Source organism: Pseudomonas reidholzensis (genome assembly GCF_900536025.1).
Taxonomy (GTDB): domain Bacteria; phylum Pseudomonadota; class Gammaproteobacteria; order Pseudomonadales; family Pseudomonadaceae; genus Aquipseudomonas; species Aquipseudomonas reidholzensis.
In genome coordinates this window covers 57540-115210 of sequence record NZ_UNOZ01000022.1, presented here as the reverse complement: position 1 = coordinate 115210, position 57671 = coordinate 57540, and the positions used below count along the sequence as shown (strand labels likewise).

At 64.4% G+C, this 57671-nt stretch carries 49 protein-coding genes and 1 pseudogene (2 of these 50 cut by a window edge); 40 read left to right on the top strand and 10 right to left on the bottom strand.

The features are described 5' to 3' along the window. Positions 1-237, bottom strand: the 5' portion of a protein-coding gene (locus CCOS865_RS15925; protein ID WP_119142505.1) for a type II toxin-antitoxin system ParD family antitoxin. Its footprint begins 54 nt before the window's first position; the window shows 237 of its 291 coding nt (coding positions 1-237); the start codon lies at positions 235-237; its stop codon lies off the left edge, out of view. A 272-nt stretch (positions 238-509) separates the two neighbouring features. On the opposite strand from CCOS865_RS15925, the gene CCOS865_RS15920 reads away from it, so the two are divergent. From CCOS865_RS15920 to CCOS865_RS15890, 7 genes are all read left to right on the top strand, one after another. Next, positions 510-1775 (top strand): cystathionine gamma-synthase family protein, encoded by a 1266-nt coding sequence (locus tag CCOS865_RS15920; protein ID WP_119142503.1) that lies wholly within the window; start codon positions 510-512, stop codon positions 1773-1775. 136 nt (positions 1776-1911) lie between these two features. Then, on the top strand, positions 1912-3351 hold the full coding sequence (locus CCOS865_RS15915) for an amino acid permease (protein ID WP_119142501.1): 1440 nt from the start codon (positions 1912-1914) through the stop codon (positions 3349-3351). Positions 3352-3400: 49 nt separating this feature from the next. Next, complete coding sequence (locus CCOS865_RS15910) at positions 3401-4291, top strand: LysR substrate-binding domain-containing protein (protein ID WP_119142499.1); 891 nt, start codon at positions 3401-3403, stop codon at positions 4289-4291. Between the two features lie 18 nt (positions 4292-4309). Beyond that, positions 4310-5698 carry a threonine synthase gene (gene thrC, locus CCOS865_RS15905; protein ID WP_119142497.1) on the top strand — a complete coding sequence of 463 codons (1389 nt, stop codon included), beginning with the start codon at positions 4310-4312 and terminating at the stop codon, positions 5696-5698. Continuing rightward, a complete protein-coding gene (locus CCOS865_RS15900) occupies positions 5695-6132 on the top strand; it encodes an Lrp/AsnC family transcriptional regulator (protein ID WP_119142495.1) in 438 nt (145 codons plus the stop codon). Before thrC ends, CCOS865_RS15900 begins: the two co-directional genes overlap by 4 nt. A 186-nt stretch (positions 6133-6318) precedes the next feature. After that, positions 6319-7359 carry a homoserine dehydrogenase gene (locus CCOS865_RS15895; RefSeq protein ID WP_119142493.1) on the top strand — a complete coding sequence of 347 codons (1041 nt, stop codon included), beginning with the start codon at positions 6319-6321 and terminating at the stop codon, positions 7357-7359. A gap of 10 nt (positions 7360-7369) precedes the next feature. Then, positions 7370-8794, top strand: coding sequence for an aldehyde dehydrogenase family protein (locus tag CCOS865_RS15890; protein WP_119142491.1), 1425 nt, complete (start codon positions 7370-7372; stop codon positions 8792-8794). Positions 8795-9084: 290 nt separating this feature from the next. Here the strand turns inward: CCOS865_RS15890 and CCOS865_RS15885 are convergent, their stop codons facing one another. Together CCOS865_RS15885 and CCOS865_RS15880 are read right to left on the bottom strand one after the other, a co-directional pair. Further along, a complete protein-coding gene (locus CCOS865_RS15885) occupies positions 9085-10335 on the bottom strand; it encodes an OprD family outer membrane porin (protein ID WP_244216128.1) in 1251 nt (416 codons plus the stop codon). 149 nt (positions 10336-10484) lie between these two features. After that, positions 10485-11003, bottom strand: a complete 519-nt coding sequence (locus CCOS865_RS15880; protein WP_119142486.1) for a nuclear transport factor 2 family protein — start codon at positions 11001-11003, stop codon at positions 10485-10487. 267 nt (positions 11004-11270) lie between these two features. Here CCOS865_RS15880 and CCOS865_RS15875 point away from each other — a divergent pair, with 267 nt between their 5' ends. From CCOS865_RS15875 to CCOS865_RS15860, 4 genes are read left to right on the top strand one after another with little or no spacing between them, the layout of a single operon-like run. Beyond that, positions 11271-12959, top strand: coding sequence for a long-chain fatty acid--CoA ligase (locus CCOS865_RS15875; RefSeq protein ID WP_119142484.1), 1689 nt, complete (start codon positions 11271-11273; stop codon positions 12957-12959). Further along, positions 12937-14055 carry an acyl-CoA dehydrogenase family protein gene (locus CCOS865_RS15870; RefSeq protein ID WP_119142482.1) on the top strand — a complete coding sequence of 373 codons (1119 nt, stop codon included), beginning with the start codon at positions 12937-12939 and terminating at the stop codon, positions 14053-14055. The genes CCOS865_RS15875 and CCOS865_RS15870 overlap by 23 nt, the downstream gene beginning before the upstream one ends. 19 nt (positions 14056-14074) lie before the next feature. Beyond that, on the top strand, positions 14075-14851 hold the full coding sequence (locus CCOS865_RS15865; protein ID WP_119142480.1) for an enoyl-CoA hydratase/isomerase family protein: 777 nt from the start codon (positions 14075-14077) through the stop codon (positions 14849-14851). Further along, positions 14851-16005 (top strand): acyl-CoA dehydrogenase family protein, encoded by a 1155-nt coding sequence (locus CCOS865_RS15860; RefSeq protein ID WP_119142478.1) that lies wholly within the window; start codon positions 14851-14853, stop codon positions 16003-16005. The genes CCOS865_RS15865 and CCOS865_RS15860 overlap by 1 nt, the downstream gene beginning before the upstream one ends. A 54-nt stretch (positions 16006-16059) precedes the next feature. Here CCOS865_RS15860 and CCOS865_RS15855 read toward each other — a convergent pair whose 3' ends face one another. Further along, entirely contained in the window at positions 16060-16842 is a 783-nt protein-coding gene (locus CCOS865_RS15855) for an IclR family transcriptional regulator (RefSeq protein WP_119142476.1), read from the bottom strand. Positions 16843-17007: 165 nt separating this feature from the next. Here CCOS865_RS15855 and CCOS865_RS15850 point away from each other — a divergent pair, with 165 nt between their 5' ends. The 18 genes from CCOS865_RS15850 (at position 17008) to CCOS865_RS15770 (ending at position 35138) form a co-directional block, all read left to right on the top strand. Beyond that, positions 17008-17763, top strand: a complete 756-nt coding sequence (locus CCOS865_RS15850; protein WP_119142469.1) for an SDR family NAD(P)-dependent oxidoreductase — start codon at positions 17008-17010, stop codon at positions 17761-17763. Positions 17764-17884: 121 nt separating this feature from the next. Beyond that, a complete protein-coding gene (locus tag CCOS865_RS15845; protein ID WP_119142467.1) occupies positions 17885-18799 on the top strand; it encodes an SMP-30/gluconolactonase/LRE family protein in 915 nt (304 codons plus the stop codon). Further along, positions 18796-20907 carry an acetate--CoA ligase family protein gene (locus CCOS865_RS15840; RefSeq protein ID WP_119142465.1) on the top strand — a complete coding sequence of 704 codons (2112 nt, stop codon included), beginning with the start codon at positions 18796-18798 and terminating at the stop codon, positions 20905-20907. The genes CCOS865_RS15845 and CCOS865_RS15840 overlap by 4 nt, the downstream gene beginning before the upstream one ends. Positions 20908-20942: 35 nt before the next feature. Further along, positions 20943-21494, top strand: a complete 552-nt coding sequence (locus CCOS865_RS15835) for a flavin reductase family protein (RefSeq protein WP_119142463.1) — start codon at positions 20943-20945, stop codon at positions 21492-21494. 43 nt (positions 21495-21537) lie between these two features. Continuing rightward, a complete protein-coding gene (locus CCOS865_RS15830) occupies positions 21538-22962 on the top strand; it encodes an SDR family oxidoreductase (RefSeq protein WP_119142461.1) in 1425 nt (474 codons plus the stop codon). Beyond that, positions 22962-23258 (top strand): enoyl-CoA hydratase, encoded by a 297-nt coding sequence (locus CCOS865_RS28315; RefSeq protein WP_208644540.1) that lies wholly within the window; start codon positions 22962-22964, stop codon positions 23256-23258. Before CCOS865_RS15830 ends, CCOS865_RS28315 begins: the two co-directional genes overlap by 1 nt. Continuing rightward, positions 23255-24043, top strand: coding sequence for an enoyl-CoA hydratase-related protein (locus CCOS865_RS15825; RefSeq protein WP_208644544.1), 789 nt, complete (start codon positions 23255-23257; stop codon positions 24041-24043). Before CCOS865_RS28315 ends, CCOS865_RS15825 begins: the two co-directional genes overlap by 4 nt. Before the next feature lie 228 nt (positions 24044-24271). Next, positions 24272-25342, top strand: coding sequence for an LLM class flavin-dependent oxidoreductase (locus tag CCOS865_RS15820; protein ID WP_119142459.1), 1071 nt, complete (start codon positions 24272-24274; stop codon positions 25340-25342). A gap of 117 nt (positions 25343-25459) precedes the next feature. Further along, positions 25460-26734 carry an MFS transporter gene (locus tag CCOS865_RS15815; protein WP_244216127.1) on the top strand — a complete coding sequence of 425 codons (1275 nt, stop codon included), beginning with the start codon at positions 25460-25462 and terminating at the stop codon, positions 26732-26734. Positions 26735-26768: 34 nt separating this feature from the next. Continuing rightward, positions 26769-27554 (top strand): enoyl-CoA hydratase, encoded by a 786-nt coding sequence (locus tag CCOS865_RS15810; RefSeq protein ID WP_119142455.1) that lies wholly within the window; start codon positions 26769-26771, stop codon positions 27552-27554. A gap of 1 nt (position 27555) precedes the next feature. Next, entirely contained in the window at positions 27556-29079 is a 1524-nt protein-coding gene (locus tag CCOS865_RS15805; protein WP_119142453.1) for a 3-hydroxyacyl-CoA dehydrogenase, read from the top strand. A 50-nt stretch (positions 29080-29129) separates the two neighbouring features. Beyond that, entirely contained in the window at positions 29130-30431 is a 1302-nt protein-coding gene (locus tag CCOS865_RS15800) for a 3-hydroxyacyl-CoA dehydrogenase (RefSeq protein WP_119142451.1), read from the top strand. A 251-nt stretch (positions 30432-30682) separates the two neighbouring features. Further along, the gene (locus CCOS865_RS15795; protein WP_119142450.1) at positions 30683-31846 is read left to right on the top strand and encodes an iron-containing alcohol dehydrogenase; all 1164 of its coding nucleotides are present in this window, start codon (positions 30683-30685) and stop codon (positions 31844-31846) included. After that, positions 31846-32277: an acyl-CoA thioesterase gene (locus CCOS865_RS15790; protein WP_119142449.1), complete on the top strand. Its 432-nt coding sequence runs from the start codon at positions 31846-31848 to the stop codon at positions 32275-32277. Before CCOS865_RS15795 ends, CCOS865_RS15790 begins: the two co-directional genes overlap by 1 nt. A 376-nt stretch (positions 32278-32653) precedes the next feature. Beyond that, positions 32654-32911: a hypothetical protein gene (locus CCOS865_RS15785; RefSeq protein ID WP_119142643.1), complete on the top strand. Its 258-nt coding sequence runs from the start codon at positions 32654-32656 to the stop codon at positions 32909-32911. A gap of 189 nt (positions 32912-33100) precedes the next feature. Further along, positions 33101-33397: a DUF3077 domain-containing protein gene (locus CCOS865_RS15780; protein ID WP_119142447.1), complete on the top strand. Its 297-nt coding sequence runs from the start codon at positions 33101-33103 to the stop codon at positions 33395-33397. A gap of 170 nt (positions 33398-33567) precedes the next feature. Further along, on the top strand, positions 33568-34371 hold the full coding sequence (locus CCOS865_RS15775) for a 2-dehydro-3,6-dideoxy-6-sulfogluconate aldolase (RefSeq protein WP_119142446.1): 804 nt from the start codon (positions 33568-33570) through the stop codon (positions 34369-34371). Between the two features lie 14 nt (positions 34372-34385). Next, positions 34386-35138: a TSUP family transporter gene (locus CCOS865_RS15770; protein ID WP_119142444.1), complete on the top strand. Its 753-nt coding sequence runs from the start codon at positions 34386-34388 to the stop codon at positions 35136-35138. A 17-nt stretch (positions 35139-35155) separates the two neighbouring features. Here CCOS865_RS15770 and CCOS865_RS15765 read toward each other — a convergent pair whose 3' ends face one another. After that, a complete protein-coding gene (locus CCOS865_RS15765) occupies positions 35156-36217 on the bottom strand; it encodes a LacI family DNA-binding transcriptional regulator (RefSeq protein ID WP_119142443.1) in 1062 nt (353 codons plus the stop codon). A 229-nt stretch (positions 36218-36446) separates the two neighbouring features. Between CCOS865_RS15765 and CCOS865_RS15760 the strand changes: the two genes are divergently transcribed. From CCOS865_RS15760 to CCOS865_RS15720, 9 genes are all read left to right on the top strand, one after another. Continuing rightward, positions 36447-38201 (top strand): solute:sodium symporter family transporter, encoded by a 1755-nt coding sequence (locus tag CCOS865_RS15760; RefSeq protein ID WP_119142441.1) that lies wholly within the window; start codon positions 36447-36449, stop codon positions 38199-38201. After that, positions 38198-40237, top strand: coding sequence for an alpha-glucosidase (locus tag CCOS865_RS15755; protein ID WP_119142439.1), 2040 nt, complete (start codon positions 38198-38200; stop codon positions 40235-40237). Before CCOS865_RS15760 ends, CCOS865_RS15755 begins: the two co-directional genes overlap by 4 nt. An 87-nt stretch (positions 40238-40324) precedes the next feature. Next, positions 40325-41425, top strand: coding sequence for a porin (locus CCOS865_RS15750; protein WP_119142437.1), 1101 nt, complete (start codon positions 40325-40327; stop codon positions 41423-41425). Between the two features lie 6 nt (positions 41426-41431). After that, a complete protein-coding gene (locus CCOS865_RS15745) occupies positions 41432-42355 on the top strand; it encodes an aldose 1-epimerase (RefSeq protein WP_119142435.1) in 924 nt (307 codons plus the stop codon). Then, positions 42348-43223, top strand: coding sequence for a 6-deoxy-6-sulfogluconolactonase (locus tag CCOS865_RS15740; RefSeq protein WP_119142433.1), 876 nt, complete (start codon positions 42348-42350; stop codon positions 43221-43223). The genes CCOS865_RS15745 and CCOS865_RS15740 overlap by 8 nt, the downstream gene beginning before the upstream one ends. 34 nt (positions 43224-43257) lie before the next feature. Then, the gene (locus CCOS865_RS15735; protein ID WP_119142431.1) at positions 43258-44040 is read left to right on the top strand and encodes a sulfoquinovose 1-dehydrogenase; all 783 of its coding nucleotides are present in this window, start codon (positions 43258-43260) and stop codon (positions 44038-44040) included. Between the two features lie 137 nt (positions 44041-44177). Further along, positions 44178-45917 carry a 6-deoxy-6-sulfo-D-gluconate dehydratase gene (locus CCOS865_RS15730; protein WP_119142429.1) on the top strand — a complete coding sequence of 580 codons (1740 nt, stop codon included), beginning with the start codon at positions 44178-44180 and terminating at the stop codon, positions 45915-45917. Positions 45918-45940: 23 nt separating this feature from the next. Further along, complete coding sequence (locus tag CCOS865_RS15725) at positions 45941-47401, top strand: 3-sulfolactaldehyde dehydrogenase (protein ID WP_119142427.1); 1461 nt, start codon at positions 45941-45943, stop codon at positions 47399-47401. A gap of 341 nt (positions 47402-47742) precedes the next feature. Then, on the top strand, positions 47743-50148 hold the full coding sequence (locus tag CCOS865_RS15720) for a TonB-dependent siderophore receptor (protein ID WP_119142425.1): 2406 nt from the start codon (positions 47743-47745) through the stop codon (positions 50146-50148). Between the two features lie 50 nt (positions 50149-50198). On the opposite strand, the gene CCOS865_RS15715 is transcribed toward CCOS865_RS15720, so the two are convergent. Further along, positions 50199-51320 (bottom strand): aminotransferase, encoded by a 1122-nt coding sequence (locus CCOS865_RS15715; RefSeq protein ID WP_119142423.1) that lies wholly within the window; start codon positions 51318-51320, stop codon positions 50199-50201. Positions 51321-51359: 39 nt separating this feature from the next. After that, a complete protein-coding gene (locus tag CCOS865_RS15710) occupies positions 51360-52793 on the bottom strand; it encodes an amino acid permease (protein ID WP_244216126.1) in 1434 nt (477 codons plus the stop codon). 240 nt (positions 52794-53033) lie between these two features. Between CCOS865_RS15710 and CCOS865_RS15705 the strand changes: the two genes are divergently transcribed. Both CCOS865_RS15705 and CCOS865_RS15700 read left to right on the top strand, forming a co-directional pair. Beyond that, positions 53034-53390 carry a RidA family protein gene (locus CCOS865_RS15705; protein ID WP_119142419.1) on the top strand — a complete coding sequence of 119 codons (357 nt, stop codon included), beginning with the start codon at positions 53034-53036 and terminating at the stop codon, positions 53388-53390. 233 nt (positions 53391-53623) lie between these two features. Beyond that, on the top strand, positions 53624-54472 hold the full coding sequence (locus CCOS865_RS15700; protein WP_208644539.1) for a DMT family transporter: 849 nt from the start codon (positions 53624-53626) through the stop codon (positions 54470-54472). A 48-nt stretch (positions 54473-54520) separates the two neighbouring features. Here the strand turns inward: CCOS865_RS15700 and CCOS865_RS15695 are convergent, their stop codons facing one another. The 3 genes and pseudogenes from CCOS865_RS15695 to CCOS865_RS15685 form a co-directional block, all read right to left on the bottom strand. Continuing rightward, complete coding sequence (locus CCOS865_RS15695; RefSeq protein ID WP_119142415.1) at positions 54521-55135, bottom strand: helix-turn-helix transcriptional regulator; 615 nt, start codon at positions 55133-55135, stop codon at positions 54521-54523. A 307-nt stretch (positions 55136-55442) separates the two neighbouring features. Further along, positions 55443-56837, bottom strand: a pseudogene (locus tag CCOS865_RS15690) (sodium:solute symporter family protein). Positions 56838-56947: 110 nt separating this feature from the next. Further along, positions 56948-57671, bottom strand: the 3' portion of a protein-coding gene (locus CCOS865_RS15685) for an aldehyde dehydrogenase (protein ID WP_119142413.1). The gene runs 761 nt beyond the window's last position; 724 of the gene's 1485 nt are visible here — the last part of the coding sequence; its start codon lies beyond the right edge, outside the window; its stop codon occupies positions 56948-56950.

Genomic DNA, 57671 nt, shown 5'->3' with positions numbered 1-57671 from the left:
GTGCTCCAGATCCCCTTCGTTCAATTGAGTAAAGCGCCCGTGCTCAAGGTCCATGATGCCGATCGAAGTTGCCTGACGCAGGGCCTCGATTTTGGCAAGGTCTTCAGCGACGCGTTGCTCCAATAGGCGCAAACCCTCTCGCATCACTTCGCTGGCATTCTGATAACGGCCGGACTGAACGAGGTCTTGGATAACCTGTTCCTGGTGAGGTGTTAGCACAACGTTTCGCGTTGCCATAGTTAGCTCCGGCTCTGGACAAACAGGATCTTTCAACCTTTGGCATACTATGCCATTTGGCGCAGCAACACAGGTTTTGATAGCTGAATCTGACGAGCTGTCGTATCAGACATCTTCGGCACTAGGCGCCGCCCCCAACCGCCTCACCCTGCCATTAAAAAACCCTCCCCTTAGGGTGGCATTGCATCGTTTTTCACGCGCACCTCTGCGCCTTATAGTCCTCGCATTCCCAGCCGAAACACCGCCGTGTTTCATCGATGCGAGACCACTTCATGAACAACCAAGCAAAGGCCACTGACACTGTGCAGCCCGGCATGGGCACACGGGTGGTGTGGGAGGGGGAGCAGGTCGAGCACCCCTACAACGCCACCCAAACCCCGATCATCGCCAGTGCCGCCTACGGCTACCAGGATATCGACGCCTGGTACGACATCGCGCTGGGCAAGCAGCCTGGCTTCATCTACAGCCGCATGAGCAACCCGACCGTTGCCGTCCTCGAAGACAAACTGTGCGCACTGGAGCACGCCGAGTCGGCCGTGGCGTTCAGCACGGGTATGGCGGCCATCAGCGGCGTCCTGCATACCTTCCTGTGCCAGGGCAAACGCGTGGTATCGACCCGGGACAGCTACGGCGGGACCAACAAGATCTTCGAAGAGTTTCTGCCCCGCCAGGGCGTCGAGGTGACGCTGTGCGACACGCTCGATACCGAGGAAATCGAGCGCGAAATCGCTCGGGGGTGTGATGTCGTCTACCTGGAAACGCCAAGCAATCCAACGTTGAAAATCCTCGATATCCGCCGCTTGGTGGACGCGGCAAAACGCGTGGGCGCATTGGTCATTGCCGATAACACCTTTGCCACGCCGCTGAACCAGAACCCGCTGCTGCTGGGCGTCGATGTGGTGGTGCACAGCGCCACCAAGTTCCTCTCGGGCCATGGCGATGCGCTCGGGGGGGTCGCCTGCGGCGCTGAAACCTTGATGGCGCAGGTGCGTCACTACCGGGAAATCAACGGCGCCTCGCTGGACCCGTTTTCAGCGTACCTGATCATTCGTGGGGTGAAGACCCTGGCGCTGCGCTTGCGCCAGCAGCAGGCCAGCGCCCAGGCCTTGGCCGAGTACCTGTGCAGCGAGCCGCTGGTGGAGTCCGTCAACTATCCCGGCTTGCCGCAGCACCCGGGGCATGCAATCGCCCGGGCGCAGATGCGCGGCTTCGGCGCGATCGTCAGTTTCGTGCTGGTGGGCGGCATGGACACGGTGGTCAAGTTGCTGCCCAAGCTGCGCTATGCCCACCGCGCAGGCAACCTCGGCGCGGTGGAAACCATCTACGGGCCGGCACGGACCACCAGCCATGTGGAAAACACCCTGGAAGAACGTCAGGCGCTGGGCATTTCCGAAGGCCTGGTGCGGGTGTCCGTCGGCATCGAGGACACCGCCGACCTGCTGGCAGACCTTCGCCAGGCGTTCGCGGCGGTGCATGCCCAGCGCTTGCAGGGGCAGGGCAGCGACACCTGTGGGCGGCACGCTGAAGTGTCCACCTGAGGGAGCGGGCGCGCCGCCAGGGCGGGCCCTCCAAGATTCATGAAAGCCATAACAATAACAGCCGCTGACACATCGACAGGACCGGCCCCAGGGTCGCTTGCCGGTCGAGTGCCAGCCACTTCATGAGAACTCGATCATGTCCACCGAACAATCAAGCACAGCGTCGGGCCAACCGGCCGGCTACAAGAAAGAGATGCACACGCGCCACATCGTCATGCTGGCGCTGGGCGGGGTGATCGGCACGGGGCTGTTTCTGACCTCGGGCTACACGGTCAACCAGGCCGGCCCGCTGGGTGCGGTGATCGCCTACATGGTCGGCGCGGTGATGGTCTACCTGGTGATGGTGTGCCTGGGTGAGCTGGCGGTGCAAATGCCGGAAACCGGCTCGTTCAGCAGCTATGCGACCCGCTACCTGGGGCCGGGCACGGGGTACACGGTGGCCTGGCTGTATTGGCTGACGTGGACCGTGGCCATCGGCTCGGAGTTTACCGCCGCAGGCATTCTGATGGTCCGCTGGTTTCCCGAGACACCGGTGTGGATCTGGAGCGCGCTGTTCGCCGGTACCGTGCTGATCAGCAATGTGGTGTCGGTGCGCCTGTTCGCGGAAACCGAATTCTGGTTGTCGCTGATCAAGGTGCTCACGGTGATTGTCTTCATCGCCATCGGCGCCGGTGCGATCTTTGGGTTGTTCCAGGTCCAGCATGTGCAAGGTATCGGGCTGTCCAACTTCACCCGTGAGGGTTTGTTCCCCACCGGCCTGCTGCCGATCGCGATGACGCTGCTGGCGGTGTCGTTCGCGTTCTCCGGCACCGAGCTGATCGGCATCGCCGCGGGCGAAGCGAAAGATCCGCAGGTCAGCGTACCCAAGGCCATCCGTACCACGGTGGTGCGCCTGGCGCTGTTCTTCGTCGGCACCATCATCGTCCTCGCCACCTTGCTGCCGCGTGAGCAGGCAGGCCTGGTCGACAGCCCCTTCGTGATGGTGTTCGACATGATCGGCATCCCGTACTCGGCCGACATCATGAACTTCGTCATCCTCACCGCGCTGGTGTCGGCGGCCAACTCCGGCCTGTACGCGGCCTCGCGCATGCTCTGGACCCTCAGTGACCAGGGCCACATGCCCAAGCGCTTCGCCCGCCTGTCGTCACGCGGCACGCCGGTCAACGCGATCATCCTGAGCATGGCGGGGGCCGCGGCGTCGCTGCTGAGCAGCGTACTGGCGCCGGACACGGTGTACCTGGCCCTGGTGTCGATTTCGGGCCTGGCGGTGGTGGTGGTGTGGATGAGCATCGCCGCCAGCCAGATCGCCTTCCGCCGCCACTACGTGGCCAATGGCGGGCGCGTCGAAGACCTGCACTTCCGGGTGCGCGGTTATCCCTGGGTGCCGCTGGGCGCGATCGCCTGCTGTGCGCTGGCGTGTGTCGGCATCGCCTTCGACCCTGAACAACGTGTGGCGCTGTACTTCGGCATCCCGTTCATTGGCTGGTGCTACTTCGTCTACTGGGTGACCCGCAGCAAACGCGCGCAACGCCTTGCGGCCATGGCACCGGCAGAGCCGAGCGTTGGCGCGACCTGAGCATTGCGGTTCATGATGCAGGGATTCAACTGCCAACGAGGTCGTGTCGATGAGACAAAAATCCCTGCCGCCGCTCAACTGGCTGCGCTCGTTCGAAGTATCGGCACGCGCCTTGAACTTCACCCACGCGGCTGAGGAGCTGCACCTCACCCAAGGTGCAGTGAGCCAGCAGATCCGGCAACTGGAGAGCCACCTGGGCGTGGCCTTGTTCAAGCGCCTGCCCAGGGGGCTGGACCTGACCGAAGAGGGGCAGTCATACCTGCCGGTGGTGCAGGATGCGATCAGCCGCCTGGCTGTGGGCACCAACGAGATTTTCGGTCAGCACAAGCGCCGGCCGGTGAAGGTCCGTGGCAGCCTGTCGTTCCTGCAGTACTGGCTTGCGCCGCGGCTGCTCGACTTCAGCCGTGAATACCCGCACATCGATATCCGCTACATCAGCAACCTGTGGGTCAAGGCGCCGGATGGCGAGGACGACCTCGAGGTGCGCTGGGGCAATGGTGAGTGGCCGGGCCTGCATGCCCAGCGGCTGACCTGGGATGTGCTGGTGCCGGTCTGTTCGCCGGCGCTGATGGCCCGCTCACCGATTCGCCAGCCGGGCGACCTCAGGCACCACCCGCTGCTGCACGTGCTGGGCTATGAAGAGGGCTGGGGGTACTGGCTCAAGCGGGTTGGCGCGGACGATGTCGATTACTCGCGAGGGCTGCAGTTCGACACGATGATTTCCACCATCCGCATGGCCGAGCTGGGGCAGGGCGTGGCCTTGGCCCGCTCCTCGGTGGTCGAGGACCTGCTCAGGGACGGCCAGCTGGTCGCACCCTTCAGCCAGCGCATCGAAGCGAGCGAGTCGTTTTACCTGGTCCGCGAGCAAGGGCGCCCACTGCCGCCCGATGCTGCGCTGTTTTCATCCTGGCTGGTGGCACAAGCGCACCGGCCGGCGTAACCCTGTCCTGGAGATCCCATGCACTATGTGAGCACCCGCAACGGTGATGTACGGGCGCACTTCCGTGAGGTCGTGCTGTCGGGGCCTGCCGCTGATGGCGGCCTGTATGTGCCGGCGCACTTGCCGGTGATCAGCCCGGAGGAAATTGCCAGCTGGTCGTGGTTGCCGTTCGATGAGTTGGTCTGGCGGGTGATCGCGCCTTTCGTGGGCGATGCCATCGATGACCAGCGCCTGCGCGCGCTGCTCAGCGACAGCTACAAGGGCTTCACGCATCGGGCGATTACGCCGTTGCAGCAGATTGGCCATAACGAGTGGATCCTGCAGTTGTTCCATGGCCCCACGCGCACCTCGAAGGACTTCGCCGCCCAGCTCCAGGCGCGGCTGGTCAGCCACTTTCTCGAAGCGTGCGGTGGCGAGGCGCTGGTGGTCGGGGCGACCAATGGCGATACCGGGATTGCCGCCATCGAGGCGTTTGCGTCCAGGCCGAATGTGCGCCTGGCGATACTCTACCCGCGCAATGAGATCCCGGCAGACCGCCTGGCCGTGCTGCAGGCGGCAGACCCTGCCAGCGTCCAGCTGCTGCCCGTCGACGGCAGTTTCGATGATTGCCAGACCCTGGTCGCCCGGCTGTTTCGCGCCTGGCCGCTGGACGGCTTGATACCGGTCTGTTTCAACTCCACCAACTGGGTCGGGGTGCTTGCCCAGATTGTCTTCTACTTCCATGCCGCCCTGCAGTTGGGCGGCGGCACCCGGCCGGTCGGGTTCAGCGTTCCGGCAGCGAGTTTCGCTGAAATCTATGCGGGCTTCATCGCGCAGAAAATGGGCCTGCCGATCAACCAGGTGATCGTTTCGACCAACAGCAACGATGCCCTGCACCGCTTCATCCACCGCAATCGCTACACCCCGCACGCGAGTCAGCGCACGTCATCGCCGGCCATGGATTTTTCCCTCTATTCGAACCTCGAGCGCTTCATCTGGGAGCTGTACGGGCGCAGTGGCAGCAGTGTCGCTGCGTTGATGGAGCATTTCGAGGCGTGTGGTGAATTGAGCATCGGCAATGCGCAATGGCTTCAGGCGCGGGTGCTGTTCGACTCCTACGCGGTGGATGAGTCCGAAGTGCGCCGCGAAGTCCTCAGGCTGCGCGACGACGCCGGCATCATCGTCGACCCTCACACGGCGGTCGGCGCGCTGGCTGGCCGCACGCATCGGCGTAGCCTCGGCGCGCCGATGGTGACCCTTGGCCAGATCGCGCCGATCAAGTCTGCCGCGCTGTTGGCGCAGCTGGGCGTCTGGGACGCTGAGGTCGCCAGCCCGCCGCGGCTGCACGACGGCCCGCCCGGCCTGCGTCGCGGTGACCTCGACGGCTTGTGCAAGGCCTTGCAGGCGGCGCAGTCGAGGCGGGTATGAAGCGCATCCTCGACCCGCTGGACGAGCGCATCCTGGCCGAGCTGAGCGCCAACGCGCGGATCGCCCACGCCGAACTCGGCGCCAAGGTGAACCTGTCGCGCAATGCGGTGCGCCAGCGTATCGAGCGGCTTGAGCGCGATGGCGCCATCCAGGGCTATACCGTTCGGCTGGGCGACTCACGCCGGCCCTCGTCGTTGATCAGCGCGGTGATATTCGTCTACCGCTACGATCGAATGCGCGGTGACGAGGTGCTGAGCACATTGCAGGGCATCCCCGAGGTGGTCCGCTGTGAAGTGCTCAGTGGCGAGTTTGACCTGATGGTGCGGGTCGATGCCGCCAGCCCCGAGCGGGTCCATGCCGTCTGGAAAGAAATCGCCGCCATGGCGGGCGTGGAAAACACCGTCACCTCGTTCGTGCTCTCCGCCGTCTTCTAAAAAACCTCTGGCCCCACCCGTGCTCCCGCCGCGCTCGTGCAGCGGGGGCGCTTGCCTGCGCCTCTGTTTCGGGCCTGTTCGAGCATGGGCAAATCGACCAACTAATACAGCGATTTGGCCTATTCAAGTGCCCGCACCCGGCTCGTACGCTGAGCCCATCAAACAACAGCAAAAAGGAATGCCATCGTGACTGAATACAAAATTGCCCTGGTCGGTTTCGGCGGTGTCAACCGAGGCTTGGCCCAGTTGATCGCAACGTCCAATGCCCGCTGGCAGGCCACCCTCGGCTTCAGCCTGAAGATCGTCGGCGTGACGGACCTGTTCCTCGGCTCGGTGGTCGATCGCGATGGCCTGGACGCTGCCGCGCTGGCGGCGCTGCCCGCCGAAAAAGGCGCGCTGGCACAGATTGCCGGTGGCACCGCCGAGGCGTTCAACGAAACCGTCATCAAGCAGTCCGGCGCCGACATCATCGCCGAGGCCACCTTCACCAATCCGGTCGATGGTGAGCCGGCCGCCACCTTCTGCCGCTGGGCACTGGAGAGCGGCATCCATGTGGTGACCACCAACAAGGGGCCGATCGCCTTGCACGGTGCCGAGCTCAAGGCGCTGGCCCGCCAGCACAACGTCGCGTTCGAATACGAAGGCGCGGTAATGAGCGGCACTCCGGTGATCCGCCTGGCCAAACAGGCCCTGGCCGGGTCGCAGATCCAAGGGTTCGAGGGCATCCTCAATGGCACCTCCAACTATGTGCTGACGCGCATGAAAGCCGGTATGGCGTTCGCGGATGCGGTGGCCGAGGCGCAACAGCTGGGCTATGCCGAAGCCGACCCGACGGCAGACGTCGAAGGCTATGACGTGCGCCTCAAGGTGGTGATCCTGGCCAACGAGTTGCTGGACGCTCGGCTGACTGTCAGCGATGTGACGTGCTCGGGCATCAGTGGCATCAGCGCGGCGGATATCGTCAAGGCCCAGGCCACCGGCCAGTGCTGGAAGCTGATCGGTGCGGCCAGCAAGGCGGCGGACGGCTCGGTGGCGGCGAGTGTCGAAGCCCGTCTGTTGCCACTCGAGCACCCGCTGGCTGGCATCAATGGCGCCGTCAATGCGGTGTCGTTCAACACCGGGCTGCTGGGTGCGGTCACGGTGTCCGGGCCGGGCGCGGGGCGTATCGAGACCGCCTATGCCTTGCTCTCCGACATCATCGCCCTGCACACCACCGATCGCCGGTAACGGAGTCTTTATGAGCGTATCTCGCATGGCCAGTGTTCACGCTGTAGCGCCGAGCCACATCGACGTGTTCAGCCCGTTCGACGGTCGTCTGGTAGGGCGTGTGCCTTGCCTGGACGCAACAGCAGTACCCGCCCTGGTGGCGCGCGCACGGGCTGGGTGCCTTGAAAGTGCGGCGATGCCGCGGCACCGTCGCGCGCGCATTCTTGAAGACGCCGCGCGCCTGGTCGAGGCCGATGGTGCTGCGTTCGCCGCGCTGATCGTCGCCGAGGCCGGCAAGACCTTGCGTCAGGCCCAGAAGGAAGTGAAGCGCTGTGTGAACACGCTGAAGCTGTCCGCCGAGGAAGCGCGGCGCAATGCCGGCGAAGTGGTGCCGTTCGACGCCTATGAGGGGTCCGAGTCCCGCCAAGGTTGGTTCAGCCGTGAGCCGCTGGGCCTGATCGTCGCGATCACGCCCTACAACGACCCGCTCAACCTGGTGGCGCACAAGCTGGGCCCGGCGATTGCCGGTGGCAATGCGGTGATCCTCAAGCCGTCCGAGCTGGCGCCGTTGTCGGCCTTGAAACTGGTCGATTGCCTGGTGCAGGCCGGGCTCGGGGAAAACGTGGTGGTCACCGCCACCGGCGGAGTCGAGCTGGGCAAGGCGCTGGTCGAGCTGCGCGAAGTACGGATGATTTCCTTCACTGGTGGTTTTGCCACCGGCGAGTCGATTGCCCGCACTGCGGGCTTGAAAAAACTCGCCATGGACCTGGGCGGCAATGCGCCGGTGCTGGTGCTGGAAGATTGCGACCTGACTCCGACGGTGGAGTCGTGTGTCTCGGGTGCCTTCTGGGCAGCGGGGCAGAACTGCATCGGCACCCAACGTATTCTCGTCCAACGCGGCTTGTACACAGCCTTCCGCGAGCAGTTCGTCGCGCAGTCCAAGGCATTGCGCGTGGGCGACCCGGCGAGCCTCGAAACGGATGTCGGGCCGATGGTCACCGAGCAGGCGGCCCGGCGCACCGAGCAACTGGTGGACGAGGCGCTGGGGGAGGGGGCGACACTACTCTGCGGTCATCGCCGGCAAGGCGCACTGTATGCCCCCACGGTGCTGGAGCAGGTCAGCCACGACAGCCGCCTGTGGCTGCAGGAGGTGTTCGCCCCGGTGGTGATTCTTGAGCCGTTCGACACCCTCGATGAGGCTGTTGCCCTGGCCAATGCCCCGGAATACAGCCTGCATGCCGGGGTGTTCACCCGCGATTTGTCGACGGCGCTGAAGCTGGCGCGGCGGATCGAGGCGGGGGGTGTGATGATCAACGATTCGTCTGATTATCGCTTCGACGCCATGCCGTTTGGAGGGTTCAAGTACGGCAGCCTCGGTCGTGAAGGGGTACGGTTCGCTTATGAAGACATGACCCAGCCCAAGGTGGTGTGTATTAACCATCTGGATGCGCAGTAGCGGCTGATTCATCGGGTGTGGTGGGTTTACCGGCCCCTTACGCCCTTACGGCCATCCCTTTCAAGGTGCTTTGAAATTGCGCTTGGCGTTGGCCCGCTGGGGCCGCTGCGCAGCCCTTTCGCGACACAAGGCCGCTCCCACATGGGCGGCGCCTTGCAGTAACTTTCGCGAATGAAACAGAAATTGGGCAACACCGCACCCTGTGGGAGCGGCCTTGTGTCGCGAAAGGGGCGCGCAGCGGCCCCAGCGAGCTCAAGCCAAGTGCGATTTCAAAGCACGTAAGGGCGTATTCAGAAAATCGGAATCGTGTAGTTCACATACACCCGGTTTTCGGTATTGCGGTGGTTCGCCTCATACACCGTCGTGCTGTGGCCGATGGCGTTGTAGTAAGAGATGCCCAACCCTTTGGCCGGCCCGCTCTGGACCACATAGTGCAGCGCCAGGTCACGCTCCCATTCGCGGGCACTGCCGCCGCTGAACTGGTTGATGTCGCTGCCTTGCCAGTACGACGCATTGAACACCAGCCCAGGCAGCCCCGCCGCGGCGAAGTTGTAGGTGTACTGGGCGAAGCGTGTCTGCTCGCCGGCACGGGTGAAGCCGTACAGCAAGCGTGAGGTCTGCAGGTAGAAGGTGAACGCGCCGGCTTCCTTGTTGGGCAGCGAGGAGGGGATGATGGCGGCGAAACCACTGTCGTCCGAGACGCTCTGGTAACCCGCCATCAACGCATGCCCACCGTTGGCGTAGGTCAGCGAGGCCGACCAGGTGGTGTTGTCGATGCGCCCACTCGCATCCTCGGTGTAGCCCGCGATGCGATACCCCGCATCGCCATTGCGCCCGTCCGCACGGCTCCTGAAATAACGCAGGTCGGCGAACAGCGACTGACCGTCCCTGAAGGCATGCTTGGCGGTCAGGCCGAGAAAGTCCTGTTTGTAGTAGTCCTCCAACTGGCCAAAGTAGTACTGCGCCTTGATGTTCTCGGTCGGCGTGTAATCGAAGCCCGCATAATTGAAACCGCCGCTCTCCTGGGTGCCACCGGCTGCGGCGAGGCCGGCGCGGTCGGAGGAGTAACGGCCGGTGGCCTTGGTCAGCCTGCCGCCGGTGGCGACCACGTTGGTGATGTCCTTGGAGACCACGCTCCAGCCCTGGTAGGTCTGCGGCAGCACGCGGGTGTCGTCGGACAGCAGCACCGGGATGCTGGGGGCGATGGCATTGCCGCTGAACAACGTGGTTTGTGAGTACTTCAGCTTGGCATTGCCCGCCGCCCGGGCCCAGCTGTCGGCTGCGCCATCCCCGTCGCTGGGGATCATGGTGCCGCGCTGGTGATGGCCGGCACCACCGTCGAGCTTGACCGCGAACATGCCAATGGCATCGACCCCGAAACCCAGCTCACCGGGCGTGAATCCGGATCGGTAGGTCAGGCGAAAGCCTTGCGCCCATTCCTGCGACTTGCTGGTGAGGCGGGTTGCCGACGGGGTGTACTCGTCGTAATGGTGGGTGAAGAAGACATTGCGCAAGGCCAGTTCAAGTGTCGAATCTTCCACGAAGCCTCCGGCCATTGCGGAGGACGTGAGCAGACACAGCAGCGACAAAGGTGCAGGTTTGAGTGTCATATAATGCTCTGTTTATTGTTGTTGTTTTGATATTAATGACGCGAGTGGGTAGTGCGCGAAAAGTGCGAAGTGAGCGGTGCTCAACGCGCGCTGTTCAACTGTTTGTATATCTCATCGTCTGGCCACCGGCCGCCCACTGGCACGCGCGGGCCAAACCGATCGTTAATGGATTTCAACACGGCAGGTTGTTCTTCTACCCAGTCATAGATGACCGTACGCCTGGCAATTCGCCATTCACCCTGGCGCTTCTCGAAGTAGTCCGCATAACGACCGAATATAAGCACTTGGGCAGGCTGGCCAGTGGGCGCGGGTGAGCGTTGCAACGCGAGAAACTTCGACTCCACCAGCGCGCTGTTCGGCGCGAGTTCGATGAGGATGTTGGTGATCTGGTGGACGCTGCATTCAAAGCTCTTCAGCGCACTCAGGGCGCCGTCGATGAACCCGCTGGCAGGCCCGTCGTAGGCGCCATGGCGGTCGTGGGCGTCCTCCCAGTAGGCCGAGCGCAGGGCCTGCTCATCGACCCGGTCGATGCCGCGGCAATAGCGGTACAGGCAGTCGCGAATGGCTTCGCGGTCCAATAACTGTTCGAGCGTCGACATGAAGTGTGTTGCCCCTGTGCGATCCCGTATCGGATCACTCGACTGTATTTTCAGCCCTGCAGGGCGTCAACGCAGAACGCCCCGGTTTGCGGCAATTCACATGTGTGAAATACACCCCCGCAGCGCCGCTAAATTCACATCCATGATGTTGTTGAGTGACTGGGTGTTCGACGTTGACATGAACCGCCAGCTGCCGCGATGGTTTGGCCACGTTCGGGTGATAACAACAATGCCCTGAAAGATGGAAGACCGGACGCTGGAGGTGGTATGCACGCTTTAATGCAAGACCGGCAACTGTTGATATCCACGTTGATCGATCACGCCGCGCTCAATCATGGCGAGGTCGAAATCGTATCGCGTACCTGTGAAGGGCCGACGCTGCGCACCAACTACCAGACCCTGCGGCAACGCTCGGTAAAAATGGCCAAGGCGTTGCTGCGTTTGGGGGTGAGGCACGGCGATCGGGTCGGCTCGCTGGCCTGGAACACCCACCGGCACATGGAACTGTACTTTGCCGTACCGGGCATGGGCGCGGTGCTCAACACGGTCAACCCGCGCCTGTACCAGGAGCAGATCGAGTACGTCATCAACCATGCCGAAGCCAAGGTGCTGTTCTTCGACCTGACCTTCGCCGACCTGATCCGCGCGCTACGCCCTGCCTTGACCTTCACCGGCACCCTGGTAGTGATGACCGACCGTGCGCACAAGCCGGCAGGCCTCGACGACTGCCTGTGCTACGAGGACTTGATCGAGGCCGAAACCGACGAGTTCGAGTGGCCGTTGTTCGAGGAAACCCAGGCCTCATCGTTGTGCTACACCTCCGGCACGACCGGCAACCCGAAAGGGGTGCTGTACAGCCATCGCTCAACGCTGCTGCATTCGTTCAACACCTGCTCGATGGACGGCCTGCAGCTGTCCTGTCGCGACTGCGTGCTGTTGATCGTGCCGCTGTTTCACGTCAACGCCTGGGGGCTGCCGTACGCCTCGGCGATGTGCGGTGCCAAGGTCGTGTTGCCTGGCCCCTGGCTGGACGGGCCAAGCCTGCTGCCTCTGTTGCAGCAGGAGCGCTGCACCTTCTCCATCGGCGTGCCGACGGTATGGCTGGGCTTGCTGCAGTTCATCGAAGAACACCCACAACTGCTGACCGGCGAGCTGGCCCTCGAGCGCGTGGTGATTGGCGGCTCGGCAGCGCCGCGGGCGTTGATCGAACGCCTGCATCGGCTGTTGGGCGCCACCAGTATCCAGGCCTGGGGCATGAGCGAAACCAGCCCGATGGGCACCATAGGCAACCTGCTGCCCAAGCACCTGGCGCTGTCGCTGGATGAGCAGATCGACGTGCGCGCCAAGGCCGGCCGCCCGGTGTATGGCGTCGAAGTGCAGGTGGTCGACGACCTCGGGCGCACCTTGCCACGGGACGGCAAGAGTGCAGGGCATCTCAAGGTGCGTGGGCCGTGGGTCGCCTCGGGCTACTACAAGGGCGACGGCGGCCAGGTGATGGATGCGGGCGGCTGGTTGCAGACCGGTGATGTGGCGAGCATCGATGAAGACGGTTACCTGCAGATCACCGACCGCAGCAAGGACGTGATCAAGTCGGGCGGTGAATGGATCAGCTCCATCGACCTGGAAAACGCCGCCATCGGCCATCCCGCCGTGCAAGAGGCGGCGGTGATCGGCCTGCCGCATTCGCGCTGGCAGGAGCGACCCCTGCTGGTGGTGGTGGTCAAGCCCGGCGTCGACGTCCAGGCCTGCGACCTGCTGGCGTTTCTCAGTACCCAGGTGGCCAAGTGGTGGTTGCCCGACGACGTGGTGTTCGTCGACCAACTGCCCCATACCGCCACCGGCAAATTGCAGAAGGCCCGCCTGCGCGAGCAGTTCAAGGATTTCGTTTTCACCAGTGAGCGGCCCCAGGCCGCCCCGCAAAGGAGTGATGTGAATGCCACAACTAATCATGGCTGACGAGGACGGCGTGCTCGAGATGCTGCGCGACAGCGTGGCCGCTTTTGCCCAGGGGCGTCCCGGCCCGCAAAGCCTGCGGCGCCTGCGCGGCGCCGAGGCCGACCTGGACCTGGCGCAGTGGCAGGAAATGGCGGCGGCCGGCTGGGTCGGCCTGATGCTGCCCGAGGCCCTGGGCGGGGCCGACCTGGGGATTCGCCAACAGGCGGTCATCAGCCACGCGTTGGGGCAAGCGCTGATTGCTTCGCCCATCGCCACGGCCTCGGTACTCAGCAGCGCCTTGCTCACCCGCGTGGCGGACTCGCCGGAGCGTCAGCGTCTCGCAGCCGGGCTGGTGCAGGGCACCTGTATTGTCGTGCCGGCCGTGACCGCGGGCAGCGACGGTGAGGCGGTCACCGCCCGCCTGCTTGCCGGCGGCGTGCTGCTAGACGGCCGCCGTGGGTTCATCGAAGCAGCGCGCTCGGCCAGTGATTTTCTGCTGCTGGCCCGCGCAGGTGATGAAGACCTGCTGGTCAGCGTGCCCGGTAATGCCGAAGGGCTCGAGCGCGCTGACCGCCCGGGGGTGGATGGCGGGGTGATCTCGTCGTTGCGGCTGAGCAACTGCCTGGTGGCTGGCGAACGGATCCTGGCGCGCGGTGACCTGCGTGGCATGCTCGAGGCCTCGATCAACCTGGCGCGCACGGCACTGGCCGCGGAGCTGGCCGGTATCGCCAGCCAGGCCTTCGCGCTGACCCGCCAGTACACCATCGACCGCAAGCAGTTCGGCAAGCCGCTGGCCAGTTTCCAGGTGCTCCAGCACCGCCTGGTCGATCTCTGGGCCGAGGCGGAGTTCGCCTGTTCGGCGGTGGTCAACGCGGTCGAGCGGCTCGAGCAGGGCCATGAGCGCGAGGCGCGGCTGGCGGTGTATGCGGCCAAGGCGCGGGCGGGCGACGCGGCGGCGTTCGTCGGCCGCCAGGCGATCCACCTGTTCGGCGCCATGGGCTTTACCGACGAGTGCGACATCGGTCTTTACCTCAAGCGCGCGATCAACCTGGGCGCCGCACTCGGCCAGCCTGAAAGCCTGCGTGTTCAATTCATCCAAGAGGAGCGTGCCGCCTGAGGCGGTGCGGACAGCCCCCATGCAGAACAATTTGCTCAAAGTCGCCATCGCTGACCATGTCGCCGTCGTCACCCTCGACGCGCCGCCGGTCAATGCCCAATCCCGTGAGTTTGCCGAAGAGCTGATCGAGGTCTTCGACGAGCTTAACGATCTGCCCGAGGTGCGCGTCATCGTGCTCACCGGTGCCGGCAAGGTCTTCTCTGCCGGTGCCGACATCAAGTCGCGCGGGCAGGTCGGCGCCGTGCCCGGCGACACCAACCGCCACCTGCGCCGCACCCGTGAGGTCGGCTTCTGCATCATGGAGTCGAGCAAGCCGGTGATCGCCGCCGTCAATGGCCCGGCCCTGGGCGCCGGGCTCGGCCTGGTGCTGTGCTGCGACATCATCCTGGCCTCGGAAAACGCCGTGTTCGGCCTGCCGGAAATCGACATCGGCCTGATGGGCGGGGTGCGTCACACCATGCGCCTGTTCCCCCATTCACTGACCCGGCGGATGGTCTTGTCCGGTTACCGGGTCAGCGCCGCCGAGCTGTACCGGCGCGGCATCATCGAGGCCTGCACCACGCGTGAAGCGCTGATGGACGAGGCCCTGTCGATCGCCCACGAAATCGCCTCGAAGAGCCCGATGGCGCTGAAACTGGCCAAGCGTGCGATCAACACCGTCGAGACCATGGGCCTGAAAGAGGGTTACCGCTTCGAGCAGAACCTCACCGTGGAAATGACCCGTCACGAGGACTCCAAGGAAGCCATGCGCGCCTTCCTCGAAAAACGCCCGCCCGTGTTCAAGGAGTCGGTCTGATGAGCATCGACTGGAACGGTTTGCCCGACGAAGAGTTTCGCGCGGTGTTTCGCGCCTGGGTGCTGGACAACTGCCCGGCCGAGCTGCGCTACCTGCGCAAGCAGCGGCCGGTCTACGAGGAGGTCGAGCAGTGGTACCAGGCCCTGGCCGAGAAGGGCTGGCTGGCGCCGGTGTGGCCACGCGAATACGGCGGCATGGGCTTGTCGCCGGCCAAGCACATGATCTACGTCGAGGAGTGGGGGCGGCTGGGCTGCCCGCGCATTCCCGACCATGGCATCAGCCTGACCGGGCCGCTGCTGATCCACCATGGCAGCGAGGCGCAGAAAACCGAGTTTCTGCCGAAGATCATTTCCGGCGAGCACATCTGGTGCCAGGGCTACTCCGAGCCCAACGCCGGTTCCGACCTGGCCAGCCTGCGCACCTCGGCGGTGCTCGACGGCGACGCGTTCGTGGTCAACGGGCAGAAGATCTGGACCACCCTGGCGCACTGCGCCAACTGGATCTTCGTGCTGGTGCGCACCGACCGCGAGGCCAAGCCGCAGCGGGGCATCTCGGTGCTGCTGGTGGACATGACCAGCCCTGGCGTCGAGGTGCGCACCATCGAGAACCTGCGCGGCGAGGCGGATTTCTGCGAAGTGTTCTTCGACAATGTCCGGGTACCGGCGCACAACCTGGTCGGCGCGTTGAACGACGGCTGGACACTGGCCAAGTCGGTGCTGGGGCATGAGCGGATCTTCCTCGGTTCGCCGACCCGCGCCGAGTATGCCCTCGATCGGCTGGGCAAGTTGGCCAGTGATCGCGGCGCGTTCGAGGATGCGGCGTTCGTGTCGCGCTACGCCCGCTTGCGGCTTGACCTCTACGACCTGGGTTCCAGCTATGAGCGCTATGCCAAGGTACTGCGTTCGGGGGGCGAGCTGGGGGCCGATGTTTCGGTGCTGAAGATCTTCGCCACCGAGCTGTACCAGCGCATCACCGAAGAGATGCTGACCCTGGCCCAGGAGGAGGCCCGGTTCAACGATGACCTGTTGATCGAGGGCGGGCAGATCGATGCCATGAACCTGTTCCTGGATGCCCGGGCGCCGGCCATTTTTGGCGGCTCGAACGAGATCCAGCGCAACATCCTGGCCAAGGCAGTACTGGGTTTGCCCAGCTGATCGAGCTGGCGTGCAGGTCCATCGCGGGGCAAGGCCCCGCGACTGGGCTGGCCCCTAGAGTTCTATCTCGACAGGCGCTGTGAAGCCTTCCACCGGCTCCAGCCGTTTCGCCGCATTCTGCAGCACCTGCAAGTAGTGGTCATGGTTCTGCCGGATACGCTCGGCCGCCCCACCCAGCCCCAGCGTGACGGGCTGACCCTGGATGGTGACCGGCAACAACACGCACAAGGTCGCCCCACCGAGGAACGGAATGTTTTCTGCCGAGGCATACCCCTGGCGGCGGATGTGACGGATCTTCTCCATCATCGCCGGCAGCTCCACACGCTCGCCGTTGTGCTTCTGGCTGACGATGTTGGCGCGACGGATCAGGTTGTCGAGCACCTTGTCGCTCATCGTCGACATCAGCAGCCAACCCGTCGCCGACTGGGTCATGGGGCGCAGTTCAGACTCGTTGACGTGAAAGCGCAGGGCATGCACCGACTGCAGCACTTGCACGTACTGCACGTAGATATCGTTCTTGGTATTGATCGACACCGATTCGCCGGTCTCGGCGTGCACGTCGTTCATCGCCTCGACAATACCGCCAGAGGCGAAAAGGGTATGCGGCACCCATTCACCCAATGACGTCACCTTGACCGTAGGGAAGTACAGCCGCTCGTGCCGGTTGAAGTTGAGGTAGCCCAGGGTGATCAGGGTTTTCAGCAGCACGGTGGTGCTCGATTGCGGATAACCCAGTGCGGCAGATATTTCAGACATGGCCCGGGGCTGACGGACATTCTTGAAGAACTCAAGTATTTCGAGCACGCGCATGGCGGATTTGACGTGTGACGGTTGCATTGTTAACGCCCCCCTCGTGCGGCGATGTTTTTCACATCTGTGAAAGTCGCGCACATATACATAGTTATTGTTGTTGGCCAAAGATTCGGATGACAGGATGGTTTTGTCAAGGCACGCCAAACGTTCGGGTTGAACAACAACCCCCAACAACAAGAGAGACAGAACATGGGCAGACTGACCGGAAAAGTCGCACTGGTAACCGGTGGCGCACGAGGCATTGGTGCAGCGATCAGCGAGGCGTTCGCCCGCGAGGGTGCACGGGTGGGCATCATGGACCTCAAGGAGGAGGCTGCGCTGGACGCCGTGCAGCGTATCGAGGCCGCGGGCGGGCAGGCGCTCGCCCTGGTCGGCAACGTCGCCGTGCGCGAGGACGTGCTGCGCGCCGTCAGCGCACTCAGCGAAACCTTCGGCGCGCCGACCCTGCTGGTCAACAACGCCATGTGGAACCGCTACGGCCCGCTGCTCGAGCAGACCGAAGAGATGATCGGGCGCATGGTCGACGTCGGCTTCAAGGGTGTGGTCTGGGGCTACCAGGCGGTGATCCCGGGGATGATCGAGGCCGGCGGCGGCTGCATCATCAACATCGCCTCGCCGTCTGCCGTGCTGGCCATGCGCAACGGCATCATGTACAGCGCGGTCAAGGCGGCGGTGGCCGGGCTGACCCGTTCCGGTTCGGCGGAGTTCGGGCCGCACAACATCCGCGTCAATGCCATCGCACCGGGCCCGACGCCCACCGATGGGGCCAACCTGGTGGTCGATGAAGCGGCCTGGGAACGCCGCCGCGCACGCATGCCCATCGGCCGCCTGGGCACACCGCAGGACATTGCCAACGCGGCGGTGTTTCTCGCCAGCGAAGAATCCAGCTTCATCACCGGCGACATGTTGTTCGTGGACGGCGGCGTGACCTACGCCTTCTCCTGAACCCCGGTGATACCGTAATCCACAACAATAAAGCGTCATTCCGATCTGTGCGGATGCAACTTACCCGCGACGTCAGGCCGTGGCCGACGAGCAGGCCCGGGGTGATAACCAGGGGATTGCCATGCCTATAACATTTACCCGTCTGGGTGAGACACCCGACCTGCTCGGCGAAAGTCCGGTCTGGGACAGCGCTGCGCAGTGCCTGTACTGGGTGGACAGTGTCTCCAGGCTGATTCGCCGTTATCAACCGGCGACCGGTACTTACCAGCAATGGTCGACGCCTTCGATGGTCGGCTGCGTCGGCCTGGGCGCCGGCAATAGCCTGATCGCCGGTTTGGCCGACGGCATCTACAGCCTGGACCTCGACAGTGGCGAATTCACCCCGCTGTTGTGCCCGCAACCGGTCAATCCCCAGGTGCGCTTCAACGATGGCCGGATGGACCGCGCCGGGCGTTTTCTGTGTGGCTCGATGGGCCTCTGCGCCGACCCGCAAGGGGCGTTGTACCGGGTCTCGGGCGAGTCGGACGGCGAGATGCTGGCCAACGGCATTCGCATCTCCAACACCCTGTGTTTCAGCCCGGCGGGCGACACCCTGTACTTCGCCGACAGCCTCGATCAGAGCATTCGCGCCTACCGCTACAGCCACGAACGCGCTCCGTTGACCGAGCCCCGGCGCTTTGCCGAGACGCAGATGCTTGGCTCCGGCCCGGACGGCGCCACGGTCGATGCCCAGGGGTATGTCTGGGTGGCGCTGGTGCAGGCGGGGCGGATCGCGCGCTTCTCGCCCGAGGGCATCCTCGACCGGCTGATCCGCTCACCCACCGACATGCCGTCGTGCCTGGCCTTCGGTGGGCCGGACCTGAGCACGCTGTACGTCACCTCGATCCGCAATTCCGGTTCTGGCCGGGCCATCTCGCGCCACCCCGACGGTGGTTTTCTTTTCGCAATCGACGGGCTGGGCGTTGAGGGCCTGCCGGAGCCGCGCTTCGGTCAATGCCCGGTGGCCCTCAACCCTGCCAATGGTGAACCCGCATGAGCACCCCGCATTCGTTGTCTTCGCTGTTTTCCCCCCGTTCCATCGCCCTGGTGGGCGCCTCCGACGACCCCACGCGGATTGGCGGCCGCCCGCTGCGTTACCTGCGCGCCAGCGGCTACGCCGGTGAGGTGTTCCCGATCAACCCCAACCGCGACAGCGTGCAGGGCATGCCCGCCTATGCGTCGATCGCCAGCCTGCCGCAGGTACCTGACGTGGCGCTGCTGGCCGTGCCGGCGGCGGCCACCATCGAGTCGATCAGGGCCTGCGCCGACCGTGGCGTGGGCGCGGCGATCGTGTTCTCGGCGGGGTTCGCCGAAACCTCCGAGGAGGGCAAGGTGATGCAGCAGGAAATCACCAGCATCGCCCGTGAGTCCGGCATGCGCGTGCTCGGGCCCAACTGCCTCGGCGTGTTCAACGCGCAGACGGGTTACTACGGCACCTTCTCGGCCATCTTCGACAGCGCGTTCGTCCAGCCCGGCCCGCTGGCCATCGTTTCGCAAAGCGGTGCCTATGGCTCGCACCTGGCCCACCTGGCGCGTGAGCGCGGGCTCGGTATCAGCCATTGGGTCACCACCGGCAACGAGTGCGACGTCGACGTCGCCGAGGCGCTGGACTGGATCGTCGAGCAGCCCCAGGTCAAGGTGGTGATGGCCTATGCCGAAGGGGTGCGCGATGGACAGCGCTTCCTCGCGGCGCTCGACAAGGCCCGGCGCAACCAGGTCGCGATCGTCTTCATGAAGGTCGGCCGCTCGCAGGTCGGCGCCCAGGCGGTCAGCTCGCACACCGCAGCGCTGGCGGGCTCGGACGCGGTGTTCGATGCCGTACTGCGCCAGTATGGCGTGTACCGCGCGCGCACCACCGCCGAGCAGCTGGATATCGCCTATGCCGCGTCCCGCGCGTCGTCGGTCAGCGGCAACCGCCTGGGCATCTTTACCCTGTCCGGTGGTTTCGGCATCCAGATGGCCGATGATGCCGAGGACGCCGGGCTGGCGGTCACGGCCATGCCGGCCAGTGCCCAGGATGAACTCAAGCGCCTGTTGCCCTACGCCTCGCCGAACAACCCGGTGGATGCCACCGCCCAGGCACTGACCGACCTGCCACTGATGAGCCAGTTCATCCGCGCCATGCTCGACAAGGGTGGCTACGACCTGTTCGCCGCGATCCTCGGCAGCGGCCCGGCCAGCCCGACCTTTGCCGACTCGCTGCGCCAGGCCATGGCCGAGGCCACGCTGGACAGCCCCGACTGCCTCAAGTGCCTGACCCTGTCGGCGCCGGCCGAGATCGTGCGCAGCTACGAGGCGCAAGGCTTCCTGGTCTATCAGGACGGTAGCGCACTGATCAACGCGCTGGGTGCGCTGGTGCGCTTCCGGGCGCATTTCGACCAGGTCGGGCAGACCGATCCGCTGCCCGCCGCCGTGCCGCAACTGAGCATTCCCCAGCGTGCCATGAGCGAGCACGAGGCGAAGTCGCTGCTCGCCCGCGCCGGCATTCCATTCCCTGCGGAGTGCCTGATCGCGGCCGATCAAGACCCCGGCGCGGCCGCCCGCCAACTGGGCTTTCCGCTGGTGATGAAAATCTCTTCGGCGGATTTGCCGCACAAGACCGAAGTGGGCGGTGTGCGCTTGCATCTGAAGGACGAAGACGAAGTGCGCCAGGCGATGGCCAGGATGCTCGAGAGCGTGCGCGTCAAGGCTCCCGATGCGCAGATCGAAGGCGTCACCCTGGCGCCGATGATCGGCGGCGGCGTGGAGACCATCGTCGGCGTGTTCAGTGACCCGACCATGGGCCCGGTGGTGATGTTCGGCCTCGGCGGCGTTTACGTCGAGGTGCTCAAGGACGTGACCTTCCGCGTGGCGCCTTTCGACCAGCAAGAGGCGCTGCGGATGATCCGCGAAATCCGCGGCTTCGCCATGCTCGAAGGCGTGCGTGGCGCCCCCCCGGCAGACATCGACGCGCTGGCGCAACTGCTGGCGCAACTGTCGCACTTCGCCGCAGCGCATGCCGGCCAGTTCGACAGCATCGACCTCAATCCCGTCGTCGTGCTGCCCCGTGGTGAAGGCGTGCTGGCGCTTGATGCGCTGATCGTCCCGGCCACCCTCACTGCCTGATCGGCACTCGGTAGAACAACAAGGAGAACGTCCCTATGAACGCCCACCAACACGCCCGTGTCCTGTCCGCCGCAGCGCTGTCGAGCGACGCCTTCAGCGGCAGCGTCGACCCGTCTGCCTTCAAGCTGTCGATGCGCCAGATCGCCTCGCCGGTCGGCATCATCACCACCCGCGAGGGCGACCTGCGCAACGGCCTGACCGCCACCTCGATCTGCTCGGTGTCGATGGAACCCCCGACCATGCTGGTGTGTGTCAACCGCAATGCCAGCGCCGAGAAGACCATCGCCGCCAGCGGCGCCTTCGCCATCAACATGCTGGCCGACGCGCAGCACCCGGTGGCCCGGCTGTTCTCGACGCCCAAGCTGTGCCCCGAGGACCGCTTTGCCGGCGGCCAGTGGAGCGAGCTGGTCACCGGCGCACCGATCCTCGAAGGGGCCGTGGCCACTTTCGATTGCGTGGTCCAGGAGTGCATCACCTCGGGCAGCCACAACCTCTACATCGGCCGCGTGATCGCGACCCGCTCGCTCGACCAGGACATCCTCCTGTACCGGGATGGCGCGTTCCGCCGGCTGGAGTCGATCAACTGAGTGAGCGCGCCTGCGCGTCATGCGCAGCGCTACAGGAGGTCTTATGCAAAACCCTGCAAAGGTTGCCGTGATCACCGGCGCCGCTGGCGGTATCGGGCGCGCGTTGTGCCAGGGCTTCATCGAGGATGGCTATCGTATTGCCGCGCTCGATGTCGACGCCCCGGCCTTGTCCGAGCTGCTGGCGCAGCTCGGCGAGGGCCACCAGGGATTCACCTGTGACCTGGCCAGCGAGACTCAGATCGTCGCCACCGTTGCGCAGGTCGCGGCGCGCTTCGGGCGCATCGACGTGCTGGTCAACAACGCGGCGCTCGGGCCGAGCATGGCCGCCACCTGCGACACCACGCTCGAAGGCTTCGCGCTGGCATTGGCGGTCAATACGCTCGGGCCGACGCTGATGGCGCGTGAAGCGGCCAGGCATATGGGCCGCGGCGCCGCAGTGGTCAACGTCGCATCCCTCGCCGGGCTGCTGGCCAACCCCAAGCGCAACGCCTATGCAAGCTCCAAGGCCGCGTTGATCAGCATGACCCGTTCGCTGGCCTGCGAGTGGGCCGAGCGCGGCATCCGCGTGACGGCGGTGGCGCCTGGCTACGTACTGACGCCGATGGTGGCAGGGCTGGAGCAGGCGGCGAAGGTGGACCTGCAGCAGGTGCGTCGGCGCATTCCCATGGGGCGCCTGGCGCGGCCGGATGAAATCGCCGCAGCCGTTCGTTTCCTCGCCTCCGCCGAGGCGCGCCAGGTCACCGGCAGCGTGTTGCCGGTCGATGGCGGATGGGCGTGCTTCAACCAGCCTGGCGATGCGCACCCGCCGGTTGCCAGCGTGCCGGACGCCGAGCGCCATCGGCCGCAGGCGTCTGCAGCGGCGCGTGTGGTGGTGGTCAGCGGCGGCGGTGGCGCGGCCAGCGAGGTGATCGCTGCGCGTTTCCGTGCACAAGGCGACACCGTGATCGTGCTCGAGCCCCAGGCCGAAGCGGCGGTGCGCCAAGCATTCGCCGTCATCCAGCGCCAGTACGGCCGGGTCGATGTGCTGATCAATGCGGCGCTGCTCGAGGCCCCTCGGGCGGATCACCCGGAGAGCCTGATGAGCACGCTCAACCGCACGCTGACGGCAGCCTTCTTATCGATTCGCGAAGCGTTGAACTGCATGCCGGTCTCGGGCGGGGTAGTGCTCAACATCGGCTCGCTCCCTGCGGGCGGCACTGTCGCAGCCCGGCAGGCACAGGCCGCCGCCTGGCAGGGCAGCGAGATGCTGGGTCGCTGCCAGGCCGCAGAGCTGGCAGCGGCTGGCGTGCGCGTGGTCAACCTGGCCGGCGCTGCCCCGTACCCAGGCGACATCGCTGCGGCCGCGCTGTTCCTGGCGTCCGCCTCGGCGTCCTACATCACCGGCGCCACCTTGTATGTGGATGGCGGCCGCAGCGCTTTTGCCAACGCCGCACAGGCGGCCATTTTCGATGATACGGAGGTAGCGTGATGATCTTCAGTTGCAAGCTCGATGCAGTCCCCCAGTTGCTCGAACCGGATGATTTCAAGGCGTTCAAGCTGGCGTTCGATGGCTACGCCGCCGGGCACAAGCCCGCGCTGGAGGGCGTGCGCTACCTGCAGGACGACCACGCCTTCGTCAGCCAGCGGCAGGTCATCCGCGCGGCCGGCGGGCATGCCACGCTCGCCTGGCGTGCAGCCTTCGCGGCCATGGTCACCGCCGCAGCGAAGTACGGTTGGGTCGACCCCCACACCCAGGACATCAAGGTGCACCTGCAATGGCAATGAATCCCCCGGTCGTCCTGCTGGATAAACAGGCGGGTTACACCGTCATCACCCTCAATCGTCCCGACAAGCTCAACGCCTGTACCGTGCCCCTGCTCGAAGGCCTCAAGGCAGCCCTGGACAGCGCCATCGCCGACCCCCACTGCAGGGCCATCCTGCTCACCGGGGCCGGGCGCGGCTTCTGTGCCGGGCAGGACCTGAACGAGCGCAAGCCGGTCGAAGGGCAGGTGGCAGACCTCGGCGCCTCGCTGCTCGAGTACTACAACCCGATCATCCTGGCGATCCGGCAAAGCGACAAGCCGGTGGTGTGTGCGGTCAACGGGGTGGCTGCCGGCGCTGGCGCCAATATCGCCCTGGCTTGCGATATCGTCCTGGCGGCCAATACCGCCACGTTCATCCAGGCGTTTGCGCGCATTGGCCTGGGGCCGGATGCCGGCGGCAGTTGGCTATTGCCCAGGCTGATCGGTGAGGCCCGGGCGCGTGCGCTGGCACTGCTGGCCGAGCCGATCAGTGCGGTGCAGGCGCAGGCCTGGGGGATGATCTGGGAAACCCTCGAAAGCGATGCCCTGATGAGCCGCGCGCATGCCCTGGCACGTCAACTGGCAACCCGCCCAGTGGGATCGTGCGCCGCGATCAAGCAGGCCTTCCTGGCCTCGCCGAGCAACAGCTTGATCGCGCAACTGGCTCTGGAGGCTGATCTGCAGCGCAAGGCAGGGCAGAGTGAGGACTACCGGATCGGCGTCCGTGCATTTTTGGCGGGCGAGCAACCGCGTTTCGTCGGTCGCTGACCGGCGCGGTACAGCCGGTTTAATCACGTATATGAATTAGCGGTGTTTGCGGTTTGAGCGTTGGAACAGTCCGGGTGCTCTCGCATAAACTCAGGGCTACAAGTTTTCAGCGTGATATCTGTTCGTTTTTCCAATGAGTTCGCGGCAGCGCTTGCTACTGCCCGTGACGGCTTCGTGCACCTTGAAAAAACGTCCAACCCTTGAAATCAATAATAAAAGGATCTTCACATGGAATTTGGAACATTCATTCTCGCTGCGCAGCGTGGTTATCACCAAAGTTCCGAGCGGGTATTACGTCACTCCATGGAACAGGCCATCGCCGCAGAAAAAGCCGGCTTTCACACCGCCTGGTTTGCCGAGCACCATTTCAATAACTACAGCCTGGTCCCGTCACCCCTGATGATGGTTGCCGCCTTGTCCGGTGTCACCCGCACCCTGCGCCTGGGCACGGCGGTTTGCGTGTTGCCGCTGTACCAGCCGCAGCGGCTGCTGTCGGAAATCGGCTTTGCCGACATCGCCTGTAACGGGCGGTTGGAACTCGGTGTGGGCTCGGGTTACCAGCAGTTCGAGTTCGAACGCTTTGGCATCGACGTGGACAACGCGCCGGCAGTGTTCGCCGAGTACCTGGACGTGTTGCAGAAAGGCCTGCGGCAACCGATTTTCGAGCATGACGGCGAACACCTGAAGATCCCCCCAACCGCCATTTCAGTACATACCGTACAACAGCCGGGCCCGCCCATCTGGCTCGCTGCAGGTTCGGCACGCAGCATGGGCCGGGCCTACCGCGAAGGGCACAACCTGTTCGTCACTGCGTTCCATGACGGGCTGGACACCGTAAAAGCCCTGCGCGCCAACATCGAACAGGCCGCCGCCAGCGAGGGCAAGCAAGTTGGTGACGCGCGCATCGCCTTGCTGCGCTGCTGCTATGCCAGCGACAACCCGGCCGAGATCAACAGCTACCTGGACAACGCCCGTTATCAACGGCGCCTGTCGGAGGCCTTGCAGAAGCGCCGTCAACAAAGCAGCGACGGTTACCTGATGCAGGAAACCCCGACTGAGAAAGACCTGTCGTTCGAACAGATGCGCAAGAACATGCCGATCGGCAGCGTCAACTACGTCATCGACAAGTTGCTGGAAGAAATCGAAGTGCTCAAGCCCGACCAGGTGGCGGTGCAGACCCAACTGGGCGACTTCGATGAAAAGACCATGTTGCGGCAGATCGAACTGTGGGGCGAGGTGATCATTCCCGCCGTCAACAAAGCCCTGGCAGGCTCCCAGGTACGCGCCGTCATTGCGTAGTCTCTGCACCTGATGTTCACGGCTGGGCGTTAGAGTGGCAGGGGCAGCGGACCGCTGTCCCTGATCGACGATGCATCGAACAGTGAGATAACAATAATGATAAAAAATCTGAGATGGGTGATCGTTTTTCTGCTGTTGACCCTGTACATGATCAACTACATGGACCGGGTGGCACTGTCGATCGTGCTGCCCATGGTCGAAGCCGACCTGCACCTGAACCCCGAGCAGTTCGGCATCATCTTCGGCGCGTTCTTCTTCGGCTACGCGATCTTCAACTTCCTGGGTGGGCTTGCCGCCGACCGTTTCGGCCCACTGTGGGTGCTCGGTGCGGCGGTGGCGTTGTGGTCGATCTTCTGCGGCCTGACCGCGATCGCCACCGGTTTCTGGTCGATGCTGATCCTGCGGGTGCTGTTCGGCATGGCCGAGGGGCCGATTTCGGCGGCGGCCAACAAGATGGTCAACAGCTGGTTCCCGAAACGCCAGGTGGCCACGGCGGTGGGCTTCCTGAGCGCCGGCTCGCCGTTGGGCGGGGCGATTGCCGGGCCCATCGTGGGGTTGCTCGCGGTCGCCTTCGGCTGGCGCCTGTCGTTCGTGATTATCGCCGCCATCGGTTTTGTCTGGCTGGCGTGCTGGGTGTACCTGGCGGCCGATGCGCCGGAAAAAAGCAAACGCGTCACCGAAGAAGAGAAGAACCGCATCGCCGAGTGGCGGCGTGAAGAGCAGGCCTCGCTCAACGGGGTGGTCGCGCCGCAGCGCTCGGTGTGGTCGTACATTCGCAACCCGGTGATCCTCGGGACCTCGTTCGCGTTCTTCGCCTCCAACTACACGCTGTTCTTTTTCCTCAGCTGGTTCCCGTCCTACCTGACCAAGGCCCATGGCCTGGATATCAAGAGCATGGCCTTCGCCACGGTCATTCCATGGCTGGTGGGGTTTGTTGGCATGTCGCTGGGCGGCGTGCTATCGGACTTCGTGCTGCGCAAGACCGGCAGCGCGGTGCTGGCGCGCAAGCTGATCCTGGTGACCTTCCTGGGGTGCTCGGCGATGTGCGTGGGCCTCTCGGGCACCGTCACCACACTGACCGCCGCGGTCGCTTTGATGTCGATGTCGCTGTTCCTCCTCTACACCGCCGGCCCCTCCTACTGGGCGGTGGTGCTGGACAACGTCGACAAGAACAACGTCGGTGCGGTGACCGGCTTCCTGCACCTGTGCGGCAGTACCGCAGGGATGATCGGGCCAGTCGTCACCGGCTACATCGTGCAGTCCACCGGCAAGTTCGACAGCGCCTTCCTGATGGCGGGTTGCGTTTCTCTGACCGGGGCCGTGGTGGTGTTCTTCCTGCTGCGTGAATCCCGGCGCGGGCCGGCGGTGTCGGTGCCGAGCGAGGCGCTCTGAAGACTTTTCATTTTGCTGAAGCGGGATGTGCGACATGTCGAATGTGCTTGCAGAAGTGGTCACGGTCACGGTTCAGGACGACCGCGTGGCGTTGGTCAGGATCAACCGCCCCGAGGCCAAGAACGCCCTCAATGGCCGGGTGCGCGAGGCGCTGGCGCGGGTTTTTCGTGAGTTGGCGGTGGACCCGGCGGTGAGGGCGGTGGTGCTCACCGGCGGCCCGGAGTGTTTTGTTGCGGGTGCCGATGTGCGTGAGTTTGCCGAGGCGACGCCGGTGCAGATGTACGAGCGGCACGCCGAGCGCTTGTGGCAGGCCATCAGCCAGTGCCCCAAGCCGGTGATCGCTGCCGTCAATGGTTTTGCCCTGGGCGGTGGTTGCGAACTGGCGATGCATTGCGACGTCATCATCGCCGGCCGCCAGGCGCGCTTCGGCCAGCCTGAGGTGAAGCTGGGGCTGATGCCCGGCGCCGGTGGCACCCAGCGGCTGATCCGCGCGGTGGGCAAGTTCCAGGCGATGCGCATGCTGCTCAGCGGTTGCCTGGTGCCGGCCGAGCAAGCGCTGGCGATGGGCATGGTCAGCGAAGTGGTGGACGACCCAGAGGTGCTGGCCAGGGCCCTGGCCTTCGGCGCCGAACTTGCCGCGCTGCCGCGCCTGGCGGTCGAACAGATCAAGGAAGTGGCGCTGCTCGGCGCCGAGATGCCACTCGACGGCGCGCTGGCACTGGAGCGCAAGGCGTTCCAGCTGCTGTTCGACTCGGCGGACCAGAAGGAGGGGGCCCAGGCCTTCCTCGACAAGCGCCGTGCGCAATTCAGGGGGGAGTGAGATGGCTGAGATCCACAGGGTCGGCATCATCGGTGCCGGCGCGATGGGCGCCGGTATTGCCCAGGTCTGCGCCCAGGCGGGGCTGAGCGTAATGCTCTATGACGCGGTTGGCGGTGCGGCGCAAGCCTGTATCGAGCGCTTGGCGGGGGTGTTCGACACCCTGGTCGACAAGCGCAAGATGAGCCCGCAGCAGCGTCAGCAGGCGTTGGCCAACCTGCAGGTTGGCCAGGCACTGGCGCAGTTGGGCGATTGCCAGCTGATCATCGAGGCCATTGTCGAGAAGCTCGACGCCAAGCAGCGGCTGTTCACCGAGCTGGAGCAGATCGTTGCGCCCGAGTGCATCCTCGCCAGCAACACCTCGTCGTTGTCGATCACCGCGATTGCCGCGCCGTGCCAGCACCCTTCACGAGTAGCCGGCCTGCACTTTTTCAACCCGGTGGCGTTGATGAAGGTGGTCGAGGTGATCGACGGCCTGCACACCGATCCCGCAGTTGGCGAGCGCCTGATGGCGTTGGTCAGCCGCCTCGGGCACCAGCCGGTGAGGTCGCGCGATACCCCTGGCTTCATCATCAACCATGCCGGCCGCGCCTATGGCACCGAAGCGCTGGCGCTGCTCGGTGAGCGGGTGGCGCCGGTGGCGGTCATCGACTGCATCCTGCGCGAGTCGATGGGCTTTCGCATGGGGCCGTTCGAGCTGTTCGACCTGACCGCCCTGGATGTCTCACACCCGGTGATGGAGTCGATCTACCAGCAGTACTACCACGACCCCCGCTATCGCCCTTCGGTGATCACCCGGCAGAGGCTCGAGGCGGGCCAGTTGGGGCGCAAGAGCGGCGAGGGTTTCTACCGTTATCCCAGGCCCGAGGCCAGCGCCGAAGCGCCCGTGACCCTGGCCGAACCGGGCGATCGACCGGCCGTGTGGGTCGGCGCCGATGACCCGGCCGACCTTGCCTTGCTGGTGGCCTGGTTGCAGGCGCTGGGGCTGCAACTGGACCGCGCCGCGACACCCGCGGCGGGCTCGCTGTGCCTGCTGGCGCCGTATGGCCGGGATGCCACCGGCGCGGCGTTGGCCTTTGGCACCGATCCTCGCCGTACGCTGTGCATCGACATGCTGCCGGGCCTCGACAGACACCGGACGCTGATGTGCACGCCGGTGACCGATGCGCGCCTCCTGACGTTCGCCCTGGCGGCCTTTGCCCAGGACGGTGTAGGCGTGTCGTTGATCGAAGACAGCTTGGGGTTCGTCTGCCAGCGGGTGATGGCGGCCATCGTCAACCTGGCCTGTGAAATCGCCCAGCAAGGGGTTGCCAGCCCTGCGCACATCGATCAGGCCGTGCGCCTTGGCCTGGGCTATCCGCAGGGGCCGTTGAGCTGGGGCGACCAGCTGGGCGCCAAGCGCGTGCTGATGATTTTGCAGCGCATGGTCGATACCGCCCATGACCCCCGTTATCGCCCCAGCCCCTGGCTACGACGCCGGGCACTGCTGGATGTTTCGCTTAGCCATGAGCGCGCGGCCGGCCTCTGAGCCTGGGTCACGCTTGCAGGATCATGTTCGTTCGACAAGGAACTTCAAGGATGCTGGATCTTCGATCTGAAACCGCGCCGGCTCGACAGGGCACGGCAACGCCAGGCGAACACAACCCCTTCGCAATCCAGCAGGTCGCCGTGCTGGGTGCCGGCACCATGGGCCGCGGCATCGTCGCCAGCCTGGCAAGCGCCGGGCTGGACGTGCTGTGGCTGGACAACGAGCGTGCCAGCCTGGTCGCGGGGCTGGAGATGCTCGAGCAGCTCTGGTCGCAACAGGTGGCCAAGGCGCGCATCACCCAGGCCCAGGCCCACGCCTGCCTGCAGCGGGTACAGGCTGTCGACGGTTACGCCGCCTTGGCAGACGCCGACCTGGTGATCGAAGCGGTCTACGAGAACCTGGCCTTGAAGCAGGACATCTTCCGGCTGCTCGACGCCCACCTCAAGCCTGGGGCGATCCTCGCCAGCAACACCTCGGCACTGGATATCGATGCCATCGCCACAGTGACGAATCGACCGCAGCAGGTGCTCGGCCTGCATTTCTTCAGCCCGGCACATGTGATGAAACTGCTGGAGATCGTGCGCGGCGAGCACACCCTCGCGGCCGTCATCGACGCCGCGCAGGCGCTCGGCCAACGCCTGGGCAAGGTCGCGGTGGTGGCGGGCAACTGCCCAGGCTTTATCGGCAACCGCATGCTCGCCGGCTACGCCGCCGAAGCGCGCAAGATGCTCCTCGAAGGCGCGTTGCCGCATCAGGTGGATGCTGCCCTGGAGCAGTTCGGCTTTGCCATGGGGCCGTTCCGCATGTACGACGTGGTGGGCATCGACCTGGAGTGGCGCGCCCGCACGCTGGCGGGCAAGGGCAATGAATCACCCTTGGTGCAGGTCGACAACGCGCTCTGTGAGCGCGGGCGGCTTGGGCAGAAACGTGCTGCGGGCTACTACACTTACGCCCCGGGCAGCCGCCGCGGCGAGCACGACCCGCAGGTCGATGCACTGGTCCGTCAGGTATCGCAGGACCTCGGCTACCGTCGGCGCCGCATCGGCACGGATGAAATCCTCGAGCGCTGCCTGCTGGCGCTGGTCAACGAAGGGGCAAAGATCCTCGAGGAAGGAATCGCTGCCAATGGCGCAGACATTGATCAGGTGTGGCTCAACGGTTACGGCTTCCCCGCGCAGGTGGGCGGGCCGATGACCTGGGCGCAGGGGCAGGGCGCTGCGCAGATCCTGGCCAGCCTGGAGCGCCTGCGTGAGCGGTTCGGCGAGCACTGGCGGCCAGCACCGCTGATCCAGCGCTGGGCGGCTGAGGGTGAAAGTCGGGGCAGCGTCGGTGACACCTCCCGGGCTCTTTGAAGGTGTTCTGAAATTGCGCTTGGCGTGAGCTCGCCGGGGCCGCTGCGCAGCCCTTTCGCGACACAAGGCCGCTCCCACAGGATGGCGTGTTGCCCCGATTTCGCCGTCCAAGTGGGAGCGGCCTTGTGTCGCGAAAGGGGCGCGCAGCGGCCCCAGCGAGCCAAAGCCAGGTATCAATTCAGGAAACATGCGAAGCCCTTGCGAGGGTTAACGACATACAGCGTACCCACGAGAGACAAGGAGTCATTGCCATGCAGCCCTTCAGCTTTATCACCACCGCGCAGCTCATCAGCGAGGTCGGTGCTGCCCGGCGCCTTGCCACGCTTTGCCTGGAGCGGGGCGCACGCCGGGTGTTGATGGTCACCGACCCTGGCGTTGCAGCCCTGCCGCTGTTTGCCGAATTGCTGTTGGGGTTCCCTGTCGCTCAGGTGCAGGTGTCGGTATTCAAGGAGGTCACTGCCGACCCGAGCCAAGACTGTGTGCTGGCGGCGGCCGCGCACGCGAGGGACGCGCAGGCCGAGCTGATCGTCGGGTTCGGCGGCGGAAGCTCGATGGACGTGGCCAAGCTGGTCGCGGTGCTGGCGCATCCGCAGTGCCAGCAGTCGATCAGTGAGCTCTACGGCGTCGACCAGGTCAACAGCCTTCGCTTGCCCTTGATCCAGGTGCCGACCACGGCCGGCACCGGTTCGGAGGTCACGCCGATTGCCATCGTCACCGTCGGCAAGGCCAGCAAGACCGGCATCGTCTCGCCCGTGCTGCTGCCTGACCTGGCCGTGCTCGACGCGGCCTGTACCCTCGGCCTGCCGCCTGCGGTGACCGCGGCGACCGGCATCGACGCCATGGTGCATGCGATCGAAGCCTACACCAGCAAGCTGCGGCGCAACCCGCTGTCCAGCATGCTGGCGCGCGAGGCGTTGCGCCTGCTGACGGAAAACCTCGAGCACGCTGTGCATGACGGCAGCAACCTGCAAGCCCGCCAAGGCATGTTGCTGGGCGCCTGCCTGGCGGGGCAGGCCTTCGCCAACGCGCCGGTGGCCGCGGTGCACGCGCTGGCCTATCCACTGGGTGGGCATTTTCATATTCCCCACGGGCTGTCGAACGCGCTGGTGCTGCCGCACGTGGCGCGCTTCAACCTGCCGCAGGCGCAGGCCGATTACGCCGAACTGGCCCCGCTGCTGCTGGGGGCGCGCTTGCAGCCTGGCGATCAGCGCAGCCAGGCGGAGCAGTTCGTGACCGAGCTCGCGCAACTCGGCCCTCGTTGCGGGTTGCCGAGCCGCCTGCGCGACCTCGACATCCCCGAGGGCTGCCTGCGGCAACTGGCCGAGGATGCGATGCAGCAACAGCGGCTGCTGGTCAACAACCCGCGAGAAGTCAGCGTGGACGATGCCTTGCGTATCTATGAGGCGGCCTGGTGATGACTGACGTCAGGGCGCGCAGCCGCTACCGGCATTTCACCCCGATCACCACCCGTTGGCACGACAACGATGTCTACGGGCATGTGAACAACGTCGTCTATTACGGCTTCTTCGACAGCGCCGTCAACCGCCTGCTGATCGAGCAGGGCGGGCTGGACATCCACGCCGGCGCGGTGATCGGGCTGGTGGTGAGTTCGAACTGCGAATACTACGCCCCGGTCGCGTTTCCCCAGGCTATCGAGGTGGGGCTGGTGGTTGAAGCGATCGGTCGCAGCTCGGTCCGCTATCAATTGGCGGTGTTCGTGGCGGGGGAGGAGCGGGCGGCGGCGACGGGGCATTTCGTGCATGTGTTCGTCGATGCCCGTGAGCGGCGGTCGGTGCCGGTGCCTGATGAGCTGCGTGGGGTGTTGGGTCGGCTGCTCGAGGGATGATATCGGCGCTTCGCGGGCTGAAAATACGTGGAAACGTGAGCCGTCCCTACAGGAAAGAATCAGATTTTCCCTGTTCCCTGTAGTCCATTTCCGAATCATCCTTTACGCCATTGCGGTGGTCTTTTCAGGCTCCTAGTCTCGCCCAGTCGCTGCGAAATCAGTGGCCGGGCCTGCAAGCCTGATAGCGAAATTGATCCACCGCCAATTCGCCAGCGTAATGCTGACGATAGTGTTCAATGGCGGCTGCGTACGGGAGGTCTTCGGGCCTGCCGGTTTTCTCTTTTGCGCCGGTCTTGCAGACCCGTACGTGGCCGCCACCCCATCCATTGCAAGGGTGGAGTGGTGGTTGAATCCTACGCAAGAGAGGTTTCAAAAAATGCTCAAGATCGTGCCTGATCCACCTCATTCCAATCCTCCCCCTCAATCCCTCGAAGACACCCTGGTCCAAGCGAACGAGCACGTGCTCTGTGCCTTGACCGTGGGGCATCAATCCCTGCTGTTACAAGCCAGGTCACCCGGCTCGCTCATGATGCTGACGGTCATGCATGAGCTGGAGTCGGTGCGCACGCTGGTCGAATATGCGTTGGCCCAGGTACAGCACCGGGATCAGCCTGAGATGCATCCGCAGCATTGAATGGATTTTTCATTTTCCCAATGTATGGCGCTGTTAGTTCTGGCCCTGGGGCCGCTGTGCGGCCCTTCGCGGGTAAACCCGCTCCCACAGGGATTTGAGCAGTCCGCAAGGGCGGCTCGGTCCACCCTGTGGGAGCGGGTTTACCCGCGAAGAGGCCGGCACTGCCACGGCAAAGAAAGAGGATTGCACATGGACAAGGAACTACCAGAAGGCATCGGCAAGTTGGGCTGGACCGTCGGTTTGGCGACTTTCCTGGACGGCGTCGTGGAGGGCAAGCAACTGTTCAAGGTCGAACCCGGAAACTGCTGCGACCACGCCTTGGAGCAAGCCTCGGTGCTGCTCGATAGCGCCCGCCGGGCATCCTTCATCGGCGTCATGGATGATGAACCCGTGCTGGTATGGGCCTCCCACTTCCTCAGCGAAATGGCCAAGGCGGTGATCGATGATGCGCACATGGGCATGCAGGAGAAAACCGAGCCTGTCTAACCGCGCGCGCCAATCCTGCAACAGGATTGGCGCATCAAAGACTGAAACCAACGCAACCGACCAGAAAATCGTAGCGCTACGATTACGAATCCATTACCCTCCTGAAAACAAATCGCAGCGCTACGATTTAGTCTCGCAGCCTACGGTCGATCAACCCTCAGGAGGTCGCCATGTCCACCCCTCACACGCAAATCCCTTTCGCCAACCGCTTACAAACGCAGCCCGCACCCTTGGGTACCTGGCTGATGTCGGCATCGGCCAGTACCGCCGAAGCGCTGGGCTACGCCGGGTTCGACTGGCTGCTGGTAGACATGGAGCATGTGCCGATCGAGTTCCGCGACCTGTGGCACATCCTCCAGGCCATCCAGTGCACGGGTGCGCAACCCATCGTGCGCGTGGCCGCCAATGACCCGGTGCTGCTCAAGCGGGCGCTGGACCTGGGCTCGACCACCGTCATGGTGCCGTTCGTGGAAAACGCCGAGCAGGCGCGGGCAGCCGTGAGTGCGGTGCGCTACCCGCCGTTGGGCACCCGTGGTTTCGCCGCCGTGCACCGGGCCAGCCGCTATGGCACCTGGAAAGGCTACGGCGAGCAGGCCAACGACGCGGTCACCTGCATCCTGCAGATCGAAACGGCCACGGCGTTGGCCAACCTCGAAGAGATCGCCGCGGTACCGGGTGTCGATGCGCTGTTCCTCGGCCCAGGCGACCTCAGCAGCGTCTGCGGGCACATCGGCAACCCGGCGCACCCCGAGATCCAGGCGATGATCAGCGATGCGATCGTGCGCTGCAAAGCCATTGGCATGCCCATCGGCATCGTCGGCGGCTCGCCGGAGCTGGTCAGCAGCTACCTGGAGCAGGGCTACGCGTTTGCCGCCGTGGCCTCGGACATGGCCATGATGATGAGCAAGGCCAATGAGCTGCTGGTCGCGCTGAAGGGCCGCCAGGCACCCGAGGCCGTGGCCACCGCCTACTGACGAGACGCACGCTGATGGAGCTTTGGCAGCATGTCGGGTTTGTGCTCTGTGTTGCGCTGGCGACCTTTGCGCAGAACGCCACGGGGTTTGCGTTCGGCCTGTTGTTACTCGGCCTGACCGGTATGTTGGGCCTGGCGCCGATGGAGACCGTGGCCAATGTGAGCTCGATACTGACGCTCACCAACGCGCTGATCATGGTGCGCACATGGCCCGGCCTGCCGCGCGGGCTGGGTTGGGTGGTGCTGGCCTGCAGCCTTGCCGGTGTAGTGGGGGGCGTGCACCTGCTGGCGCTGCTGGGCACCCATGAGCGGGCGATGCTGCAGGTGGTGCTTGGGGTGACCATCGTCCTCTGCAGCTTCATGCTGGTGCTGCAATCGCAGCGCCGCGAGCGGGTTTCCGGCACTTTCAGCTTTGCCTGTTTCGCCAGTGTTTCCGGGGTGATGGGCGGGCTGTTTTCCAGTGCCGGGCCGCCCTTGGTCTACCAGCTGTACCGTCAGCCGCTGGCGGTGCAGGTCATCCGCGACACGCTGATCGTGGTGTTCGCGGCAAACGCGCTGATGCGCCTGAGCGTGGTGGTCATCACCCATCGCTTCGAGCTGCAGGCGGCGTACCTCGCGCTGGAGGCGCTGCCGGTGGTGTTCATCCTTACCTGGTGGATGCGCCGACACCCGCTGAAGCTTTCTGCACGGGTGTTGCGCCTGGCAGTGTTCGGCTTGCTGCTGTTGGCGGGGGCGAGCCTGATCGGCAAGGTGCTGATCGCCGGGTGAGGTGATCAGCTCGGCCTTCAGCCGCGCACGCTGCTTTCGCGCACCACCAGCTCGAAGCCCAGGTCGACCACTTCGGGTTGATCTGGCAGCGTCCCGGCTTCGATCCAGCTCAGCAGGCGGGTTGCCACCGTCCGGCCGATCTCGGCAGGGAAGGGGCGTACGGTGGTCAGGCGCGGGGCACTGAGTTTGCTCAGCGGCAGGTCGCCGAAGCCGGTGATCGCCAGTTGCTCGGGTACGGCGATGCCGCGCCGCTGGGCCTCGAACAGCGCCGCAATGGCCAGCACGTCGTTCGAGCAGCACAGGCCCTGAGGGCCGCTGCCGTTGCGGGCTATCTGCTCGAACACCTCGCTGAGCTCTGCCTGCGAGGTATTTTGCTCGAGTGCGATCACCTGCGCGGCCTGGCCCTTTTCGGCCAGCCAGGCGCTGAACCCTTCGGCGCGCTTGCGCGCGCGGTGGTCCAGGTGCATGCGCGTGCCCACATAGAGGTAGTGCTCCAGCCCCTGGGCATGCAGGTGCTCGGCCAGCGCCGCGCCAGCGGCTTCGTGATAGAAGCCGACTTGCAGGTGGAAGGGGTCGTTGCCCAGCTCCCACATCTGCGCCACGGGGATGCCGGTGGCTTCGAGCAGCGGGCGGGCGGCGGCGTGGTCACTGCCTGTCACCACCAGTGCGGCCGGTGACCACGACAGGTGGGCGCGCAGCAGCTCCAGCTCGCGCTGGGGGTCATAGTCGCTGTTGCTGATCAGCAACTGGTAGCCGCGGGTTTCAAACACTTCCTGCATGGCCTGCAGGGTCTCGGAAAAGAACGCGTTGATCATCGACGGCACGATCACCGCCACGGCCCGGCTGTGGCTGCCTGCCAGCGCACCGGCGAGGCGATTGATGGTGTAGCCGGTGTCGGCGATGGCCTGACGGATGCGTTCGGCACGCTTGCTGGACACCGCGTCAGGGTCGCGCAGGAACAACGATACCGTGCTGGGGGAAACCTTGGCCTGCTCGGCGACCATGTCCATGGTCACCCGGCTGACCCGACCGCGTCGCGCCGTGCCGTTGCTGGTTTCGCTGTCTGATCTGTCGCTCATCACCACCTCATTTTCAGAGGCAAAAGAATGGAAGCACGGCGATGGCAAGTCAACGGCAAAAGCGCCCTGTCTCGGCCCGGCATGTTCGAATACGAAAATCCATGCGCGATCTGGAAAAAAAATCGTAGCGCTACGATTTTGCCTGCGATAAGCTCATCTGGTAATTTTGCAGCGCTGCGATTTTGCCAATGCAACGCTGCCCAACCCGCGTTGGAGAACAAATATAAAAATGAGCACATCCCTGTTTACCTTCCTCAGCATGCTGTTTTTCACCGGCCTGGTGGCGGTGATTTCCTATCGGTTCACCCGCCAGGCAAAGGACGTCGGCGCCCATGGTTATTTCATGGCGAGCGGGGGCCTCAACGGCTGGTTCATTGCCGGTTCGATGATGCTGACCAACCTGTCCATCGACCAACTGGTCGGCCTCAATGGTGACTCGTACGCCCACAACCTGAGCTCCATGGCCTGGGAGGCGACCGCGGCGGTCTCGACCATCGCCCTGGCGCTGTTCTTCCTGCCGCGCTACCTGCGTGGCGGCTTTTCGACCCTGCCGGAGTTCATCGAAAAGCGTTACGACCGCACCACCCGCCGCGTGGTCAGCGCGCTGATGGTCGCCACCTATACCTTGGTGCTCAACCCGGCCTCGCTGTACCTGGGGGCGATCACCTTCAACCAGATCTTCGACCTGCAAGGCATCCTTGGCTGGTCCTACGTCGCCACCATCAGCCTGCTGATCGTCGCCACCGGCGTGATCGGTGCCGCCTACGCGGTACTGGGCGGGCTGAGGGCGGTGGCCGTGTCGGACACCATCAACGGTATCGGCCTGCTGGTGGTGGTCATCCTGATTCCGATCATCGGCCTGTGGACCTTGGGCCAGGGTGATGTGTTGTCGGGGGCGCAGACCTTGTTGAACGACAACCCGCAAAAGCTCAACGCGATCGGCGGCAGTGAGGACAAAGTGCCGTTTGGCGCCGTGTTCACCGGGATGATCTTCGCCAACCTGTTCTACTGGTGCACCAACCAGGCGATCGTGCAGAAGAGCATGGCCGCGCGTAACCTGGCCGAGGGCCAGAAGGGCGTGCTGCTGTCGGGCTGCCTCAAGCTGCTGGTGCCGCTCGCCATGCTGATGCCCGGTGTGATCGCCTGGCACCTGTTCCGCGACCAGCCTCTGGCCAACTCCGACCTGGCTTACCCGGCTCTGGTGGCGGCGCTGATGCCGTGGTGGATGAAGGGCTTCTTCGTGGCGGTGATCTTCGGCACGGTGATGAGCCACTTCAACGCGATCATCAACGGCACCGCGACCCTGCTCACCTACGACTTCTACAAGACGATCCGGCCGATGGCCTCGGATGAAGCGCTGGTGCGCTTCGGCAAGCGCATCAGCGTGATCGCGGCGCTGGTGTCGCTGGTGGTCGCGCCGATGCTGATGTACACCCCCGAAGGCATCTATGCGGTACTGCGGCGCTTCACCGGCTTCTTCAACATGCCGATCATCGCCATCATGCTGTTCGGCTTCTTCAGTGCTCGTGGCGGTGCAACGCCCGCCAAGCTGGTGCTCGGCCTGCATGCCCTGTGCTACGCGGTGCTGGTGCTGGGGCTGAAGATCGACGTGCGCCTGGGCATCAGTTTCATCCATGTCATGGGCATCATGTTCGCCGTCGAGATGGCCCTGCTGGTGCTGCTGCGCAAGCACTTCGACCGTGCCACACCTTACGTTTCGCCCACCCCGGCGAAGACCGTGGACCTCACCCCCTGGCGTCACGCCGGCAGCTTCAGCGTGATGCTGTTCGCGGCGCTGGTGTCCATCTACCTGACGTTCTCGCCCCTGGGCGTCGCCCGTGTCGGTGGGCCGTCGGGGCTGTACCTGCCATTGCTGGCGCTGACCTGGCTGCTGGCCTTTGCCGGCATCGCCCTGTGCCGTCGTCGCTACCGTTGCCTGACTGCCGCCCACCCTCTGCCTGACTACGAGACCAACCCACGATGAATGCCGTATCGATCAACGACACTGTCTGCCTGCGTCAGGCAGGTGAACAGGTGCGCCTGGAAGTGGCCGGGCGGCTGCTGTGGTGCCACAGCCCCGAGCAGCCGGCGGTGTTCGCCGGCTACGGCGAGGCCGACATCGAAATGCAGCGCGGCAACTTCCGCATTCGCGACTATGTCCAGGAGCGTGTTGCCTTGCGCCATGCCCGCCTGCACGAGCAGGACGGGCTGATCGAGTTGCGCGCCTGGGCCGAGGGCCCGGTGCTGCTGACCCTGCGCCTGGACTGCCAGGGTGAGCGCGTACGCCTGCTGATGCAGGCGCCGCAGCCGGGCTGCAACCGCCTGTGGCTGCGCCTGCCGGCGCAGGCCGACGAGCAGGTCTGGGGCTGCGGCGAGCAGATGTCGTATTTCAACCTGCGCGGGCGCAACTTCCCGCTGTGGACCTCCGAGCCCGGCGTGGGGCGCGACAAGTCCACCTGGTTGACCTTGCAAGCCGACAACGAAGCCAATGCCGGTGGCGACTACTACCACACCAACTACCCGCAGCCGACCTTCATCTCGTCGCGCCGCTACGCTGCCCACCTGGTGACCACCGCCTACGCCGATTTCGACTTCCGCCAGGCCGACTTCCACGAGTTGCAGGTGTGGGCGATCCCCGAGGCGCTGGAGTTTTTCGTCGCCGACAGCTACATCGACCTGGTCGGCCTGCTCAGCCGTTACTTCGGCCGCCAGCCACGCTTGCCAAGCTGGGTGCTGGATGGCGCGATCCTCGGTTTGAAAAATGGCCGCGAGCATGCCGAGCAGCACCTGCAGACCGCCCTGGAGCAGGGCACCAAGGTCAGTGCGTTGTGGTGCGAGGACTGGGAAGGGCTGCGCATCACCTCGTTCGGCAAGCGCCTGTTCTGGGACTGGCAGTGGAACGCCGAACGCTACCCCGACCACCAGGCCTGGGTCGCCAGCCTGCATGAGCGTGGCTTGCGTTTCCTCGGCTACGTGAACCCTTACCTGTGCAACGACGGGCCGCTGTTCGCCGAAGCCGAGGCGGCGGGGTACCTGGCCACGGCCGCCGAGGGTGGCACCTACCTGGTGGACTTCGGCGAGTTCCTGTGTGGCGTGGTCGACTTCACCTTGCCGGCGGCGGCGCACTGGTTCGAGACGCGCATCATCGGCCAGGAGATGCTAGACAAGGGGCTGTCGGGCTGGATGGCGGACTTTGGCGAATACCTGCCGATCGACGTCAAGTTGGCGGGCGACGCCGACCCGATGCTCGAGCACAACGCCTGGCCGGTACGCTGGGCCGAGGTCAACGCCCGCGCCATCGCCACGGCTGGGCGCAGCGGCGACGCGCTGTTCTTCATGCGCGCCGGCTACAGCGGTGTGCAGGCGCATTGCCCATTGCTCTGGGCGGGCGACCAGTCGGTCGACTTCAGCCGCCACGACGGCCTGCAGACGGTGATCTGTGGCGCGCTGTCGTCCGGGTTGCTGGGCAATGCCTACCACCACAGCGATATCGGCGGTTACACCAGCCTCTACGGCAATTGCCGCACGGCCGAGCTGTTCCAGCGCTGGGCAGAAATGGCCGCGTTCACCCCGGTGATGCGCACCCACGAAGGCAACCGCCCGGACCAGAACCTGCAGTTTTGGCAAGACCCGGCGACCCTGGCCCACTTCGCCCGCATGACCCAGCTGTTTGCCGGCCTGCGCCCGTACGTCGAAAGCCTGATCGATGAAGCCCAGGCCAGCGGCCTGCCGCTGCAGCGCCCGCTGTTCCTGCACCACGAGCAGGACCCTGGCTGCTACGCCATCCAGGACCAGTACCTGTATGGCCGCGACCTGCTGGTGGCGCCGGTGCATGCCGAGGGCGCAGCGCGCTGGAGCGCCTACCTGCCGGCCGGTGAAACCTGGCAGCACTGGTGGAGTGGCGAACGCTTCGAGGGCGGCCAGCGCGTCGAGGTCGCCGCGCCACTGGGGCAACCGCCGGTGTTCAGCCGGGTCGGCAGCCGCTGGCAAGACCTGTTCGAGCGCCTGACCGTGCGCTGACCCGCACGCCCCACAACTATCGTCCCATCGTGCGCCTGCCCCGGCAGGCGCAGCGGCCCACTGCGGCCATGAAAGAGCGCTGCCGACATGAATAACAACAAACAACGTGTCCTTTGCTTCACCTTGCTGGCCAGCGCTTTCGCGCTGCCGGCGCATGCCCAACCGATCGTGTGGAAAACCGGTAACCTCAGCATCAACCCCTACGGCATCCTCGACCTGAACGTGCAGACGGGCGACTTCAGCAACCGCGCACCGGCCCACACCATGGTCTCGGACGGCAACCTGCAGGCGTCGCGTTTCGGCGTCAAGCTGGACTACGCCCTGGGCGACAGCGGCTATGCGCTGCAGGCCTTCGGCGAGCGCGGCCTGGTGTTGCGCCGGCTGTGGAAGGGCGGCCAGGTGTCGACCAACCGTGGCTATGGCGCGGGTGTCAGCGGCCCGTTCGGCTCGGTGGCCATGGGCAGCCTGTACATGCCGATCTACTGGGTGTTCCTCGATTCGGACGTGGCCCTGTATGGCTTGTCGAACATGGCGGCGATCATGAGCCTGGAGCACACCACGACGCTGGGTAAAAGCGGTACCGGCGGTTTCTACGACACCACCGTGCGCTACCGTTCGCCTGAAGTGAACGGCTTCTCCACCGAAGTGGGCTATTCGTACGGCAATTCCAGCATCGAGCACGGCCCCAACCAGAACCGCAGCAGCGGCTTCAACGTGCGTTACCGCAATGGCTTCACCAAGCTCGGCTATGGCTACAACCACCATGATTCTGCCCCCACTGAAACCAGCTCGGAGCTGTACAACCAGACCACCCATGTGGTGTCGGGCAACTACCAGTGGGGTGGGGTGATCTGGGGGGCCAACTACGTGTATTCCAAGCGCGATACCGAAGCCCGCTGGTTTGCCTCGGCGAAGATGGTCAATGCGAGGATCGTCCTCGATGAGCACAATGACCTGACTTTCGGCCTGTCCCACCGCATCGAGGCGCAAGGCGCCCGGGCCTGGGCGGCACATGCCGGTTACATCTATTCGTTCAACCCCAATACCCAGCTCTACACCTATGTCTCGCACATCAACAACAACCCGCATTCCACCCAGGGGTTCTCACTGCTCAGCGAGGACTACCCCAGTGTCGCGGCGGGCTATGACCCATGGGCGGGTACCCTGGGTATTCGCTGGAGTTTCTGAACCTTGATGCACCTGAACCACGCCTTGCACCCTATGCTCAAACTGACCTGCGGCGCACTGAGTGCCGGCGTGTTGCCGAGCCTGGGTGGCGCCCTGGGTTACCTGCGCCTGGGGCGCTTCGAGCTGCTGCGCCCCTGGGACGGCAGCGACACTGTGCGGCGCAGCGCCTGCTATCCGTTGCTGCCCTATTCGAACCGCATCGCCCACGGGCGTTTTGCTGCCAATGGGCAGGTTCGGCAACTGCGCGGTAATTTCGGCGACCACCCACACCCGCTGCATGGCCTGGGCTGGCAGCGCGCCTGGCAGGTGGATGCGCATGCTCCGCAGAGTTGCAGGTTGAGCGTGCGGCACCGTGCGCAAGGGCCTGACGCCGAGGACTGGCCGTGGGATTTCGTTGCCTGGCAGTGCATGCGCTTGAGTGAGCAGGGCCTGCACCTGAATCTTGGGATTACCAACCTCGGCACCCAGCCGATGCCGGCGGGCCTCGGCTGGCACCCTTACTTCGAACGCCAGGGTGAACTGCAGCTGGGTTTCAGCGCCGCGCAGGTCTGGCGCAGCGGCGCGGACGGCCTGCCGAACGAGTGCACAGCGGTGCCAGAACAATGGGACTTCAGCACGCCCAGGCCGGTTGGCGCGGTGGGGCTGGACAACTGCTTCGCCGGCTGGGACGCACAGGCCCATCTGCACTGGCCGCACGCCGGCATCAGCCTGCGCATGGAGGCCGGGCCGGGGCTGGAACACCTGGTGGTGTTCACGCCGCCAGCGCCGGCAGACTTCATCGCCGTCGAGCCGGTCAGTCATCTGAACAACGCCATCAATTTTTCGACGCCCAGCGCGCACGGGCTGGTCTGGCTGGAGCCGGGCGCGTCGACGGAACGTGAGTTGCGCTTGCTGCCCAGCAGCGCGCACCAGGAGAACCTGCATGAATGAATCCCTGACCTGTGTGGTCTGGCAACCCTCGGAACTCGGCGAATGCCCGGTCTGGTCAGTGCGTGAACAGGCCCTTTACTGGGCGGATATCCTCGCCGGTCAGCTACACCGCCTCGACCCGCGCGACGGCAGTGTCAGTACCTTGCAATTACCCGAAGAGCTCGGCTGTTTCGGCCTGCGTGAACAGGGCGGTTTCATCGTCGCCCTGCGCACCGGCATCTACCTGCTGGATGCCGAAGGGCAGTTGGGCGAACGCCTGGCCGAGAACCCCAGCGGCGCCGAGCACAGCCGCTTCAACGACGGCCGTGTCGACCCGTGGGGGCGCTTCTGGGCCGGCACGCTGTGGCAACCGCGCGACCGCAACGGCGGGCAACTGGTGCGGGTCGACGCGCAGCACCGCGCAGAGGTCATGGCGGGTGATGTGATGGTCTCCAACGGCCTGGCCTTCAGCCCTGACCGCGCCTGGGTCTACCACAGCGATACCCCCAACCACGTGCTGTACCGCTACCCGCTGGACGCTGACGGTCAGCCCGGGCCGCGGCAACTGCTGCGCGAATTCGCCCGGGGTAGCGGCGGGCGCCCCGATGGCGCCGCGTTCGACAGCGCCGGTTGCTACTGGAGCGCACAGTTCGATGGCGGCCGGGTACTGCGCATGAGCCCGGACGGCCAGGTGCTGGAGGAAATCCAGGTGCCGACGCGCTGGCCGACCATGGTCGCGTTTGGCGGCCACGACCTGCGCACGCTGTACATCACCAGCTCGCGGGAGCACCGCAGCGCCGAGGAGCTGGCCACCTGGCCGCTGTCCGGCTGCGTGTTCGCCACCCGGGTCAACGTGCCGGGCTGCGCCGAACCGCTGTTCGCCGGCTGACCTATTCCAACGCATTCACGAGGTACCCAGCACCATGAACCGTCATACCGATACCCAGTACCCGAGCCTCGCCGACAAGGTGATCTTCATCAGTGGCGGCGCCTCCGGCATCGGCCGCGCCTTTGTCGAAGCCTTTGTCGGCCAGGGCAGCCGCGTGGCCTTCATCGACCTCGATGCCGAAGGCGGGCAGGCGCTGGCCCGCGAGCTGGGCAGCCAGGTGCTGTTCCGGCACTGCGATGTGCGTGACATCGAGCGCTTGCAGGCCTGCGTGGCAGACGTCGAGCAGACCTGGGGCCGTGTCGATGTGCTGATCAACAACGCCGCGCGTGATGACCGTCACCGCCTGGCCGATGTCAGCGTGGCGTATTGGGATGAGCGCATGCAGACCAACCTGCGCCATGCGTTCTTTGCCGCCCAGGCGGTGGCCCCGGGCATGGCCCTGCGCGGCGCCGGGGTGATCATCAACCTGGGCTCGATCTCGTGGATGCGCGGCCGCCCGGGCATGGCCTGCTACACCACCGCCAAGGCGGCGCTCAATGGCCTGACCCGCACCTTGGCGCGCGAGTTGGGCGAGCAGGGCATCCGCGTCAACAGCCTGGTCCCGGGCGCCATCCGCACCGAACGCCAGGACGCCATGTGGGCCGCCGACCCGGCCGGCCTGGCGGCGGCCAGCCAGGTATTCATCGACCAGCAGATGCTCAAGTTCCGCCTGGACGCCGGTGACTGCGCACGCTTGGCGCTGTTCCTGGCCAGCGATGACAGCCGTGGCTGTACCGGGCAGAACTTTGTGGTCGACGCAGGCTTGTCGATCCAGTAAGGCCGCTTGCGAAACACCACGACACCGTTCGACGAAAAAAATCGTAGCGCTGCGAAAACGATCTGAGTATGCTCGCTTCATGGCAATTTCGCAGCGCTACGATTTTACCGTCGCGCACATTGATCAAGGCTCAGCTCATGTCCGACAAGCACAAGAATATCGACCAACTGCGCAGCCAGCGATGGTTCGCCCCCGACACCATCCGTGCCTTTGCCCACCGTCAGCGCCTGCAGCAGATCGGCCTGCGCCGCGAGGAGTTCATGGGCAAGCCGGTGATCGCCATCCTCAATACCTGGAGCGAGATGTCGCCCTGCCATTCGCACCTGCGTGAGCGCGCCGAAGCGGTCAAGCGCGGTGTCTGGGCCGCAGGCGGCTTCCCGGTGGAACTGCCGGTGCAGTCGGTGGGGGAGGTGATGGTCAAGCCGACCACCATGCTCTACCGCAACCTCTTGGCCATGGAAACCGAAGAGCTGCTGCGCTCGTTGCCGATCGATGGCGCCGTGTTGCTGGGCGGCTGCGACAAATCCACCCCGGGGCTGCTGATGGGGGCGCTGAGCATGGACTTGCCGGTGCTCTATTGCCCTGCAGGGCCGATGTCCAACGGCCAGTGGCGCGGGGTCAAGACCGGCGCCGGCACCCACACCAAGAAGTACTGGGACGAGCGCCGCCTGGGCCTGATCGACACCGTCGCCTGGGAGGAGCTGGAAGGCGCCATGACCCGTTCGATCGGCACCTGCAATACCGTCGGCACCGCCTCGACCATGACCAGCATCGCCGACGCCATGGGCTTCACCTTGCCCGGCGCCTCGAGCATTCCTGCGGCTGACGGCGCCCACCCGCGCATGGCCTCGCAGTGTGGCTCGACCATCGTCGACCTGGTCTGGCGTGACCGGCGCCCCTCGACCTGGTTCACCGACCGGCACGTCGCCAATGGCGTGGCGGTGTACATGGCCATGGGCGGCTCGACCAACGCGGCGATCCACCTGATCGCCATCGCCCGCCGCGCCGGCATCGACCTGACCCTGGATACGCTGGCCGCGGCCGCCGCGCAGATCCCGGTGCTGCTCAACCTGTTCCCGTCCGGCACGGCGCTGATGGAGGACTACCACTTCGCCGGTGGCCTGCGCGCGCTGATGCGCAAGATCACCCCGCACCTGCACCTCGACTGCCAGGGTGCGACCGGCCAGAGCTGGGACAGCCTGCTCGCCGATGCGCCGTGTTATGACGACGACATCATTCGCCCGCTCGACAACCCGGTGGTCAGCCTCGAGCAAGGTGCGACGCTGGCCCTGTTGCGCGGCAACCTGTGCCCCGACGGCGCGGTGATGAAGTCTTCCGCCGCCGACCCTCGGCTGCGCCGCCACAGTGGCCCGGCGCTGGTATTCGATGACCACGAAACCCTCAGCCGGATGATCGACGACCCGGCCCTGGAGGTCACCGCCGACACCGTGCTGATCCTGCGCAACGCCGGGCCGGTCGGGGCGCCGGGCATGCCTGAGTGGGGCAACCTGCCGATTCCCAAACGCTTGCTCGAGGCGGGTGTGCGCGACTTGCTGCGCATCTCCGACTCGCGCATGAGCGGCACCCACTATGGCAGCTGCGTGCTTCACGTGGCGCCCGAAGCCGCTGTCGGCGGGCCGCTGGCACTGGTGCGCACTGGCGACATCATCGACCTGGACGTCGCTGCCGGCACGCTGAACATGCGTGTCAGCGATGACGAGCTGGCCCTGCGCCGTGCCGCGCACACGCCCCAGCACAAGGTCTACGGCCGCTCATTCGCGGCCCTCTACCAGCAGCATGTCACCCAGGCCAACGAAGGCTGCGACTTCGATTTCCTGCAGGCCGGCGAAGCCGTGCCCGAGCCACCCATTCACTGACCCTTGCCTTGGACACCGGACTGATGCTCGTACTCAACGATCCCTCATTGCTCAAACAACACGCGTTTATCGACGGCCAGTGGGTCAGCGCCGACTCTGGCGAAACCTTTGCCGTGACCAACCCGGCCACCGGTGAAACGCTCGCGCACATCCCGCAGATGGGCGCCGCCGAAGCAGAACGCGCGGTGCTCGCCGCGCACCGCGCCTTCAAACAGTGGAAGCGCCAGACCGCCAAAGCCCGCGCCGAGCTGTTGCAGCGCTGGTATGCCCTGATGCTCGAGCACCTGGAAGATCTCGCCCGCTTGCTCACTGCCGAGCAAGGCAAGCCGCTGGCAGAAGCCCGCGGTGAACTGAGCAACGGCATGTCGTTCGTGCAGTGGTTCGCCGAAGAAGCCAAGCGCGTCTACGGCGACACGGTCCCGCAGCCTTCGGCCGACAAACGCATCATGGTCACCAAGGAGCCGATTGGTGTCGCAGCGGCCATCACGCCGTGGAACTTCCCCCACGCGATGATCACCCGCAAGGTCGCCCCGGCACTCGCCGCGGGTTGCCCGATGGTGCTCCGCCCGGCCAGCCAGACCCCGCTGTCGGCGCTGGCCCTGGCGGCACTGGCCGAGCGCGCCGGCATCCCGGCCGGCGTGTTCAGCGTGGTCACCGGCAGCGCCACGCAGATCGGCAGCGTGCTGACCGGCCACCCGCTGGTGCGCAAGTTCAGCTTCACCGGCTCCACCCCGGTGGGCAAGCTGCTGATCGCCCAGTGTGCAGACACCGTCAAGAAGGTCTCGATGGAGCTGGGCGGCAACGCGCCGTTCATTGTCTTCGATGACGCCGACCTCGACCTGGCCGTGGAAGGCGCGATGCTGTCGAAGTTCCGCAACGCCGGGCAGACCTGCGTCTGCGCCAACCGCATCTATGTGCAGGACGGTATCTACGACCAGTTCGCCGAGAAGCTCGCCAGCGCCGCCCGTGCCTTGGCGCTTGGCAACGGCGCCGAGGCTGGCGTGACCCAAGGGCCGATGATCGACGAAGCGGCGGTGCGCAAGGTCGAGGAGCACATCAGCGATGCCCTGGAAAAAGGCGCCCGGCTGATTGCCGGCGGCCAACGCCACGCGCTGGGTGGCAGCTTCTTCGAGCCAACCGTGCTCACCGAGGTCACGGCGCAGATGAAGGTCGCCCACGAGGAAACCTTCGGCCCGCTGGCGCCCCTGTTCCGCTTCAGCAGTGAAACGCAGGTGGTCGAGTGGGCCAATGCCACCGAGTTTGGCCTGGCCAGCTACTTCTATACCCGCGATATCGGCCGGGTACTGCGCGTCAGCGAAGACCTGGAATACGGCATGGTGGGGGTCAACACGGCGGCGATCGCCAACGAGATGGCGCCGTTTGGCGGGGTCAAGCAATCGGGCCTTGGCCGCGAAGGCTCGCGTTATGGCATCGAAGACTACCTGGAGATCAAGTACGTCTGCCTGGGCGGCGTCGACCGCTGAAGTACGGCAGCTTGCGGATCAGCCTGAGAAGCGTGCGCAGCATTGAGTGGATTTTTCATTTTCCAATGTGGCGGTGCTTTTTCTGGCGCTGGGGGCTGCTGCGCAGCCCATCGCAGGCGAGCCAGCTCCTACAGGTGGGCGTAGTCCGCATGAACGGCGTGGTCCTTGTAGGAGCGGGCTTGCCCGCGAAGAGGCCGGCATTGTCACGACCCCGGAAACGGTTGCGGCCGCTGGGTTTTCATAACTCTAAAAATAAATGAGGTAGTTTCCGATTCTCGCTCGGCCTGTGAATAAGGCCGGAATACAGGCCAGTTTGCCGATTCCCTTCCAAGGAGCGAAACATGAGTGGGTCCCCCGTTTCACAACGTCGTCCATTGAGCCGTGCGGTTCACGCTGCCGTCCTCGGCTTGGTTGTCAGCAGCCATGCGCTGCCGTCACTGGCGCAGCCTTCGCCTGCCGAACACAGCAGCCACGTCCAGCAATGGAGCATTCCCGCCGGGGCGCTGGCGCCGGCGCTCGACCGCTTTGCACGTGAGGCCGGCATCAGCCTGTCCTTCGAGGCGTCGAGCGTGGAAAACCGCACGACGCGCGGCGTGAACGGGACGTTCGACACCCCGACGGCATTGGCCTCGCTGGTGCAGGGGAGCGATTTGCAGGTCGAGCAGCAAAGCCCGGCGGCTTTCTTGCTGGTCCCGCTGAAAAAGCCTGACGGCCCGCTCGAAATCGGGGCGACCGAGGACTACCGCCTCGCACCGCTGATCATCAATGCCAAGGTCAAGGTCAATGCCGGCGACGACACCCAGTCGGTGGTCGCCCAAGAGCTCTGGGTCGGCGGCAAGGTGGCGACCAGCATCCTCAACACGCCCGCTTCCGTGTCCGTGGTGACCCGCAAGGAGCTCGAGCAACGCAGCGTCAGCACCACCGAAGAGGCGCTGCAGTACACCCCGGGTGTGGTCAGCGACTTTTATGGCTCGGACGACCGCAACGACTACTTCCAGATCCGCGGCTTCCAGGCCACCACCTACCGCGACGGCCTGACCCTGAGCTCGATGCGCGGTGTGCGCGAAGACCCGTTTGCCTATGAGCGCATCGAGATCCTGCGCGGTGCCAACTCCACGCTGTTCGGCCCGGCAGACCCGGGTGGCTCGGTGAACTTCGTGACCAAGCAGCCGCGCTTCGAGCAGTTCGGCCAGGGCTACGTGACCTACGGCTCGTACAACCACCGCGAAACCGGCATCGACGTCGGCGATGCGCTGAACGACAACCAGACCGTGGCTGGCCGCCTGACGGCCAAGCTGCAGAACAGCGACCGCGAGTACGAGCACTCGCAGGACGACGACCGCTTCATCATGGGCGGCCTGACCTGGGCGCCCACCGACTACACCTCCGCCACGGTGATCCTGGATTACCTCAAGAGCAACAGCTCGCCCAACAGCGGCGGCTATCCGCTGGACAAGGAATACGACCGCAGCGACTTCTATGGTGAGCCCAGCTACAACTATCACGATGTCGAGCGCACCAGCCTCAGCGGCAACATCACCCATGATTTCGACAACGGCTTCGTGCTGCGCAGCAACCTGCGCTACAGCGAGCTGACGGATGACTATGGCTACGTCTACCTGAGCGATTCCGCTTCACGTGTCGGCACCACCATCCCTCGCTACCTGCTGGGTACGGAAAGCGACGCCAACCAGTTCAACGGCAACCTGATGCTGCAATACGATGCGCGCTTCGAGCACATCGACAGCAGCACCCTGGTCGGCGTGGAGTACCTCGACTCCTCGACCAAGGAAAGCTCGGTCTACGACCTGGTGTCCTCGATCGACATTGCCAACCCGGTATTCACCGGCGTTCCCGGCACGCTCGCCCCGTATACCGAGAAGAAGAACGACGTCTCGACCAAGGCCGTGTTCCTCCAGCAGAACCTGTCGTTCTTCGAGCGCTACATCGTCACCGCCGGCGTGCGCAACGACTCGATGGACCTGACCAGCAAGGGCTACAACCTGTTCTCCAGCCCGGTGCAGATCGATGACAAGGACCACTTCTCCGCAACCTCCTACCGCGGGGCGCTGACCTACATCGTCTCCGATGAGGTGTCGACCTATGTGAGCATGGTGGAGTCCGTCTCGCCGCCCCAGGTCGGCGTGACGCCGCAGACCGGCAGGCAGTACGAAGTGGGCGTCAAGTATGCACCGATGGGGATGGATGCCCTGTTCTCGGCCTCGGTGTACGACCTGACCCAGGAAAACGTCAGCATCGCCGTGGTACTGCCGAGCGGCATCATCGAGCAGCAGACCGTGGGCGAGTCGCGGGCCCGCGGCCTCGACCTGGAGGCCAAGGCGCAGGTGACCCAGAACCTCAGCCTGATCGGCGGCTATTCGTATATGAAGTCCGACGTCATTCGCGGCACGTTGTATGACGGCAGCTCGCTCAAGGGTAATGAGTTCACCACGGCGCCGAACCACACCGCGTCGTTGTGGAGCTACTACAGCGTACCGGGCACTGACGTCAGCGTTGGCCTGGGTGCGCGCTACGTCGGCGCGTATTACATGGATGCCGCCAACACCAAGAAAACCGAGGGCACCACGCTGTTCGACGCGGCGTTCAACTACCAGATCGCCAAGGGTACCGACCTGGCGGTGAACGTCAGCAACCTGTTCGATGAACAGCACGTGGTCGGTTCGGGGACTGCCAACTATTACAACCCGGGCCGCGAGATTACGGCCAAGGTCAGTTATAACTGGTAAAAAAAAGGGGCCTGCGGATGATATCCGCAGGCCCCTTTTCTGGTATTGGATCAGCGGATTTCGCGCAGGAACTCCGAGACCTTCTTCAGGCCTTCCTGCAGCACTTCGGTGTTGTTGGCATAGCCAATCCGCACGTAGCCTTCGATATCCAGCGCGCTGCCGGGCGTGAACATCACGCCTTTGGCATCCAGCAGGCGAACGCAGAAATCACGCGAGGACATGTCGGCGTCGATCTTCAGCAAGGCAGTGGTGCCGGCTTTGGGCTTGACGTACGAAACCTTGGGCTCGGCGGCGACCCAGGCATCGAGGATGGCCAGGTTGGTGCGGGTCAGGGCGTGGTTGCGCGCGAGGATCTTGTCGCGGTTTTCCAGGGCAATGGCGGCGAAGTGATCATCGAGCATGCCCACGCTGATGGTGTTGTAGTCACGGTGGATCGAGACGGCGTGGATCAGCTCGACCGGCGCCACGATCCAGCCCAGGCGCAAGCCTGCCAGCGAATAGGTCTTGGACATGCTGGCGGTGCTGATGCCTTTCTCATAAAGGTCAGCGATCGAAACGGTGAAACCGCTGCCGACCTGGTCAGTGCCCCGATAGACTTCGTCACAGAGGATCCAGGCATCCACCGAACGTGCGATCTCGACGATCTGCTCCAGCAACTCACGGTCCATGAGCGAACCGGTCGGGTTGTTCGGGTTGTTCAGGGCGATCAGCTTGGTGTCCTGGCGGACCATGGCGCGCAGTTCTGCCAGGTCTGGCAGGAACGCATTCTCTTCGCGCAGGCGCAGGATCGAGACATCGGCACCGTAGCTTTCAGGGATCGAGTAGTGCTGCTGATAGGTCGGCCCAACCGAAATCACGTGGTCGCCCGGCTCGACCAGGGTTTCATGCACCAGGGCATTCGCGCCGATCGCGCCGTGGGTGATGATGACGTTCTCGTTGGCCTGCTGGTCGTAGAGCGAGGCGACGACGCTGCGCAAGCGATCCGACCCCTCGATGGCGCCGTAGGTCATCTTCATCGGCAGCAGTTCTGCCAGGATGGTGTCTTTCTTGCCGGCGAACTCAAGCAGTTGATCGAGGGTGATGGACTCGACGCAGGTCTCGGCCAGGTTGTACTTGCACTTGGTTTCGTAGGCGTTCATCCAGATTTCTACGCCGAATTCTTTGATCTTCATGGTGCGCTCTTATGGTTTTATCAGGAGGGAGGGAAAGCGTCAGTTCAGGGAGTCGCTTGCGTCACGTAGTGCAGGCACCGGCGTGGTCCGCGACTTGTACAGCTGGGTGGCGTAATAACCACCGTAACACAGGGCAATAAAGGGCACGCTGACGTACAACGCGATGCGTTGCTCAGGATCGAAGCCGATACCGACGCAGGCGCCGAGACAACAGATCAGCGCCACGATAGGCACCCATGGGTACCAGCGAACCTTGTAGCTGAGCTGCTCGAGCGTGCCGCCGTTACGCAGGAAGTCCCGACGGAACAGGATCTGGCAGACGGCGATGCTGATCCACACCGCGACGATGGCAAAACCTGCGATGGACACCAGCAGCAGGTAGATGGTTTGCGGCGCCCACACGCTGCTCAGCAACGCTGCGATACCACCGACCATGCTGAACAGGATGGCGTTGACCGGGGTGCCACGGCGGGTCAGCCGGGAGAACATGCGCGGAAGCTGGCCTTGGTCGCCCAGGGTCCACAACATCCTCGCCGCCGCGTACAGCCCCGAGTTTGCGGCCGACACCAGCGAGGTGATGATCACGAAGTTCATGATGTCGGCGGCATAAGGAATACCGATCCGGCTGAACACCGTCACGAACGGGCTTTCAGTCAGGCCTGCCTGCTCGCGGGGCAGGAGCAGGCAGATCACCAGGATCGTGCCGATGAAGAACAGCACCAGCCGCAGCACGGTGGCGCGCAGGGCGCGAGGAATGTTGCGCTGTGGGTCTTGGGTCTCGCCAGCGGCAATACCGATGACTTCAGTGCCGGCGAACGCGAATGCGACGGCGAGCAACGCCAGCCCGATGGAGCCAAAGCCGGTGGGGAACCAGCCTTCTCGCGTGAAGTTGGCGAACCCGGTGGTGCTCGGATCGGCCCCGGCAATCACGCCGCTGACGGCCAGGCCGCCAACGATGATGAAGACTACGACGGTGATGACCTTGATCAACGACAGCCAGAATTCGGTTTCGGCGAACGCACGTACCGAAAACAGGTTGTTCACGGTAATGACCCCGCCCAGCAGCGCCGCCCAGAACCACACCGGCACCCCAGGGAACCAGCGCTCCAGCAACACCCCTGCGCCCAGCAGCTCCGAGCCGATCGCCACGGCCCAGCTCAACCAGTACAGCCATGCCACGGTGTAGCCCGTCGCCGGCCCGATGTAGCGGGTCGCGTAGTGGCTGAAAGAGCCCGTTTCAGGCATCTGCACCGCCAACTCGCCGAGGCAGCACATGACGCAGTAAATCATGATGGCGCCCACCGCGTAGGCAATCACCGCGCCGAGTGGGCCTGCCTGGCTGACAGTGAAGCCGGACGCCAGGAACAACCCAGTGCCGATGGTGCCGCCGATGGCCAACATGACCAGGTGACGCGCCTGCATGTCCTTGCGGAATTCATGCTTTCGCGGTGGACGCTCTAGGGGACTTGTCATTGTTTTTATCTCACGCTTGCGTTGTTGCGGTGGGGCGCCAGGTCGATCAGCCGGGCCGCTACCTGTCGGCCTGGACGCATGGTCTTACATGTGGAAACATTTATAGCCTAAAAGTCTCCCGTGGACAATCCTTCCATTTAAAGGTAAAAAATGTTCCTGACGAACGCAGGGGTGCCCCCGGGCCAGCGCTGCGTATCAGTACATTTCTAATAAATATCAATGCCTTAAGGAATTTACACGATGACAATTGAACGCCTGCACACCGATGCCCGCATGAGCCTGATCGTGAAACATCAGGGCACCGTCTATCTGTCGGGCGAGGTTGCCAATGATTTCGAGGCGGGCGTCGAGCAGCAAACCCGCGAAACCTTCCAGAACATCGAGCGCCTGCTCGACCAGGCGGGCACAGACAAGACGCGCATCCTGTCTGCAACCATCTACCTCAAGGACATCGATGCAGACTTCGCCGGCATGAACCGCGTATGGGACCAGTGGCTGCCGCAGGGCTGCGCCCCGGCGCGCGCCACCTTGCAGGCCAAGCTGTGCGAGCCAGGCATCCTGGTCGAGATTTCGATCATTGCGGCACTGCCGGCCTGATCGGCCGAGGCTGTTGATTGCTGTCATCGAGGCTGCAGCGGCTGGTCAGCCAGTTTCGACGTTCGATGCACTACCCAGGGCAGCGCAGAGGCCCAGGGTAGGGCGGTGGATAAAATATCTACTGTAGAACTTGCAGGGGGCGATGGTTATCATCCGTCGCCACCACCGCGCTCCACACAGCAACAGCAGAGGTTTACGTGAATTCCAGCAGAATATGGACGGCCGCACTGATCGTGATCACCGCGGTCTGGGGGTGGAGCTTTGTCGCCAAGCAGCAAGCCTTGCATGGCATCAGCGCGTCTGCGCTGAACGCCTGTATTTTCATCGTTGGCGCGCTCGTGTTGTTACCCTTCGCCGTGAAAAAGTTGCCTGGGCTGTCTGCCAAGGACTGGCTGGCGGGCATTCTCGCCGGGGTCGTGCTGTTCATTGCCTTTGCTTTTCAGACCAGTGGGCTGGGCCATACGACGCCATCAAACGCGGGGTTCATTACCGGGTTGTCGGTTGTCCTCACACCGTTGTTCCTGTTCTTGATCAGCGCTGAAAAGCCATTGGCCAAGCAAGCGCTCGGCGCGGTGGTGGCGTTGCTTGGGCTCGGGTTTCTCAGTTTGAATGGAGACAGTATCCGTGCCGGCGACCTGTTGATCCTCGGCTGTGCGGTGTTCTTCGCGCTGCATATCGTTGTCCTGGCCAAGACCCGGTTTGGCTCGACCTCCCTGGTGCTTGCCTTCATCCAGCTCTTGACCGTGGGGGTGTTGTCGTTGATCTGGAGCGTCACGGCGGGTGAGTTCTCACTCCCCGGCACACCGTCGGCGATCACCACCACGCTGATCATCGCCGTGCTCGGCACGGCGCTGGCCTACCTCGTCCAGACCCGCGCCCAGGCGGTACTGCCGGCGCAGAAGGTGGCACTGCTGTTGGTCTGTGAGCCGATTTTCGCTGCGTGCTTCGGCTACCTCTTGGCAGGCGACAGGTTCACGCTATTGAACATGGTCGGTGCGTTGATGATCGTGTTGGGGATGCTGATCAGCGAACTACGCTTGCCCAGGCGTCGGCGCTCGAACGTGATGACCGTCGCGGACTGAGGCGCGCAGCGATAGACGCCGCCCTCTCGGGTCGCTGCGACGTCGCGGCTAGGCCGGTTGGCGCAGGGCCTTGAGGTATTTGTAAACGGTGGCACGCCCCATGTTCAACACATTGGCGACATAGTCGGCGCCGCTTCGCCCTTCAAAAGCACCTTCGTAGTAGAGCGCTTCAACCAATTCCCGTTTGTGTCTCATGTTCAACGTATTCAACGAAAGTTGGCGTTCCCTTAACCATGCGTGGAGAAAGGTGTTGATCCGCTCTTGCCAGTCATCCTTGAACAGGGCATCGGGCTGAGGAATGAGGCGGCTCACCTGGAAAAACGCATCCAGCGCTGCGCGTGCCTGCTCCAGCACCGAAAAATTGAGGTTGATGCACAACAGGAATTGCGCTTCGCCAGCGGGGCCTTTGAGGACGGCGGTGATTGAACGAATGTTCTGCCCGTTCCAGTTGAGCTTCTCGTAGGGGCCAAGGCTGGAGACGCTGGAAATATCGCCAGGGAGCTCATCGAGCGCTGAATCGTCGCCGAGTTTACGCTTGGAGAAATTATTCGCGATATGCACGACGGTGCGGCTGCTCACCTCATGCAGGATGACTTCCGCATGCGGGAAAAGCAGGGTGGCGATGCTGTCGGCAACGGTCTTGTAGTTATCCAGACTGGGCATAGAGGCGCGCGACGTCCTTGTTGACGGGGGGACGGTTTGTTTTGCGGTGGTGCAGGCGACAGGCGTAGGGTCCGTCGCTGTGCGCACCCCAGCACGCCAGCGGCCGAGCAGGCTATGTACGTAAATTCCATACTGGACTTTCTACCTGCCTTGAGCAAGCGTGTTTCTGCAACAGTCCCCGCGTCGCGGTGTTGTTGACAGCCCTGACGGCCTCGACGGCTAAGCGGGAGTGCAACGCAAAAAAGGCATGGAGTACAAATGTGCTCCATGCCTTTATTGCGCTCAGCGGGTTAGCAGTGGGGGGCGCTCAGCGCACTTGCTGGCTCATGGCAGCAGGCGTGGACGCTTCAGGGCTGCGGGCGCACAGGCTGATCAATACGAAACTGACGATGCTCGTGCCCAGGCCAAAGAAGATCGGCGTGTTGGCGTCCATGCCGTCCTACCACAGGAAGAACAACGTGACCAGTGCACTCAGGCCCATGCTGACGAGGGCCGCGGTGGTGCTCGAGCGCTTCCAGTAGATCGCCCCTACCAGCGGCACCATCATGCAGCCGACCAGCAGGTTGTAGGCAACGGTGAGCGGCTTGAACACATCGTCCAGCACCAGCGACAGCGCCAGGGTCACCAGGCCCGCCACCAGGGTTGCGATCCGGTTGGTGTTGAGGCTGGAGGGCTGCTTGCGCACCGCGGGCAGGATGTCCTGAGCAATCGTCGACGCGGCGGCCATCATCGCCGCACTGGCGGTCGACATCAGGGCGGCGAGGGCCGCAGCCACCACCAGGCCACGGATGCCGTCCGGCAGGCTGGCCTGGACGATCTTGGCGAATGCGTCGTTGACGTTGTCGAGTTCCGGGATGAACACCCGTCCGGCCATCCCGATCAGGGCCCCGCAAATCCCGTACAGCACGCAATACAGGCCGGCAGCAGCGCCGGCATACTTGGCCACGCCGACACTGCGCGCGGTGAATACGCGCTGCCAGATATCCTGGCCAATCATGATGCCGAGGAAGTAGTTGAGGAAGTAACCGATCAGCAGCGGCCAGCCAATGTTGATCATCGACAAGTGCGTCTCGGGCAACGCACTGACCATGGCGTCCCAGCCGCCTGCCTGGTTGATCGAGAGCGGCATCAGCAGGAACATGATGCCCACGGTCATGATGATGAACTGGACGATGTCGGTCAGGGTGATCGACCACATGCCGCCGAGGGTGGAGTAGATGACGACGATACCGCCCCCGAGCAGCACGCCCATCCAGAAACCGATGCCGAAAATACCGTTGAGAATGGTCGCGGTCGCAACGATCGAGACCACGGCCACCATCAACGCATAGACGACCATGATCAATGAGCTGCTGAACCGCGCGGCCGGGTTGTAGCGCCGCTCGAGCAGTTCAGTCACGGTGAACAGCTTCAGGTTGAGCAGGTGCTTGGACAGAAACAGGCTGATCACCATGATGCCCAGGCCCATCATGGTGCAGAACCACAGCCCTGAAAGGCCGTAGACGTAACCCAGGCGTACGGTGCCCAGCGTCGAGGCACCGCCGAGGATCACCGTGGACAAGGTGGCGGCATACATGGAGGGGCCGAGATTGCGTCCGGCCACCAGATAGTCTTCGCGGGTCTTGGCCCGGTGCATGGCGAACCAGCCGATGGCGAGCATGGCCAGGGCATAGATCACTACCGTTATCAGATCGATTGTCATTGTTGTAATCCTGATGCTGGCCTTCGTTTCGAAGGCGAGTGACTCCCTCAGGGCGCGATGTGCGCCCCGAAGGCCAGTGGGGTGGGAAGGCGAAAAAGACCGCGGATCAGTTACTCGAGATTGATCCAGGTCGCTTTCAGCTCGCTGTATTTGTCGAAGGCATGCAGCGACTTGTCGCGGCCGTTGCCGGACTGCTTGAAGCCGCCAAACGGCGCGGTCATGTCGCCGACATCGTACTGGTTGACCCAGACGCTGCCTGCGCGCAGCGCCTTGGCTACCCGGTGCGCTCGGCCCAGATGGGTGGTCCACAGGCCTGCCGCGAGGCCGTATTCGCTGTCGTTGGCCATGGCAATCGCTTCGCGTTCATCGGCAAAGGTCAGCACGCTCAGTACCGGGCCGAAAATTTCTTCCCGGGAGATGCGCATCGCACTGCTGACGCCGTCGAAAATGGTCGGCATGACGTAGGTGCCGCCCGTTTCGGCCAAGGTCTGCACGCCGCCATAGCTCAGCTGCGCGCCTTCGTTCTTGCCGATCTGCACGTACTCGAGGATCTTCTCCATCTGCTGGTGATCGACGATGGCTCCGACACGGGTCTGCGGGTCCAGGGGATGACCGGGCTGCCAGGCCTCCAGTGCCTGCCGGACCTTGGCCAGCAACTGATCCTTGACCGACGCGTCAACCAGCAAGCGCGAGCCCGCCGTACACACCTCGCCCTGGTTGAATGCGATACCGGCGGCGACGGACTCGGCGGCACGGTCCAGGTCGGCATCGGCGAAGACGATGTGCGGGCTCTTTCCGCCGGCTTCCAGCCAGACACGCTTCATGTTGGACTGG

What these genes read in the sequence shown, in the direction of transcription:
- CCOS865_RS15920 (WP_119142503.1), top strand. Translation starts at nt 510, where the DNA reads ATGAACAACCAAGCAAAGGCCACTGACACTGTGCAGCCCGGCATGGGC.
- CCOS865_RS15915 (WP_119142501.1), top strand. Translation starts at nt 1,912, where the DNA reads ATGTCCACCGAACAATCAAGCACAGCGTCGGGCCAACCGGCCGGCTAC.
- CCOS865_RS15910 (WP_119142499.1), top strand. Translation starts at nt 3,401, where the DNA reads ATGAGACAAAAATCCCTGCCGCCGCTCAACTGGCTGCGCTCGTTCGAA.
- thrC (WP_119142497.1), top strand. Translation starts at nt 4,310, where the DNA reads ATGCACTATGTGAGCACCCGCAACGGTGATGTACGGGCGCACTTCCGT.
- CCOS865_RS15900 (WP_119142495.1), top strand. Translation starts at nt 5,695, where the DNA reads ATGAAGCGCATCCTCGACCCGCTGGACGAGCGCATCCTGGCCGAGCTG.
- CCOS865_RS15890 (WP_119142491.1), top strand. Translation starts at nt 7,370, where the DNA reads ATGAGCGTATCTCGCATGGCCAGTGTTCACGCTGTAGCGCCGAGCCAC.
- CCOS865_RS15880 (WP_119142486.1), bottom strand. Translation starts at nt 11,003, where the DNA reads ATGTCGACGCTCGAACAGTTATTGGACCGCGAAGCCATTCGCGACTGC.
- CCOS865_RS15875 (WP_119142484.1), top strand. Translation starts at nt 11,271, where the DNA reads ATGCACGCTTTAATGCAAGACCGGCAACTGTTGATATCCACGTTGATC.
- CCOS865_RS15870 (WP_119142482.1), top strand. Translation starts at nt 12,937, where the DNA reads ATGCCACAACTAATCATGGCTGACGAGGACGGCGTGCTCGAGATGCTG.
- CCOS865_RS15865 (WP_119142480.1), top strand. Translation starts at nt 14,075, where the DNA reads ATGCAGAACAATTTGCTCAAAGTCGCCATCGCTGACCATGTCGCCGTC.
- CCOS865_RS15860 (WP_119142478.1), top strand. Translation starts at nt 14,851, where the DNA reads ATGAGCATCGACTGGAACGGTTTGCCCGACGAAGAGTTTCGCGCGGTG.
- CCOS865_RS15855 (WP_119142476.1), bottom strand. Translation starts at nt 16,842, where the DNA reads ATGCAACCGTCACACGTCAAATCCGCCATGCGCGTGCTCGAAATACTT.
- CCOS865_RS15850 (WP_119142469.1), top strand. Translation starts at nt 17,008, where the DNA reads ATGGGCAGACTGACCGGAAAAGTCGCACTGGTAACCGGTGGCGCACGA.
- CCOS865_RS15845 (WP_119142467.1), top strand. Translation starts at nt 17,885, where the DNA reads ATGCCTATAACATTTACCCGTCTGGGTGAGACACCCGACCTGCTCGGC.
- CCOS865_RS15840 (WP_119142465.1), top strand. Translation starts at nt 18,796, where the DNA reads ATGAGCACCCCGCATTCGTTGTCTTCGCTGTTTTCCCCCCGTTCCATC.
- CCOS865_RS15835 (WP_119142463.1), top strand. Translation starts at nt 20,943, where the DNA reads ATGAACGCCCACCAACACGCCCGTGTCCTGTCCGCCGCAGCGCTGTCG.
- CCOS865_RS15830 (WP_119142461.1), top strand. Translation starts at nt 21,538, where the DNA reads ATGCAAAACCCTGCAAAGGTTGCCGTGATCACCGGCGCCGCTGGCGGT.
- CCOS865_RS28315 (WP_208644540.1), top strand. Translation starts at nt 22,962, where the DNA reads ATGATCTTCAGTTGCAAGCTCGATGCAGTCCCCCAGTTGCTCGAACCG.
- CCOS865_RS15825 (WP_208644544.1), top strand. Translation starts at nt 23,255, where the DNA reads ATGAATCCCCCGGTCGTCCTGCTGGATAAACAGGCGGGTTACACCGTC.
- CCOS865_RS15820 (WP_119142459.1), top strand. Translation starts at nt 24,272, where the DNA reads ATGGAATTTGGAACATTCATTCTCGCTGCGCAGCGTGGTTATCACCAA.
- CCOS865_RS15810 (WP_119142455.1), top strand. Translation starts at nt 26,769, where the DNA reads ATGTCGAATGTGCTTGCAGAAGTGGTCACGGTCACGGTTCAGGACGAC.
- CCOS865_RS15805 (WP_119142453.1), top strand. Translation starts at nt 27,556, where the DNA reads ATGGCTGAGATCCACAGGGTCGGCATCATCGGTGCCGGCGCGATGGGC.
- CCOS865_RS15800 (WP_119142451.1), top strand. Translation starts at nt 29,130, where the DNA reads ATGCTGGATCTTCGATCTGAAACCGCGCCGGCTCGACAGGGCACGGCA.
- CCOS865_RS15795 (WP_119142450.1), top strand. Translation starts at nt 30,683, where the DNA reads ATGCAGCCCTTCAGCTTTATCACCACCGCGCAGCTCATCAGCGAGGTC.
- CCOS865_RS15790 (WP_119142449.1), top strand. Translation starts at nt 31,846, where the DNA reads ATGACTGACGTCAGGGCGCGCAGCCGCTACCGGCATTTCACCCCGATC.
- CCOS865_RS15785 (WP_119142643.1), top strand. Translation starts at nt 32,654, where the DNA reads ATGCTCAAGATCGTGCCTGATCCACCTCATTCCAATCCTCCCCCTCAA.
- CCOS865_RS15780 (WP_119142447.1), top strand. Translation starts at nt 33,101, where the DNA reads ATGGACAAGGAACTACCAGAAGGCATCGGCAAGTTGGGCTGGACCGTC.
- CCOS865_RS15775 (WP_119142446.1), top strand. Translation starts at nt 33,568, where the DNA reads ATGTCCACCCCTCACACGCAAATCCCTTTCGCCAACCGCTTACAAACG.
- CCOS865_RS15770 (WP_119142444.1), top strand. Translation starts at nt 34,386, where the DNA reads ATGGAGCTTTGGCAGCATGTCGGGTTTGTGCTCTGTGTTGCGCTGGCG.
- CCOS865_RS15765 (WP_119142443.1), bottom strand. Translation starts at nt 36,217, where the DNA reads ATGAGCGACAGATCAGACAGCGAAACCAGCAACGGCACGGCGCGACGC.
- CCOS865_RS15760 (WP_119142441.1), top strand. Translation starts at nt 36,447, where the DNA reads ATGAGCACATCCCTGTTTACCTTCCTCAGCATGCTGTTTTTCACCGGC.
- CCOS865_RS15755 (WP_119142439.1), top strand. Translation starts at nt 38,198, where the DNA reads ATGAATGCCGTATCGATCAACGACACTGTCTGCCTGCGTCAGGCAGGT.
- CCOS865_RS15750 (WP_119142437.1), top strand. Translation starts at nt 40,325, where the DNA reads ATGAATAACAACAAACAACGTGTCCTTTGCTTCACCTTGCTGGCCAGC.
- CCOS865_RS15745 (WP_119142435.1), top strand. Translation starts at nt 41,432, where the DNA reads ATGCACCTGAACCACGCCTTGCACCCTATGCTCAAACTGACCTGCGGC.
- CCOS865_RS15740 (WP_119142433.1), top strand. Translation starts at nt 42,348, where the DNA reads ATGAATGAATCCCTGACCTGTGTGGTCTGGCAACCCTCGGAACTCGGC.
- CCOS865_RS15735 (WP_119142431.1), top strand. Translation starts at nt 43,258, where the DNA reads ATGAACCGTCATACCGATACCCAGTACCCGAGCCTCGCCGACAAGGTG.
- CCOS865_RS15730 (WP_119142429.1), top strand. Translation starts at nt 44,178, where the DNA reads ATGTCCGACAAGCACAAGAATATCGACCAACTGCGCAGCCAGCGATGG.
- CCOS865_RS15725 (WP_119142427.1), top strand. Translation starts at nt 45,941, where the DNA reads ATGCTCGTACTCAACGATCCCTCATTGCTCAAACAACACGCGTTTATC.
- CCOS865_RS15720 (WP_119142425.1), top strand. Translation starts at nt 47,743, where the DNA reads ATGAGTGGGTCCCCCGTTTCACAACGTCGTCCATTGAGCCGTGCGGTT.
- CCOS865_RS15715 (WP_119142423.1), bottom strand. Translation starts at nt 51,320, where the DNA reads ATGAAGATCAAAGAATTCGGCGTAGAAATCTGGATGAACGCCTACGAA.
- CCOS865_RS15710 (WP_244216126.1), bottom strand. Translation starts at nt 52,793, where the DNA reads ATGACAAGTCCCCTAGAGCGTCCACCGCGAAAGCATGAATTCCGCAAG.
- CCOS865_RS15705 (WP_119142419.1), top strand. Translation starts at nt 53,034, where the DNA reads ATGACAATTGAACGCCTGCACACCGATGCCCGCATGAGCCTGATCGTG.
- CCOS865_RS15695 (WP_119142415.1), bottom strand. Translation starts at nt 55,135, where the DNA reads ATGCCCAGTCTGGATAACTACAAGACCGTTGCCGACAGCATCGCCACC.